Genomic DNA, 57,671 nt, shown 5'->3' with positions numbered 1-57,671 from the left:
GTGGCGATCCACCCCTTCACGGTGCTGACCGGCGGGTTCGGGTCGACCTTGGGCACGTCGATCAGGTACGCCGCCGAGACGTACTTGCCGGCGTAGCTACCGCTGGTGATCTTGAGCCAGCCGTTGTTGATGATGCCCGTCACCTTCGTTCCCGGCGACAGCTTCGCCACCCGGGTGTACCCCGTTCCGGGGCCAGTGCGCACCGACAAGAAGTCGATCCCCGACACGACCTGCTTGGTGACCACCGTCGTGCTGGAGCCGCCGCCGGTGCATCCCGGGAACCCGCCCAGCGCCGTCCAGGTCTTGGGTCCGACGACACCGTCGACGGTCAGCCCGTGGGACTTCTGGAAAGCCTTGACCTTCGCCAGCGTGAGGTTGCCGAACACGCCGTCGGCGGTCAGTCCCCTCAGCCGCGACTGCAGTGTCTTGACCAGCGCGCCCGTCGAGCCCTTGTAGATCGTCACCACGGTGCACGAGGCACTGGTCAACGCTGCCGTGGAGGCATGCGCGCTGGGAGCTGCACCGGCGGCAACGCCCATCACGATGCCGGTCAGACCCAGCACTGCGACAGCGCCGCGGCCCACTCGTTGCTTCGTGGCGACCGACCCGACGGCGCGATGACGCCCGGTGGCTGGAGGGTTCTTGGTGAAATTCAATGAACTACCTTTCAGTTGATGCCGGCCGCACGGTCAGCGATGGTGGATGCGATCTGGCGGTGCATGGCGCACAACTGCGCCAGCGGATCCAGCCGCGTGAACTCGGGGCTTTCGACGGTCACGCCCGCGGGCGCAGAAACGCGCGGCAGCGTGTCACCGGTGTTGAAACCAGGGGCTAGTTGCGTGGACGCAGCGGCCAGGATTCGCCGGCCCTGCTCGTCCCACATGACGCAGCCGTGATGTCCGGTACCGATGTAGATACGCCCGAACGCGCCGCGCACAACCCGACTGCTGTCTTGGTTGACGTCGGTGACACCGAAGCCGCGGACGCCCAGCACCTGGAACACACCAGCGAAGCCCCACATGACGTCGTCGGCAGTGGCAGCGATTCCCTCGGCCCGGCCGAGGCAGTCGTCGATGAACGCCTGACCGGCGAACTGGTTGAGCAGACCAAGCTGGTCGGCCGGGACATCGCGGACCGGGGGAGAGGTGACGAAGGCGACCTGCGCCTCGTCGACGGGTGCGAATGTGCCTCCGTCGTTGACCGGCACCAGGAGGATCCCTGCGGCGATGTCACCCATGTCTTCGTCGTCTCGATGCTGGGAGAACGTCGCACCCAGGTGATGCAGCGCGATGGAGGCCAGGCTCCCGTCGACTTTGGTGGACTTGATACGGGGCGGAGCGGCCATGGACAGTGCGGACATATACGGGTCTTCTTTCGTGGTGGTCGTGGTCAGCTAGCGGAGGAGTGTTTGGGGGTACGAAGCTCGGACACGAGGAGTCCTTGCTGAGCGGCCCACCGCTGTCGTTGTTTCTTGGTCATGCCGCCCCAGACGCCGTCCTCGTCGCGGGCAACCGCGACCTGTAGGCAGTGCTCCCGGATCGGGCACTCTTCGCATGTGCGACGGGCTATCAGCCAGTGCCGTTGTTCGTAGAAGAACTCCGGATCCACACCGGTGCAGGGCAGTTGAGTGCCCGCAGGGACGACCAGGGGGTGTTCGGAAGCCAGGGCGATCCATTTGCCGAGCCCGTACCAGGGGTCGATGGGTTCGACCACCGTTGAGGTGTCGGCTATGGCTGCCTCCTTCGATCGTGGAAGCGCCTGAACCGATCCGTTGGTTGAGGCACATGCCGGAACGGTGCGACGCGGTTGCGCTGTCGCACGTTCGGGGCCTGACCTCACACCAACTGACATGGGCCACGCGCTCCGAGCCAGGGCCCGCGAAAGCCCTGACCAGCGGCGATGAGGAAATCCAGGAGCGGCAAAGGTCTGCCTGATACCGGCTTCGACTGCCTCGTCGATGGGGCACAAGCACGCACAGCGCGGCTTCGTCGCACCGTGCCGGCATGACGAACTTCCTGATGTACGCAGCGGCCGCCATGTTCAGCGCTTACGTTCTGAGCAACCTCGCGTTCGCCGCCTGCTTGGCTGTCGGGATCCGAGGAGGCAAAGCCCGGCACACCGTGGCCGCGCTGTGCTCCGTCCTGTTGACGGGGATCGCGGCCCTGGTCCTGCTGTTGGTCGCTGCGGCGGTCAACCTCGCCAGTTAGTAGGCAGTCCTGCAGCAACAACAGGAGCGCCCAGACCTCGCAGGTCCGGGCGCTCCTGTTGTTGCTGGTCAGCTCGCTGCGAGAACGCGGGCGATGCCGGAGTTGGCCAGTGACGTGAGGCGCGCCCCGCGCACCCACAGCGACCCGGCAAGGTCGCGTGAGGTCAGCAGATGAACGTCGTTGCACGAGGAAGCGAAGTACGGCGACATCGCCCAGCGACCCGTCTCGGTGACGCCGAGCGCGTGAACAGTTCCGCCCAGGGCACGGACCTCCTCGGCGGCCACGGCCAAGTCTTCGTCACCGGATACCAGGACGAAGTCAAGGGTCTGGCCGGTGCGGGCCAGATGCGTCATGTCCCGTTGAATCAAGCCATCCACGCGCTTCTGCTGCCAGACGCCGTCGTGACGCCGCAGTGCACCTAACGTCAGGTCCACCCCGGCGGTCGCCGCCAGTGCTCGGTGCTCGGGTGTCGGTTCCTTGTCCTGTCGTGCCCCGTCGTACCAATGGATCCGCGACACAGGGCGACCAGAGACCGCCACAGCCTTCTGCGCCAAGGCGGCAGCCATTCGCGGCGGGTCCAACTGGATGTCTTCTCGAGATACGCTCGGGGCGCGCGTCAAGGCGGCAGCGGCGGCCAGTAGCAGCCAGCCGCCGTCAACGAACACCCGAGTGTGTCGGGGCGTGATGGTATCCATGCCCGACACGGTGCGACGCTTGCTCCCTGACGTCACCAGTCGTCGGTGGTCACCTTCGGCGGGGGAGTCCACTTCGGCCAACCGGGCCGGTCGCCAGAAGCGGACTCGGGGATGGGAGATTCCGGTTCGGCGAACTCATCACCAGCGAACGGGTCGGTGTCCAGTACCGGCTCATCGTCTGATTCCCCGGATGCAAGATCGGCGAGGAAGTCCTCCAAGAACGTCATGTCGAGTTCGGGCGGGGGGTCCTCCGTTCGTTGGTCCGAACTCGATTCGGGCGGATCTGATTCTGTGCCGGACAACGCCGGCGAGACTGGGCCATCTGCGTCGCAGCGGTCCATCTCGGGATCCACTGCGCGCTGAGCGGTGCGGTCCGCGTCGTCGAAATCGCCCGAATCGAGGTCGTCCAAATCCAGGTCGAGATCGAACGATTCCACCTCGATGACCTCCTCCGTGTCGTAGCTAGGCTCGTCATCGCCGCCGCGCAACGACGGCGGCAGGTCACCAATGATCTGACCCGGCAGCACTTCCTTCTTCGGCATGAACGGTTCCAGGTCCAGTCGCGCAGACGGGTCCAGTTTCGGCACGCGCGCGTCGAGCTCGAACTTGAACGTGCCTGGGGCGGCAACGTCGGTGTCGGTACCTTGCGGGGCGAACCAACACTGGATCGGCTCTGCCACAGGAGACGTCAACGGCTCCCACAAGCCGCGGCCTTTGGGGATGAAGTCGCCCAGGCTCGGTGCGTCGAACGGGTTGCGAAGCGCCGACATCTTCGCGCCCTGGCTGGCGTTGCCGAAGATCGAACGGCCCATGTTGTCTTTCAGGTCAGCCCCGCCGGGCACTTTGTCCAGGACCGTCTTGTCTAGCTTCTGGGTCGCCAGGATCAGGTTGATTCCCACCGCGCGCAACTCGCGCACGACTTTTCCGGTGTACTGCCCGATAGTGGCGCGGGCCTTGTTGTCCGCTTCGACTTCCGCTCGAACCTTCTGGAGTTCAGGGTCGTTGCCGGCGTCCGGCAAAACCTCCCGGCCCATGGCGGAGGTGAACTCGTCGAAGAACACCACAATTCGCGGCGGACGTTGGTCTTCGGGAATGTCCATGAAGTTACCGACGCGCATCTGCGTCAACAGTTTCTTGCGCTGCTGACCCTCGTCGTACACCGCCTTCATGGCGGCTGCTGCAACGTGCGCAGTGGTGGCGACGGCGATGGCGTGGTCGGCTAGGAACGCGAAGTCGATCGCGGCCTTCTGGATGTCGATCACGACGATCTTCATGCCCTGCACAGCGCACCCGTACAGGATCCCCTGGGCGGTCACCGATTTCCCACTACCGGCGCCCCCACTTACCAGTGCATAAGGGTCTGAGATGAACCGGTGCTCAACGGGTTCGCCTGTGATGCCGGTGGCGAACGGCACGGCGTCGCGCTGAGCGGCGTCGACGGCGTCGAAGTCGAAGGCGACTCGCTCCGGCAACGGGTGCGTGCGACTGACGAGCAACTCGATGAAGCTGGCACCATGTCGGGACGGGTAAGCCTGGCAGAAGGCGTTGTTGGTGCTGGTGGCCAGTTTGGCCAGCGCACCCTTGAATCGCTCCGCCGACAATCCTGACGGCAGGGAGATCACCAGACGCTGCACCGCGTCGTTGTGTTCGAGGGCTCCGACGCTGGTGACGGTCGGGACGGAACCGTCGACGGTGACAAGGTTGGCGTCGGCGAATGCTTGCGACCAGTCGAGGTTGGTCAAGCGCAGCACATCTCGTCCGGGGTTGACCAGGAACGCCGGGTCTGGCTCGCCGCCGGCGAACAACCGCACTCCGTCCGGGATCGACTCCACCCGCAGCCACGGGACACCCAGGGACGCGCGCATCACCGACGCCTTCGCGCGTACGTCGGCCATCGTCACCCCGTCGTGCAGACGAAGGGAGATCTCCCACAACTGGTTCTTAGCCGCGCGAGGTGTTGTCAGGCATGTCGCGTCGATCAGTTCGGGTCGGGCGAGTTTGGCTGCCGTGAACGCGGTGTTGACGATGCCCGCGGCGACCCACGCCTCGGCGTTGCTGCCTGACATGGGCTGCAGAGCACCCGGCTTGGTGCTGCTCAGCAATGTCAGCGTGGTCGGCACTGCCGTCTGGCTGGGTGCGTAATAGATGGTCAGGCCAAGCGCATGCCGGTCACCGGGGCGACCGCCGCTGCCTGGCCAGCCAGTGATAGCGACGAATCCGGCCGCGTTCAACGCTGCTGCCATTCGCTGCTCCGTGCCGAAGTAGTCGCGCGGGTCGACACCTTTGCGGACCAGAAACGGCAACCTGGTGATCGGAATGGATCCCATGCCGGCGCGCAACGTGCTCACCTCACGTACGACGTGCTGAGCCACCGGCAGGTTCAGCCGGTGCTTGGTTGGTCCGCCATCGGCCCAGTTGCGATCCCATTCGTCTTCGGTGCGTAGGTTGTCGATGGTGCCGCGCAAACCTCCGTCCAGCTCTACCGATTCGAGGTCGCCGACATACAAGACGCCTTTGCGGTGATCCACCTGCACGTCGACCCCGAGTGTCTGCGACATCAGGAACGGGATGTTGGACATCCGCACCGCTCGAAGGTCGCCGGACCAGGTTGTCGCCCAGACACGGGCACCCGGCTGCGTGTCCGGCTCGAACAGTGGTTGCACAGCAACGATCGGCATGGGGTCCATGGCCGCTGTTGTGCGAGCCACCGTCATCGCCGCCTCGACCAGTAAGGTCGCCAGTTCGATGTGCTCACCGGTTGGCAGCGCCGACAGGTCAGTGGTACCAGGCGCGGCCACCAGGATCCGGAACCTGTTCAGGTCGGCGGTTCCCGGTTGCGGTGCGCCAGTGCCGTCCAGAACTGGTGACGTCATCACGAATGTGCCTGCGCCAGAACCCACTTCGGCGGCGATCTTCACCTGCTGCTTGACAATGTCGGCCGCCGACCGGCCGGGCGGGGCGGTGAAGCTGACCACCTCTAAACCTTCGACGGCGCCGAAAGGGTCACCGTCGCGGACATCCTCGACGCTCGGGGCGGGGGCGACTTTCAAGGCTTCCCAGCGGGGCCCCCACTCCGCAATGACAGCTTGCACGCGCTCCCACTGGTCGACCGCCAGTCTGGTCGCGGCGAAATGCAGGATCAGGAGCGTCGCGGTGAGCCCCAGCGCTGCCCATCCGGCTGTCGGGAACGAACCGAGCCACACCCCGATCTGGTCGTTGCTCCCGAACATGCCCGGCACGACTAATCCGGCTGCGACGACCAGCACGAGTGCGCCGACGGCCAGCGCCGTGATGATCCGGTCGGTGGATACCACCTTCCGGACATGGCTGAACCGTGTTGCCGGGCGGCCCTGCTCGGCGGTGCGGCGCACCGAGGTGAGCGCAGCCGCCAAGACCAGGGCGCAGATGAAGTTGGCCAGGTGGGACGCATTAATCGCCCGCGGAACTGCGTCGGGCTGCGCCGGTTGCTTCAACCACACCGGCCACGCCACCGGCAACGAGACCGCGACCAGCCCCGCCAGCACGCTCAGGACCCATGTTGTCCGCACGGGCCAACCAGGCTTGAACAACGACGTTGGGAACAGCAGGGCCGACTTCATTTGCCGCCACCACAGGTAGCTGCCGTAGCGACGCTGCTCAAAATCGTCGGCCGCCGTCGGGGACTTGGTCACCGGGTCTCGCGGGCCGGTCAGGATGACCGATGGTTCCATCCACGCCGCCACGACCAACGACAGCCACAGGAACGGCACGCTGGGCAGGCGCAGCGCAGCACCAGCCACGCACGTCAGCGCCCCGAGCAGAACGATCGGGGCGGCAAGGCTGGTGGCTGGCTGGTTGTTGCGAGTACGACGGGTTGCCTGGGCCACGAGTTACCAGCTTTCCGGGTTGACCAGGGCCTGGGCCAACCCCGCAGCATCGTGACCGGACGGTCTGGGCTTGGTAACCAGCAGGGGGACCAGTGCGGCCACGATGCGTTCTTCAGCAGGCGCACTCCGGCGCACCCATCCGCTAGCAAGACGGTCCAACTTGCCGGAATGGATCAGGCGCGCGTGCGGGAACCGAGCCGCCCAAGTGGACACTTGGCCGTCGCGAGAAGAAGGCCACACGACGACGGTTGAGTAGATCGACTCGAAGCGCACCGCGCGCGACATCAGGTATGCGCGCAACATGTCGTCGGCGAGCTTCATCGTGCCCTTGTCGCACGACGCGAATCGCCGAGTGCCGCGCCGGGTCTTGCCGCCCCAGGTCCACAAGAACCCCGAAGCCCACGCCTTGGAGTCAACCAGGTGCAGACTCGACCCGGTGACCACGATGTGGTCGATGTTGGCCGAATACTTGCCCGGGATCTTCACGTCGTGCAGCACGACGGCACCGTTGACCCCCGCAATCCGGTTCAGGATCTCAGCGGTGTCGCGTTCCGCCTTCGCTGCTGCCGCAATCGCATGCCTACTCGTGACTTTCTGCCCGGAGAACCCGGCATCTAGCCCGCCGCCCGGCACGCCGTAAATCGTTGTGACCATACCGGGACGGTGCGACGCCTGTTCCCACGCTGAGGGAGCACTCGTCCGGCCCGGTCAAAGGATGCTTCGGACCAACAACACCAATAGGACGACGGACAGGACGATCAGCGCAATGCCGCTGATCCAGCGACCAGGACCGGCCATCAGGTCGCCGATCTCCTCGTTCGCGGACGGACGCCGCGGAATGTTGTCATCAGACATTGGCCAGTGGCCTTTCCAGGAGGGTTTCGAGGGTGGTGGCGGCTTGCTCACCCAGGTCGATGCGCAGCAGCCGGTACAACAGGACTGCGGCGTGGACGGTCTCGGTGCTCAACGCCGTAGGCCAGGCCCGACCGTCCTCGGCGGCATCCAGACTGCACATCTTCAACAGCAGCGCCAGGGAGCGCAGCACGACCGGATCAGAAGTGACGGTGTCGTCGGCGTAGCTCTGAACCGTGGCTGCCGTCTCGACCAGCGCCTCGCACGGCTGGTTCTCGCTGAACGCGCCACCGTGGGCCTGACAGAGCCCGTTGACGCTGCGGCATCCCGACAGTCGCAGAGAGACCTCGATCAGGTCGGTCATCGGGCGATGACCTCCTCGACCGGCACGACTTCCGCGATCAGTCCGGCGCCGACGACTTCCCAAGGTTCGGAACGAACCAGGCCGCGGCTGGCCAGAACTGCGTCGGCGCTGTCGGCGTCGTACGTTCCGGCGACGACTTCCTCGGTGATCGGTGCGGACAGGAACTGCCCGTTCACCACCTGCGGGTCACGGTGCTCAATGGTGAGCGCGAGTTCCCCGGGGTAGTCCGTGTCGGTGACGACAAAAGCAATGTGATGGTTGGCCCTGACAGTGGCTTGCTGAGCAGTCATGCCGGTACGGTGCGACGCGTTGAGGTCCCAGCCCGCCGCACATTCTGCTCAGCCCTCAGTCGCCGTGCAATTCCTGCGTGGTGTCGAGTACGTCCTGGTCAATGCGGTCCCAGAAACGCTGGACAGCGCCTGGGTCGGCGTGTGGACGAACGTTGAAGTCGCATCGGACCCAGTTGGACTCGGCTGCTTGGTGATTCACTCCGTCAACGACGGTCCCGACCGCCATTTCGCTACGGCCGGCTGTCTGCCAGCAGGAGTAGAGCGTTCCATCGGCGTCGACCGTGATACCGAAGTCAGGGTCGGAACAGAACGGGCAGTTCGCCAAGTCCGTGCGTGGACTCACCGTGAAACCGAGTTCGAGCGCCCTGCGGTTCAACTCGATGATCTGGTCGGCGAGTTCGACGCCCGCTCCGCCGGACACCTCGGCCACGTCATCGAAACCGATCCCTATGTCATCGACGAGGCCAATCACGTACGCGGCAACGCGATCGCCTGCGGGCAGAGCGGAGAGGTCCTCCAACAGGCGAGACTGACCAGTCATCGTCGATGGCATCGCAGAAGTCCTGATCACCCAGCGCATCTGTGGATGGCGCAGTGCTCCGGTCAGGATGTTGCGCACGATCGTGTCGTAGGTGCCGCGGCCCGTGATCATCCGGCGAGTCTGATCGTGAGATTCTGGCCCGCCGTCGAAGCTGACGTACACCGTGTCCAAGCCTGACTCGGCCAGGATGTCCAGGCGGCGCGAATCCAGTAGGACCCCGTTGGTCCAGATGAGCGCCGAGTCGGCGACGACCTCGTTCAGCAGGGTTTGGCAGGCGTCAAGTGCGAGCAATGGTTCGCCGCCGAAAAGCATCAGGCGGGTGTTCGTGACTCCCGAGCGAATAGATCGACGGCGGATGTAGTCAGCAGTTTGAGAGGCGAGCTCGGGAACCATTCTTGCTGAGGAAACCCGGTCGGCGCGCGCCCCTTCCCGCGGGACTGTGACGTTTTGGATGCAGAAAGGGCACGCCAACTGGCAGTTCTGGGTTGGCAGGACAGTGGCCGAAAATGTGCCCGGAGTCGTTGTTGCCTGGTCGAACGCTCGCCGGACGATCTCCGGCGGCACGCCTGACGGCATGAGGTGCGCGGGCACCTTCATCCGCACGGAGTCGTTGAAGACCCAGTGGTAGCCGCCATGCTCCGGCAGGATTCGCACGGGTGCATCCTGCCAGAGCAACCCGACAATTCCCGGTTAGCGCATGGCGCAAACGACCAACGGAGCGACAGTTTTGTACGGCGATTGCAACTGGACGCCAAGTTCGAGCAGGGCCTGGATCAGTGCGGGATCCACTGGTTCTCCTTCTTGGGTGTTACTTTCCGGCACGCCAATACTAGGGCTCCTGAACCGTCTAGTCTTTGCTCCGTGCCTGACGTACCGGACCTCGATCGCATCCTGGCGGCGGCCAACCCGGTGCGGCTGAGCATCATCGAGCGACTGGTCGCCTTTGGGCCGCACACGCAGCGGCAGTTGACGACTGCGCTCCCGCAAGCTTCGGGCAGTATCAAGTACCACCTGCGGATCCTGGAGAACGCCGGGTACATCGACACGTTGCCTGATGGGAAGTTCGCAATCCACCGCAGCGGTGTCACCACCGAAACCGATGCTGGTGGCAGGTCCGACGAGGGCGAACTAGAGGCTGCTCAGGCGGCTTTGGAGCGATTGGTGGTTCAGCGCCGCCTTGACCGAGTCCAGGTGTGGATGAAGGAGAAGGATCATGCGCCCGCAGACTGGGGCAGCCAGCAGGTCAGTTCTGACTTCATTCTGCGACTTACACCGGACGAACTACGGCAGCTCGGCGAGGCCGTCGATGCTGCGATTGCTCCGTTCCAGGAAATCACGGCTGCCCGGGCGGCCGGCTCTGGCGAGTTGGACGGGGTGAGGGCGGTTTTCGCGATGGTCATGGCATTTCCGTTAGGCGTCGCTGACGACGGATCCTGACGCGCGCAGCGTTTCCAGTCGCGGGGCGGCGTACTCCTCGTCCAGGAGAACCTCCAGGTCGGAGCCGCTGGCGTCGATGAGGTACATCGGGTTGCGCCCGAAGGCGGCGCTGATGGCTACGACCAATGCTGCGGATGGGTTGTTGCGCGAACCGTTGCGCATCAGGGACATGTGCGCCTCACTGCAGCGCACGCCGAAATCTCGAACCGTGGCGGCGATCTGTGCGTTGGTGAAGAATCGCGGCGGGCGTGATTTTGCGTCGGCAGGGACCGTCTCGAACAGGCGGTTGAGTCTTTCAGCGAACCAGGGCAATCCTTCCGAGAACATAACTGTAGTCAAGTCCATGAGGGTTGTGACGTCAACATAAACAGCGCCCCTTTGTTTGGCCTGGACGCATGGTCAGGTCACGTTTGCGAACTCTTTACCACAGCTTTACCCAACGGAGGGAGAACCTTGGAAGGGTCTGTCAAGATCTGGTCTGTTCACTGAGTAACACCCAACTACAGTTATGCGCTGTGCGGGACGATCATCTTGACGACCCCCAGTCGGGGATCATCCGGCCGACACGATCCGGGCGCCCAAAGGCGCAGCGTCCGGTCGCTTCGATGGAGTCGGCCCTCAGCGCCGCAGCGTGGCTGCCGCGCGGTTACTGCCTCGGCGAGCCTGCCTGCTCTCTGGACGTCCAGGCCGAGCCAACGCCCGACCAGGAGCAAGCCGGGTAATCAACCGAACAGCAATCGAGAAACCGCCATCGCGGCACCGTCCTGCGCCGACTCGCCGCACGTACGCCCAGATACCGCGCGCACCGTTGCCGACGGATCGCCCCGAACCCACCAGGCGACACCGGGCGAGCGGTTGGCGGCTAACGCCAAGCGAACCGGCGAGGCGGAGACAGATGGGTCCGAGAACCTCGTCAACTGAGCCGGCGAAAGGTCCGAACGCCGAGCTCCCTCCGCGTCACGCAACACCAAGTCAAGATTCGCCGGTGTTACCTCCACTCGGTCTGGAGGAAATCGCTCCGGCTGTTGCGACGCAGGCGTCGCCGGAAGCCCGATGGACGCTTCACCAGCCTGGTGGCCGGCGAAGCGTCCAGAACGATCTCTCGGCTGACCGTTGTCAAAGTTAGACACCGACCGTTACCCCTGTCCTCTACACATCGGCTGCCTGACGCCGGGCAGGGCCGGCAACGGGTGACGCCGTCGGCCTGGTGACTGCGTCCAGGTGAGCGTTCCAGGCATCGTCGTCCTGCTCGGCCAGCCATGCGGAAATCGCACGAGCGTCCTTGGCGCGGCAGTCCGCGCCGCCCCAGGGAGCCAGGAGCGCGGCAGTCTGTCGGTCAGTGAGCTCCCCGCGAGACAACTTCCGGGCCGCGGCGGCGGCCCCGCCTGCAGCGGCGACTTCCTTCCGGCAGGCGACTGCTGCTCCGGGCGCAAGTCGACGCAACGTCTGTGCGGGGACGCGAACCCCTGCGTGGTGCTGCTTAGCCGCACCCATGCGGGCAGCCTCCACGACACGATCCGCCATGCCGGGGTTAACCGCGAGTTCGCGCCACAACGCACGCGCCTGGTCGGAGTTGGCCTTCGCCAGTTTCTCCGCGATCACCTGGGAGGTCTGCGGGTGCAGGTCGTCCTCGAACGGTGAGAACAGAGCCTTGTGCGCGGCCTCGGACGCGGTGCCGTCCAGTACCTTCTGCGCCACCGCTCGGGCGCCACCGGAGGTAGTCAATGTCTTGTCGGCGCGGCGGACGTCGAGCTCCGAGAGCCGATCCCGGCCCTCGAACAGTTCATCACCGTCACGCTCGGCTGCGCGATCCATCAAGGTCTCGGCGACCTGGTCGCTGGTCATGGAGCCGCCGTGGAGCGCGCTGAACGGCAGGTCCGCACGGTCTTTCAGGCGGTGGTAACCCTTGGTGGCTTTCTGCGTCAGCCCCGCCGTTTGCCCGGCGGCGATCTGCTCGGCCCGCTCCTTGCCTTGCGCGGCGATGATGCGCTCGGACAGTTCGTCCTCCTCGGCGGCGGTCATCATCCGGCCGTGCTCGTTCTCGAACACCTTGCGGGCCTCGATATGGGCGGCGATCGCCTTCATGTCTGGGCCGCGCGTGGTGCCCATCCGCCGTTGCCGAATCAGGTTGTTGACGATGGACGAGAGGTACTTGGTCGGCCGGTCGAACTGCCTGCCTGCGCTCTGTGCCCGCTGCTGGGCCTCAAAGAATTGCAGCAACGCCTCACTGGCGAGATCCTCGTCGAGTTCTCCCAACTTGGCCCGGACGGCGTCACGGGCTGTCTTCATCAACTCGGCATCCGGGTCGTCCAGGTGGAAGCCGGTGTCGACCTGCTGGCGAGGAGCAGCGAGGCACGATCCGTCGTCAGGCTCACGGTTGGGCTTGACGGCGAAGCTTCCGTCGGCGTTGCGGGGGTGGGCGGACTCGGTGAATGTGGTGGTAGCCATACCGTGTTGGTTGGCGGCATCCACGATTTGCCGTCACAGGTCGTTGACCTGCGCAAACGACCGCGCTAGTCCTCCGGTGGCACCTCGGCGCGACGGAACGGCTTAGCCTGCACCGGCTTACCGTCGCAGTGCAGCGACATGTTGCAGCGGCTCGGTGCCGTGCTGGAGTACATCTGCCAGCGTCCGCACACCGGGCAGATCGCCACCTTCGATTTGGGACGCAGCAGACCCAGGACGTGGGTGTTGGCGTTGACTAGGGACATTTGGGTGTCCGTCAGTCGCAGCGGCTCCGGCAGCACCCCATCCAGATCGGCCCAGCACGTCACCTTCGCTGCCGCCAGCACCGAGATACCCAACCCGATGCCGTGCAGCATCGAGCGAACGTGCTCCGGCAACGCAGTAGCGGGCTGGTTCACCTCGGGTGCGGTGAACCAGATCGGCTTGGTGGCTTCGGACATGTCTGGACGGTGCGACGCACCGACGGGCGGTTTAGAAGTTGTCCAGGTCGAAGTCCGGGACCGGCATCGCGCCGACGAGGGCTGGCTCCGGCTCGAACGGAACGACCGGCTCGGGCTCCGGGGCGGGTTCGGGCTCGTCAGGCAGAATCTCTGGCTCCGGGTCGGGGTCGGTCGACAGGAACGCATCCACCGGGTTCGCGGCGGGTTCGGCCTGCTGGGCAGGCGTGGTTTCAGCAAGCTCGGCAACGGGCTGCTGCGCCTTGGCAGGGCGCGGCTTACGCGCAGCCTTCGGCTTCGAGGCAGCCTTCACCGGGGCAGAACCAACCTCCCGCATCAGCGCGATCCCCAGCAGCGCGGACTCCCGCTCGCCGCGCAGCACAGAAGCGACGGCGGTGCCTGTAGCGAAGTCGAAACGGGACGCGATGTGCAGCGCGTCGAACTCGTCCACATCGCAAGTCAGCAAACCACTCTCGATCAGCCGGGTAGCCAGATCCAGGTCGCCCTCGGTGATCGCCACGACGACGCGGCCGGTCTTGAACGGGACAGTCTCAATGGCGTCGAACAGGTCAACGCTCGGGTCGGAAAGAGTGCTCATGCCGCTACGGTGCGACGGCCCTTCGCTGCGCTCGGTCCATCGCACAGGCTCCGCCCGCCCGCGCTGCGCGCGAACAGACGAAACCGACTGCGCCGTCCCGGCGCTGCGCTTGCTGCGTCGCCAGGCTGCGCACAGCCGACACTCCTTGCGACGCGGCGTCGCACCGTCACTTGGTGAACCACCCGATCATCCCCGAGAACTCGCCGCTAGCAATCGTCACCGGCACCACTCAATCGCCGCGGATTGTGCTGGAGTCCATCCCGGAGCGGCTGCGGCCGTGGGCGTTGACGCTGGGAGCGACGCTCACCGAAGACGGGCGATTCTGCCTGGACCGCGGGCAACGTCTGGATGCCGCGTTCGAGCAGGCCGGGCTGATCGTCGTCGACGAATCGGGTGAGCAGGCCGAAGTTGGAGACCTGGAGTTGCCGCTTGTTGTCGCGTGCGGTCAGGTCATCGAAATCTACCCGCGGCTGATGTCGGTGGCCGACGTCGGTGCAGTGCTGCCAGGCGCGATCTGGGACGCCGCGCAGGGCCGGTTCGAGATCCTGCTCCCCGACGACGGAATGGACTCCGCGCTGCGCACCGTGCTGGAAACGTGGACGTGGTGGTACCGCCCGATGGCGGTGCCAGTCTCTGCGCCAGGAGAACCGCAGCGGCAGGGAAACCCGGGAACCGGATCGGCGCTGTTCGACACCGACGGAACCGTCGCGGCACTGCGCGGTGTTTCGATGTCAGACTTGGACGCCGTCGACCCGACCACGGTCGCCGGGCTCGCCGGAATGGGGATTGTCTCCGCCTACGACCTTCTCCACACGGTTCCTCGCGGCTACCTGGACCGTTCCAACCCGCAGCCGGTCGACCGTTCCAGTGTCGGGGAGCAGGTCGCGTTCGTCGGAGAAGTCGTCTCGGTCAAGACGCCACCGCGCGGGTCAACCGGAGCGTCGATCGTGAAAGTCCGCGACACCGGTTCCGCCCATAAGCAGCAGGTGAGCCTGACGTGGTTCAACGCGGCCTGGATCGCGAAGAAGTTCCGGGTGGGGGACCGCTTGTTGGTCTCGGGCGTGTTGGGGGAGTGGGTCAGCCAGTCGGGCTATTCAGCCCTGCAAGTGCGAAACCCCATCTGCGATCGCATCGACGGTGACGGGTCCGACATGACAAACGCCGTCATTGGGGTGTACCCGGCATCCGGTAAGCATGGGGTCACCACTTGGAGCGTGCGACGGGCAGCGAAGGAGGCCGCGCAACGGTTGCCACCCACGACCGACCCGGTACCGCGCAGCATGACGCTGGCCCGTGGCCTGCCTGACCGGCACACGGCCCTGGTGGACCTGCATCTGCCGGCCACCATGGGGCACGCCCATTCTGCCCGTCGCAGAATCGCGTACGACGAACTGCTGCGTTGGCAACTGGCACTGGCCGGGTCTCACCGGGCGTTGGGCGCATCCGCGGGTATCGCGCATGTCGCGCGGGGTGAGTTGTGGGCGAAAGTGCTGGGCGTGCTGCCGTACTCGTTGACCGGCGCCCAGCAACGCTCGGTTTCTGAGATCGCCGCCGACCTGAGCGCGCCGCACCCGATGAACCGGCTGCTGCAAGGCGAGGTCGGCTCGGGCAAGACGCTCTGCAGCCTGCTGGCGATGCTGCACGCTGTCGAAGCGGGGTCGAGCGCCGCGCTGATGGCGCCCACGGAAGCCCTTGCGGCACAACACCATCGAGACTTCGCCGAACTCGCTGACGGTGTCGAATTAACAGACAGCGACGGCGTCACACGCCCGGTCCGGGTTGAACTGTTGACCAACAAGATCACTGGCCGAGCCCGCAAACAGGTACTGGCCGGGTTGGCCGACGGGTCCGTCGACATCGTCGTCGGCACCAGTTCGTTGCTGGCCGAGCAAGTGCAGTTCCACCGGCTCGGCCTCGTGGTGGTCGATGAGCAGCATCGGTTCGGAGTGGAGCAGCGAAAAGCGTTGACGGACAAAGCAACCGGCGGCGCGATCCCGGACCTGCTGGTGATGACGGCGACGCCGGTGCCCCGTACCGCGCTGATGACGGCTTTCGGCGACCTGGACGTGTCGGTGCTGGACGAACTACCTCCGGGCCGCTCACCGATCGTGACGCACTGCGTCGAACCCGACCAGTTGACCGACGCGGGATCACCGGTGTGGGCCAGCGTCACCCAGGCATTGAACGATGGCCGTCAGGTCTTCGTGGTGACGCCCAGCATCGCCGACTCCGAAGCCAAGTCGGCCAAGGGAGCCGATGCGATGGCCGCGGAAGTGTCGACATTGCTGCCTGGCCGGCGGATCGGCGTCGCGCACGGCAAGCAGACCCCGGCAGAACGCTCCGCGGTGATGGACGCGATGCGGGCCGGAGAGTTGGACGTGCTCGTGGCGACCAGCGTCATCGAGGTCGGCGTCAACATTCCGAACGCGACCGTGATGGTGGTGACCGGTGCCGAACACTTCGGCATCACCCAGTTGCACCAGTTGCGCGGCCGGGTCGGGCGCGGGAAACACGCCGGAACCTGCTGGTTGGTTCCGTCCAAACCCGTTGCAACGCTCGCTGATTCGTCACAGTCACGACTGCAAGCCCTCGTCGACTCCACTGACGGGTTCGAGCTCGCGCGCCGCGACCTGACCATCCGTGGGGCCGGATCGCTCACGGGCACCAGGCAGTCCGGCAAAGCGGGCGATCTAAAAGTGGCGGACCTTCTGACTGACACCGACCTGATCGAATGGTCCCGCGCCGACGCGCAAGGGCTGATCGAATCCGACCCTCAACTGCGCCGCCACCCGACGTTGCGCGCTGAAATCGAAGACGTCATCGGCCAAGACGGCATCGACTGGCTCGGCACGCGCTGAACGTAAGACACCGCCCACCGTTGCTTGGCTCTCGCGCGGGTGGGCGGTGTCGGCTTCGTAAAGTCAGGCAGCCCGGCGCAGCAGGCCAATCTCCGCCAGGCGGTCAGCGAACTCATCGCGCACGGCGGCAGGGATCTTTCTGCCCTCGGGAATGTCCGTCAGCAGCTTGCGGGCGAAAGTCCACGTCTTATCGGGGAACCCGGCCTGAGAACCAGTCAACGCCAGGTTCAGAGCCTTGGTCCAGGTCGCCCCGGTGGTGTCATCCTGCGACAGTGCCAGCACCGACTGGCCCAGCGCCCACACCACGTCTGGCTCGATCCGAGCCCAGTCGACACTGGCCGGGTTGGCCAGCGCGGTCCGCGGGTCGAGCAGTCGGTTGGTACGCAGGAACTCGCGGAACTGTCGGTGCGCCGCGTCACCGACCAAGCCCTTGACCGTCGCCGCGATAGCGTCCGCGTCGTCCGGGTGCAGGTGGGCCAACACGTCTACCGTTTTGGTCCACGACCGCAGGCTCGGCCACGGACCCGAGCACGCCGACACGTCCTCGGGGGTCGCATCGCGCATCGAGGGAACCTGACGCAGGAACGAAGCGACCTGTGTGGACCAGAACACGCGGCTGGCGACGTCGCCGCCGGGAGCCAACTCGTCGATCGCGGGCACCGGCATGTCGGTGAATCCGGCGACCAGACCGTTCGCCCAGGAGTCGAAGTCACTGACCCATTCCAGGTGCAGCATCCGGTTCGCCACCGCCGCAGGCAATTCCACCGCGCCGGTCGCGACACTCGGAGGGTTGATCGCCGCGATGATCGCGGTGTTGGCCGGCAACGGGGTATCGCCCACCCACTTTTCCTCCAAAACGCGGTGCATCGCCTTCATGGTGTCCTCGGAGGCGTGGTTCAACTCGTCCAGAAACAGCCCCGGACCTTTGCCCGACTTGCCCGCGTTGATCAGGCGCATCGCCCAGCCGAGCGCGGCGTAACCGGTGCAGCCGTCGGCGGTCTCGACAGGCAAGCCCAGGAAGTCCGAAGGCTCGCGGTTGCCGCCGCTGACGACTTCCAGGTGGTGGCCCCACGCGGACAGCCAGTTCGACAAGGTTGCCGACTTCGCCTGACCAGGGTTGGACGAGAACACGATCGGGCAACCGCCCTTGATCGCGGCAGCAGTCACGCGCATGGTCACGGTGCCGGGGAACGAGGTTCGCTTCGTAGTAGTCATGCCCGTACGGTGCGACGTCCGCCCGCTGGCGCGGCCGCCGCGTTGGTGCAGACAGCTCAGAACTCGACGTAGACAACCTGCGCCCAGTCCGGGGTCGGCATCCCACCGCCCGCTTCGTTCCCGGTGATCGCGATGATCACCGGGAACGGGGGAGCCTCCGAGGGCCAGTACGTGCCACCGTCGGTGCCGACGATCACCAGCGACGGCAGCGGCTTCATCTGTGCCGCACGGACCAGACCTGCACCCATGTCGGTGCCACCCCGACCTTGCACAGCGTTCAGTGTGTCGAGCCCGGCGTACGGGCGCGGCTCGTACGCGACAGAGTCAACGTCGATCACTTGGAGCCGGTTACCCTTGATACCAGCGGCTTTGGACACGCCCTCGATTTCGTTACCGATCGCGTTCAACTCAGCCACGCTCATCGACCCCGACGTGTCCCGGACGAACACCACGTCCAGGGTCGGCTTCACCTGACCGGGCAGGATCAACCTGCGGCCACCCAGGGTCGCGTTGTGACGGCGACGGTTACGCCGCGTCGGCGTCCGGTGACCGCGACCGGCGACGGCCAGGTTGCGCCGCACCGCCGACCGCAACACCTGCTGCCACGGCACCTTCGGTGGGGCAAGCCGCTGCTGCATTTCACTGATCATGCTTCCCGGGATGTCGCCGCGGCCTTTGCGCACCGCATCGGAGATTTCGTGCGCGACAGCATCCAGGGCGGCGTCAATGTCAGCGCTCGTCGAGCCGCCGTAGCCGTCGCCCAACTCGCCGCCGTCGTCGGGCAGTTCGCACGGCGCGGACTGCCCGCCGGAGGCCGAACCGCAGCCACGGAACGGCTGACCGTTTCCGTCGCCGGACTGAGCCTGCTGAGGCTGACCCTCGCCGCCAGACTGGCCCTGCTGGGACTGACGCGCGGCACGCTTGCCCCGGATCACGCCGTAGTAATGCTCGGCGGTCAAGTGTTCCGGCTCACCCAGCGTGGACGGCGTGATGAAGTTCGTGCAGTCGAAACCCAGTGATTCCAGGTCGTCGTTGATCGCCGCGTCGCCCCCGGCGTTGAAGTCCCTCTGAGCCTGAGCGTCGTTGTCGGACAGGCCTATCGCCCGTGCGCGGGCGTCGTGCTCCTGCCAGACGTGTCCACACTCGTGCAGCAGGGCAAACGCCAACTGCTCCTGCGGCCACTCCGCCACGGCATCGAAGTTCACGTAGCAACGCAGCCGACTGTCCACAGCGAAAGAGTCAATCGACGATGTGCGCACCGGCACGAACCGAAACAGGATCGGCGCCAGGTAGGGCATCTTGTCGGCCGCGGCGTCACGCCACAGCGCGAACCGCGCCCGGTCCGCCTGGGAAGGGGTCTGAGTCGTCGTCATGCTGTTACGGTGCGACGCAGCGGCGCTGTGCTTGCTGCATCGCACAGGTTTCGCCCGCCCGCGCTACGCGCAAACAGGCGAAACCGATTGCGACGCGGGCCGCTGTTGGCAGGCCCCGCTGGCTGAGTCGGCTAGCGGGGTGCTCCGGCCACAGCGAGTTCCAACGGGACATTCAGCGACTCGACGGCAGCCCCGTCGGTGGCGGCGCGGCCGGACCATCGGGTACCGGAGTTGATCACCCCGTCAAATGTTCTCGGCTCGGCGGTCAGAAACAGTCCCTGCGGCATCGCTGCAGCCAGTCCCGCCTTCGAGGAGAACGACAGTTCCCCGCACAGGCGACCGTTGACGTAGGTGATGGCTCCTAGCGTTGCCCGGACTACCGGGTCGTCCGGTTGAGCGAACAGCAGGACCGAAGTGTCGGGCCGCAGTTTGCACGGGTCGTTGGGGTCGCCCAGCGGCACCGTGACGACCTTGCTGGACCGCTCGGTAACCTCGGTGCGCACGACTTCGCCGGATTCGATCGCTTCCTGACGGGCCAATTCGTCCATCGCCAGCGCGCCGTTCCACAGCGTCGCGATCGAGCACGACTTGCGGTACTGCTGCGCGGCGGCGCGGTTCGTGCGGGCGTACTCCAGGTCGCCGGCGCCCAGCGCGAACTTTTCGATCGACGCCAGCAGCGAACCTACCTTCGCGGTCAGAGTGCCATCGCCGACTCGCTGCCACTTCGGGGTCACGATGCTGGCCAGCGAGGCAGCGACGCGCGATGGGTCGCTCTCACGCACCCGCATGATTGTGGTCCATGTGGCCAACGTCGAATCCATCGTGTCTGGCAGCCAGTACGCCCGCTCCAGCGCCTTCGTCAATAAGACCTGGCGACCGGTTGCGGGGAAGCTGCCGGTGACCTCGATCGCATGCGCAAGGTCAGGCAGGTTGTTGCGCTGCAACAGGCCAACCAGCGCCGCGCGTTCGGTCAGCGTCGGGAACACCAGCCGATAGTTGAGCAGCGACGAGAGCGCTGCCTGAGGCAACGCCTTACCGCCCACCAGCACTTCCACGCCGCGTGACGTGATCTGCACGATCGCATCGCACTGGATCGCGCCAGCCGCATACAGGACCGGGGCGCACCCGCCAAAATCCGTGCGACGCAGGGGTAACCGGCCCGCGGCAACCGCCGTCGACGACGCCGCGCGTTGAGTCTGAGCATACGAATTGGTCATGCCCGTACGGTGCGACGGCCCTTCGCTGCGCTCGGTCCATCGCACAGGCCCCGTCCGCCCGCGCTGCGCGCGAACAGACGAAACCGATTGCGGCGTCCCTGTCATCGCTGCGCTCGGTCCATCGCACAGGCCCCGTCCGCCCGCGCTGCGCGCGAACAGACGAAACCGATTGCGGCGTCCCTGTCATCGCTGCGCTCGGTCCATCGCACAGGCCCCGTCCGCCCGCGCTGCGCGCGAACAAACGAAACCGATTGCGACGTCCCCGCGCTGGTCCGGCCGTCCATCGCAAGCTCGGACGGAACCAAGCGCGCCGCTGTACTAGACGGTGTCGGTCAGTCCCCGCACAGCGGGCAACCGTCGGTCGGTCCGCCAGCGGGCACACACAGCGCAGCCGCTATCTCGACGCGGTTGCGGTTGTCTCCAATGAGTTTGATTCGCAAGTCCGCGACATGCAAGTCGCCATGCTGCGTTCGGGCGTCGGCCAGTTGCTGGGCCAGGACTGAGAACGCGCCGCGGACTGCGATAACGCCGTCGTTGATCGAGGTCGCCACGATGCTCACGCGAGCGTTTCGCTGGTGAGGGCACGGCGCAGGTTGCGGTGCGCTCGGACCTGCTTGGGGGTCAACTCGCCCATCGGGCCGGTGCGCCACGCGCCGTCGTGGACGAACGAAAGGTGCGCGGTGTGACGGGACGCCATGACACACAATCGACCCATGTCGGCGTGGTGCGCCGACGCCTGGCCGCCAGCCAGAGGGTCGACCGCAACGACAGCGGCCCACTGACCGCCCTGGATTTCATCAGCGGTGCCGATCCCGACCTGGCCGAGTCCGCCCGCGAACAGCATCGCTCGCAACGCGGTGACCTGCGAACGAAGCGCTGCACACACCACGATGTCCCTGTGCTCGATGGGCCGCACGCCGTGGTTGTCCATCAGCTCGGTGCCGACCAGTCGCCACACTGCCGCAATGGCGGCGCTCAGTAGGCCCTGATCGGTTGCGCTAGTCGGAACCGAAACCGTCTGCACCCCAGCCAGTTCCGGCAGTCGCGTGGTACCGGCGCGCAGGTAGGTGTCGGGGCGTCCAGAGTCGAACGGGAACGGGTAGAGCGGGGTGATCGCGGCTGCGGTCGCCGCACCCAGTCGGTAGGTCGTCGGCAGGCTGGAAGTCCAGGCGTCTGAACGTGCGCGTAGCGTCGCCGCGAACGGGGCGTGTGGTGCGGACTTCCAGGCGTACGTCGCCACCGGCACGACCGGGCCGATCTGACCTGGGTCGCCGACCGCGATCACCTGCTCGAAATTGGCTGCTGCGGCCGCACCTTCCTCAGTCGTCGTCTGGTACGCCTCATCCACGATCAGCGTCCGCCCCGACGACTTCGACATCTTCAACGACGCCAACGTGCGGATCTCCACCTTCGCGGTCGGTGCGTGGCTGGAGAAGCCGTCCATCGGTGCCTCTTTGGACAACGCCAGGTGAATGGTGGACGGGTCGACACACTGACCAAGACGCTTGGCCAGGTCGCGGGCCTGGTTGCGGCGCGGAACGCCGATGGTGACGCGCTGGCCCAGCCGGGTCACCAAGTAGTTGGTGATCTGGCAGATCGTCGTCGTCTTTCCGCCACCAGGCGGAGAGTCCACCACAATCGCAGGGGTGCCGACCGCCGCCTGGTACAGCACCTGCGCCACCAATGAACCCTCGGTCAGCACGATCGGTGCATAGGGGTCTGCAACGGGTTCGATTGCAGCGCTGTCGGGTTCGACGCTGTCGGACTGCTGTTCACGGGCAGGCGAACGACCGAACAGGTCGTCGAGGTCGTCCAAGCCGGGGCCGAGAACGGCTGCTGTCTGAGTCATGCACCTACGGTGCGACGGGCCTTCGCTGCGTCACCGGACTCCGGCTAGAAGGGTGCGTCGGTAGCGTTGGCGACTGGCCAGGGAGTCAGCTTCGCGTCGAAGTCGAAGTTGTCGTCGCTGTAGCGACCATCGTCGTCGCTGCCAGCCCACAGGTCCGGCTGGGACCAGTCGAGCGCCGTCTGGCTCGGTCCGGTCAGCGACGTGTCAGGTTCGTCGCGGTGAGCAGGGGCGAATCGGCCCGCGGTGTCGCGCGCCTGAACAGCCGTTGAGGTACCCATGCCTATTTGGTTGGCGGGGCTACCCGCTTGCCGTTGCAGAACAAGTCGACATGCAAGGTCACCGGGTCACCGTGTGCGGTGCCGGAGGTTCCGGTGCGCCGGAAGGTGCAGTGCTGGCGGAACTGCTCGGCGCCCATCGACAGCCCGTACGTGGCAACAGCCCGCCGGTATAGCAACGTCTGCAACGCAACGTTGTCCACGCTGTACGCCCGAGCGGTGGAGGTGTGCTGCTGCCACGGGAAGTTCGGTGACCCAACTCCTGGCCCGGCCAGGCCGGTCAGGCCGTGGAATCCACCGAGCAACGCCGTGGTCGCCACCAAGGACGCCACCAGCGCGATCCCGGCACGTACCCACCGGCGGATCACCCACCACAAGAACAGCGCAACCAGGGCCACCACCAGGATCGCGGCAGGCGTCTTGACGATCCACCGCAGCATCGCGGTCAGCCCGCCGTCGTACAGGGCGACCGGAGTTGAGGTGTACGGGATCGGGATATCCATGCACCCGACGGTGCGACGGGCGACGCAGCAAGCCCAGCACGGCTGCGCCACGAAAGGTTTCGTGGCGCGAGCGTGCTCGCGGTGCGGAACGTGTGCGATGGACGGCCGCGTCAGCGGGCGGACGTCGCACCGTACGGGCATGAGAACCCTCACGGCGCAGCCCAGCCTGTTGGACAGCTTCTTCGAGTCGTTCACGACTGGTGCCGCTGAGACAACTCGGCACCCAGACCTTGAACGTCCGCGTGAACGTGCGCTAGGTGAAGCGCAACGGGTTGCCCCGGAGTCGGCACCTGCGTTGCTTCGCGCGTGGCATGACCGCCACGACGCCGAGCACGAAGGCCCGATGGACCAGTGCGCCGATGATGTGTGCAGCGTCGAAGAGCCCTTGATCGCGGCTGTGCGCGGTTCAGAGTCGGCGGCTGATCAAGCCCGGACGTTGCACGTCCAGCACTGCGCCGGCGGTCCGGTCGAGCTGTGCAGCAGCGGCACCTGCGCGGGGGCCAGAGAATCTGACAATCCGTTCGTCGCGGCTCATCAACTCGGCGGCCACGGACTGCCGTTCTGGTGCTGCACGAACGAACTGTGCCGCGCTGCAGACGACTTCGCGACGGAGTTCGAGGCGGCCTGGCCCGATTACATCCAGGACAAGGACGATTGGGCCGCGCTCGACGGCGGTCGCGGCCAGCGATGAGTTCGCAGACCCCGCAGGAGCTTCATGCCCTGCTTGACGATGTGCTGTGCGCTGCAGTTCGGCGGATCACCGGTGGTGCATCCGACACGCCGCGAACTGGTCAGGCGGACCTGGCGCACCGGATCCTGGACTCAATGCTCGCCGCCACGGACGTGTCCATGCACGGCCCGAAACAGGTTGCGGCACTCGCGCCGACGGGCTCGGGGAAAACCCTGAGCGGACTCGCGCCGGCGTTGCTGATCGCTGCCGTCCGCGGTGAACGCACCGTCATTTCGACCGAGTCCCTGTCGCTACAGGCACAGATCGTCGACAAGGACGCACCAGTGGTGGCCTCTGCCGTGGCCGAAGTGCTCGGGTTGCCTACGTCGCAGGCTCCGAAAACGGCCGTGTTGAAAGGCTGGGGCAACCACGCATGCGGAGCCAGGACCGCCGCGACCCTGGCGGACCTGACGGGGTTCTGCGCGACCGGCCCGGACGACCTGGACCGGGCGCTGCCCGGCCTGGTCCGGCTGTCCTCCGTGGCGGCGTCCAGTACCGGCAAGGTTGGCGCGAAGATCGGACAGGCAGCGATGTCCGGCCGCGCACCGACCCCGCGGCGCACACCGGGAGGCAAGGCGGCGTTCATCGAGGTTGATGGCCGCGAGTACGATGCTCCGGCAGCGATCGAAGCACTCCGGTTCGCGTGCGGCGAAGGCCCGGAACCGTTGGAACACAGGGACGTCCATCACGTTGAGACTGCCCCGGACGTGTGGCCGCTGGTGTCAACCACCACCGACGCCTGCGAAGGTGCCGCCAAGTGCCCGTTCGGGTCGGCCTGCGCCCCGACGAAAGCACGCGAGCTCCTCGCCGATGCTTCGGTGATCGTCACCAACCACAAACTGCTCGCCATCCAGGCTGCCACGGGTGCGCCGGTCGTGATCGGCTCCAAAAAGACCGGGCCGGTCGACCACTTGATGGTGGACGAGTGCCATGCGTTGGCGAACATCGTGCGCGACACCGGTGCCGTCACTATCTCCGGCAGCCGGATCAGTGGTTTGGCGCGTCGGGTCGGTAAGCTGCTGGTGGACGCAGGCACGGTGGTCGATGACGGTCGGGCCGTCGCCGATCAGGTCGACGTAGCGTTAGCTGGCGCCGTGTTCGAGCACCGGTCTGCATCGAAGCAGAGCGCCGTGACGAGGCTGGGGGAGAACGACGACCCGCTGTCCGGGGTGGCCGAGTCGATCCTGACGTGGGTGGACGCTGCACGCAAAGCGCTGCCGAGCCCGGCGACGATCTCCGACTACGCCACGGCAATCAAGGTGCGCGGGCTGCTGGCGAACCTCGGTTCGTTGGCTAGCGAAGTAGGCGACGCGCGTACCCACGTTCCGGGTGTGGCCCGCTGGTTGGAAACCGACCCGACGATGGCGTTGAAGACGTCCCCGGTCGATGTGGCCGCGATGATCCGCTACAACCTGTTAACCGCTGACGTTCCGGCCGACGGCGACCCTGCCGACTTCGACCCGGATTCGTTCGACGACCAGGAGATTGGCGATGGCCACTTCCGCGTCGGGGTGGATGGCCGCTACGAGCTTTCCGTGACGATGATGTCGGCCACGTTGCCAATGCGGTTCGCCCCCAGTGTTGGGATGACGGTGCAGCCGGTGGAGTACCCGAGCCCGTTCGGCGCGGGCCATGGCAACTCATCGTTGTTCATCCCGCAGATCACGCCGGGCGACGAGGCCGCACTGGCACCGTTCGGCCGGTTCGACACCAAGTCTCACCCTGCGTGGGCAGCGGCGATGATGACAGAGTTGGTGCAAGCCAACAACGGATCCGCGTTGATCCTGGCGGCAACCACGACGGCGGGGAAGTTCTACACTGCCGCGCTGCGAAAAGCGCTGCGTCGCAGCGGCTCCGACATCGAGGTGCTGTCCCAGTGGGACGGACCGCCAGTGCGGATCCTGCTGCAGCGGTGGCGGTCGGATCACCGCAGCGTGATGATCGGGACACGGTCGCTGATGACCGGGGTCGACGCGCCGGGCCAGACGTGCACCCTGGTCGTCATCGACCGTGTGCCCCGCGCGGCCGGCAACCCCGTCGACGACGCCCGCGTCGAGCAGATCAGGGCCGGGGCCATGCTCGACCGGTGGTCGGCTGACCGGCTGGTGTACGTCGCGGACGCCCGGCTATTGCTGGCGCAAGCAGCAGGCCGGTTGCACCGTTCCAGCAGCGACACCGGGATGATCGCGGTCCTCGACCCACGGATGCTGCGCAACAACAAGTTCAGCTACCCAGAACCGACCCGCAAAATGCTGATCGGCGCGGTCGAGCACATGGGCCACAAACTGTCGACGCTGACACAAGCGACCGGTTGGTTGACCGACTACCAGGCTGCCGGGGCGCGCTTGGCGGCTGCGAACTAGACCGGTTCCGGGTACGCCGACGCGACCGCGTCGTCAATCCGGCTATCGAGCTCAGCCTCTGAGGCGGCAGTGATCTCGGTGACTTCGCCGGTCGTCGGGTCTTCGATTTGCGCGGAGTAGACGTTGCGGTCCACGGGGCTTCCCTTCGAGATCTGCTCGCGGCGGCTGAACAAGCCCATGACTCAGTCCTTACCGGCCGGCTGGTCGTCAACCGCGCCGACGCTGTGTCGGCCGTTGTTCTTGCGGCGGCCGACACCGATCGCTGCACCACCAAGAGCCAGCGCGCCAAGACCGGTCACGCCAGCGGCAGCCATGTAGCTGTCCGCCTCGAACCCGGTGTGCGGCAACGTCTTCATGGTGCTGCTGGGCGACGGCGCGCTGGTGGTGCCGGTGGCCGTCGGCAGCGCTGGGATCGAATTGGTCGGAGCGGCGGTCGTCTTCGCCACGCATCCGGTGTCACTGTCCTTGCTGCCGGTGTTGAACAGGTGGCTCCAGGACGCCGACTGGCTCAGGACGTACCCCGGCTGAGCGACCGCGAAAATCTGCACGAAGGGGCTGGACGGGTCGACCTTGCGGATACCGGCGTTCACCTTCACCCCGGCGTCGTAGTAGTCGACACCGGTGGTCACCGGGATCGTGTACGTGTCGCTGGTAGACCCGCACGAGTCAGTGAACGACGGCGCAGTCGGGTTGACCAGTGTGGCCGCCGACGCGATCGGGGAGAAGGCAACGGTCGCACCGGATAGCAGCGTGGCCGCGGTCAGGGCCAGCCCGGCGGACGCGCCGGTACGGTTCAGGTTCAAGATGCTCATACCTTCCTACATGGGCCATAACTGTTGACCCAGGGTCGAGTTACCGTTCCAGCCCTCACGTCCGGTCGTCCAGAGCGTGCTCCCCAGGTAGGGCACCGGTGACTTTGCCTGGGGGAGTGCTGTAGTCAACCCAGACGGTGAAGCCGCCCTTGGTGGTGGGTACGAAGAACGCCGCATCAAGCAGCGGATTGGTCCCGACCAGCCGGGGCGCGCCGGTGACTGTCTGGTCAGGAATCTCATCGGGCGAGCCCAAGGCCAACTGGTTGCCGAACTCCGTCGAGCACAACGGAGTCAGCGCGTCCGTCCACGCCTTGCGGCCAACACCGGCGGTGTGGCCCAGCGCTGTCACGAACTTGGACACCAACGCTGTCGTCGCCTGCGGCGGCGGGGGTACCTGACTTGCGCTCTGCGGCGGTGGGTAGTCGGGATCGGTCTCGCTTTGCGACGGCGACGGCGCAATGTGCGAGGTCGAGGTGGACGGTGACGCTGAGGAAGCCGACGTGGACCGAACCGGCGCGCCCGTGGCTGTGACAGCAGACGACGCCACACTGGAGGCGCTAGATGTCACGGCCGCGCTCGACGTCGTCCGGGCAGCGGGTTCGCCGGAATCACTGCACGCCGCGAGCAACACAGCGGCTGCCACTGCGGCCGCGCACGATCCAACGGCTCTGCGGCGCATCACGATTCGCCCTGCGCGAGGTGGTGCATCACACCGGTCACGGGGAACCCGTTGAAGTCCATCGTCACCGACTTGCCATCCCAAGTCCCGTACCACATCGCCTGCGGTGTGTTCTGGCTTGCCATCTGCACGCGCCACTGTCCCGGTCCTGTCTGCTTGATGAAGTTCACGATCCCAACGTGGCCGGTCGAAGTGCTGCCCCAGGCCATCGACAGAATGTCTCCGGCCGCCAACTTGGTGATCGCCCCCTGCGGTTCGGAGATGGCCCCGGCAGGCGTTCGCCAGTTCCACAAGGTCTTCCCGACGCCGCCGGTCCAGTTCTGCGGCGCCCAACCTTTCGCCTTCCAAAACCGACGAACAAGTTCGGTGCACTGCCAGTGGGTGCCGTGCACCGACCCGCCGTTGGCGTAGATCGGAACGCCCAACCCGCCGTACCAGCAGTTCGCCGCGTACACGAGCGCGCCATCGGGCAAGCCGCGGGAGTTGCCGTCGCCGCAAGTCGCTTCGGTGCCTTCACCGATGCCGAAGGAGCCGCCGCTGCACGAGTCCACACCGCCGGTGCCGACAGCGCCGGAGTCGTACTGACCGGCGTAGTAGAGGACGTCACCCACGTACCACCCGGCACCGCCGCCACCGTATTGCAGCAACGCGTTCTCGATGCTGCCTTTCTGCTTGACCAACTGGCTGACCAGGTTGCCGGCCGAGTAGATGGCGTCAGCGGGATCGAGGCGGTTCGGGCTACCGGTGTGGCCGGGTGCGAGCACGCCGTACTCCGCCCACGCGGTAGGCAAGAACGCCATCGGCCCAGCAGCACCCGTCGGGCTGGACGACACGATGCTGCCGTGGCCGGTCTCGATCATTCCGATACCGGCCAAAATCGACCACGGCAGCCCGTACTTGGCCGCGGCCGCTTTGTAGAGTGCCGCGAAATCCGCTGGGATCGGCAGCGGCGGGTTGTTCAGGGAGTTACGTCGCGGCCACGTACCCACCGGCGGCACGGTCAGCCCCGTGCCGGTCGGTGACGTGCTGGCCGCCGAGCTCGGTGTCGCGCTTGGCGTGCCAGTGCTCGTCGCGGTCGGGTCACTGACGTTCTGGACAGTGCCGGTGGTTACGTCACACCCGGGCGGTGCCGAATTGCCCAGGTACCAGGCCAATGCGGTCTGGAACACCGACTGCGCCTTTGCGGGAGACATGCCCCCCAACGGAAGGCTGGCGATGGCACCCGTCCACGCCTGCTGAGTCGCCTGAGCGCCAGGGTCGTCAGAGTCGATGCTGCGTTTACTTCCGCTGCCGGGAGCAACCCGCAAACCAGCAGACAACGTCATGTAGTCCGAACGGGTCGGATCGTCGTACATCGCGGACTGCAGATGCTGGGCGACCCAGGCCGTCGATGAGCGAGTGTTCTTCTTGAAGTCAGCGACCTGGGCCGAGGACAAACCCTCCGTCGGAACCTGCCAGGCAGAGACGAACTTCGAGTCGTCACATGTCGCACCGGTGGTGGAACTGACCGATGAGGTGGACGCCGCTGCGCTAGCCGATGAGGTCGGGGTGCTCGACGGTGAAGGGGTCGTCGAGCACGCGCCGCCCCCAGCGGATTGCGACTGGTACAAGGCCGCCAAGATCTGCCACGGCACGTTCGTCTGCGACTGCAGGTCGACGTACTGGGCGAACTGCGATTGGGTTACTCCGGCACCTTTCGCGGCGTTGATCGAGGTGGAGATGGCGGAGCCGGATGAGGACGACGCCGTCGCCGACAGCATCGTGACGACCATGGCCAACGCCACGAACACCACCACGAACGGCACGGCCATGGGCGCGACAGCCAGCGCAGCGACCTTTGCCGTGTTGCCACGGTTCTCCTTTGACAGCGCGGACTTCACACCGGAGTAGATGGCACCCTGCGCACCGCCACCGAGAGCCTTGGAGACGGTGTCACCGCCCGCGGCACCTTGCGCAGCGCTGGCCGCGACCGACTTGACCGACCCGGCGACGCCGGTTTTGGAACTCGAAGCTGGTGAACCGCCGGCGTCCTGACGCGCCGAGTTGATCGACTCGCGCGCCTTGCTCAGAATCTTCGAGGGGTCGGTCAGTGCCTTCCCGCCAGCGACGGACGACACACCGGAACCGCCGGGCCCCGACGAGGGGGCTTTCGGTTTCGGTGCGGGAAGTTCGCTCACACCTATCTACATGGGCCAGGTGTCAAACCGCAGGGTGGCGGTACCAGCACCCGGCGGCCCGTCGCACCGTCATCGTCGTGGATGAACACCGTTGCTGCTCGAAGGCGTCCTGCAGCGTCGAACACCGGCACTGCGACGACCCGCGGCCCCGCGCCGTTCCAACGAGCGTGATCTGGTGGTTCGGCGCTGTGGTGTACGGGATCGGGCTGGGCTTCCTGCCGCCAGGACGGCAGCTCAGCGTCGGCGACTGGTGGTTCGGCGGAGCGTGCATCGCGTTCGCTGCGTGCTGCGCTGGTGTGCTGGCCTGGCGTTTGTGGGCGGTGTCCAGCGAAATCCTGGACCAAGTCCGCCGAGACCTCCGAGGCTAACCGGCCTCTGCCGCAACGAGTTCGGCCGACTCCACCTCGTCGAACAATGACTGCAGGTGGTGGGAGAACTGCTCCGGCGTCCACCCGTGCATGCACCCACTCGCTTCCGACACACGCTGCGCTGCCTTCTGATACGCCGTGCGGTCCAGGCTCGCCTGGAGCTGGTTCTTCTCGCGTGCGTTCGGATCGCGCCACTGCGACACGGACAGGTCGGCGCGATCGTGCGCCCAGGTGGTCACCAGTCGTCGGCACAGGCGCGGCCCGGCTCGATGGTCGGCACGGTTCAGCAAAGCGACCATCGCGTCAATCGTGGACTGGCGCGGCAACGGCGTCGGGGTGGCCGCAGCTTGCATCAGCGTCTTGCACACGTTGTGCTGGTGACTGAGCAGATGGTCCAGTTGGGACCGGGTGTGTTCGGAGACCATCGACTCCACCAACCCGACGTTGTCCCGGTCCGTGTCATCCAGCAGACCGGCCGCTGCGTGGGCTGGGTCACGCCCCAACAACAACGCCCGCAACACCGCCTGCACGGCGGGTTTTGAGCCGTCCGTTTCCAGCCACGCCAGGAAAGCCGCCCGGCGCTGCGCCGAGTCGAACGCCGGGCGAGCCATCGGAGCCAACTGCAACCCGCGCTCCAACGCCTGTGCCAGTCGTAGGATCCGGGCGCTTCCGCGCAGCGAACTGAACGAACGATCCAGCCCCCGCATGATCGCTTCCGGGACTACCTCGTCGGGATCGTCGGGAACCGCGCTCAACGAGTGCGCCGGCGCAGGCAGCAGAGCAGGGTCGGTCGGGATGCTCCGACGCACCGGCCGCCGAATCAGGTTCACCGACCAGTCGTGCACGATCTTCGTGGTCAACCGGTCCAACCACGCCGCGAACGAACCACCCGCAGCGATCGCGGCAACATCTAGCGTGGCCGGTTTGCCCCTGGTGCCAACGATCGCGGTCGACAGCGCCAGCGCGAGCCGATCCCTTAGTTCGGTGGCGTAATCGTCGACACCCCAACCCGAATGAGGCGCGGCTAACGAGCATCGCAGGGCACCTGAGGTGACCCGACGCGACACGGTTGCGCTGCGCAACGCAAGATCCAGCAGCGCCAGAGCGTCAACAGGGACGGTTAGGCACAAACTCCTCGCGGCAGCGTCCAACTCCATGACTTCACGGTGCGACGCATGTTCATACTGCCGGCGACCAGCCGTGGCGGGACGGCGCCTCGGCGATGGTGCGGCGGGGCTCGACCACCACGAAGATGCCCCGCCGCACCGAACTAGGAGAGGCTGAACACGTCGTCGACGACCAAGTCGTCGGCGTCAGCCTCGCTGTCGAACCCGGGCAGGTCGTGACGCTCCAGCGCTGCCTGGCGGGACGCTTCCAGGGCAGCCATCCGCTCCGTGCGGCGACGGATGTCTTCTGGGTTGGTCGAGGTCATCTCCAAGAACTCCGGCGGCAGGTCCTGCACCACGGGCACCGCGCGACCGTGTAGGTCTACGTGGATACCGACGGAGCCACGCACGTTGATTCGTTTGGATGGGTCGCGTGGGTCTGGCTTGAACAGCGCCTTGAAGCTGTTCCAGTTCAGGGCGCCCTCTTTGGACTCACTTGACCCGCCGCCGGACCGCTCCGAAGCGGTGATCCGGTTGATTCGCTCGGGCGTCGGCTCCAGCTTGAACAACTCACACGCGGCCCGCGCCTCGGACTCGTCTTTGAGGTGCATGATCAGCCCGCGGCTGATGTACCCGGCCAAGCCGATTTTCACGACGTCGGTGACGCGCTGGGTGTAGAGCACCGGCAACACCTGCTGGGAACGGGCAAGTCGCCCAAGTCGGTCCAACTCGTCGGGGCCGGCGAGTGTTGCGATCCACGCCTCGTCGAAGTGCAGCACACCGCGGCGACCGGTCAGCGCCATCGCTGAGCCGAACACCATCATCCGGACCAGGCCGACCGCGATGCGCTGCTGCAACGTCGACGGAGGCTGTCCCATCGGCGGAAGTTCGAGATTGGTGTCGCCGACCATGATGAGGGTGATTCCGTCGGCGACAGCCAACCCCTTAGTCTGCGGGTCACGACCGACGATGGCGGAGAACAGTGCACTGACGTTCGCAAGGTCCAGCACCGGCTTGACCAGTTCCTCGCTGGCCTTACCCGCGTCCTGAGCGAGCTTCAACGCCTGGCCGATGCACGTCGCGCCTTCTTTTACGCCGTAGTCGAGCGCGACCATCAACTCGGTCTCGAACTGTTTGGCGGGCTTATCCCAAGGTGCCACTTGCAGCAGCATCGAGGACGCGAACTCCAGGCCCGCCTGGACATTCTGAGTGAACCGCAAAGGGTCCAGAATGCCGTCCGACTTTTTGAGGTCGTCGAAGGTCGCGACTTGACCGCCAGCGGCAAGGACCGTGGGTGAGTGGTCCGAGCCTGTGTTGTGGGTGACCAAGAAGTCTTCGACCAAGTAGGTGTGGTCTGGAGAGTCGACGCGGATGCACTGGCCTTTCTCCGATTCCACCGGTGTGATCGACTTGATGTAGGCGAACTGGGCCCTAAAGCCAGGCTTCGGCTGTACTTCCAGTTTGCGCGGCAGACGGAACACCGGGCGGTGGGGCTGGAACGTGATCGAGTACGTCTCGCCGTAGACTTTTCGGACCGCGTTGCCCCCGAGGTCGCGAGACACGGCGACTGCGCGTTCAACGTGCCAGTGTGCCTTGAAGCCAAGGGACCGGATCAGCGTCAGTACATCCTCGGCAAGCACTTTACGAGACAAGGTGATCTTGCATTCGCCGCGCTTACGTTTCACCGTGCCATCGGTGTCCATCAACCCCTGCAGCAGCGCAAGGCGCTGGTTGGCGCTGGCGCGGAGGTATTCCATTGGGATGCGCTTGTTGCCGATCAGTCCCGCCCGGCCCAACTGGTGGCCCAAAGTCAGGTTTGTTGCCGTGGTCAGATCCTTCTTGCTGGTGCCGCAGGCGTAGCAACGTTTGGAGTCCTTGACGGTCGGCACCCACGAGTTGAAGTGGCCGTAGTTGCAGCGGTCCTCGGCGCGGGGGAACCCGAATAGTGAGACGCGGCCCTCTTGCTCGACAGTTTCGGTGATCGGCCGCGGCCAGCACTCTTGAAGGAGCTTGTGCATCTCCGCGGCATCAGATGCGCCGGCGCAGATGCTTCCAGCCTTGCGGTAGCCATCTCCCAGCCACGCTCCTAGAAGGTATGGATCGACAGGGAGGTTGGCGTGTTGGCCCTCGATGGCGGCGGCAACAGGGGTGGCGAAGTAGGTCTGGCGGCGGCCGTTTCCCTGGTTCTCCAACCGCCGCAGGAGATCCTCGGTGGTTGCCACTTGCCAGTGCTGAGAGCCCATTTCGGCTTCATTGAACACCTGCGCTGCCATCGCCTTGAAAGCGACGGAGGGTTCCCACCAGCGGGTCTTCCGGCGCCGGCCAGGGTCGGACCGAAATGAAACTCCCGCCCGTTCGAGATCCGCGCTCAATTGGTGTGCTGCCATCCACCGATGGACACCTAGCGACTGGGCCCGTCGAAGTAGATCCGTAGTGGTGTGGGCCGCAGCGCCATCCAGGTCGCTCACCGCAGCCGTCAGTTTACGACTCGCTTCGCGAAGCTCGTCGACACTCATACCCCGACCGTTAGCGATGGCGCTTCGACCCTTCGGGGTCGCTACGACCCACTCATGCTGCAGATCGGCGAACAGCACTTGGCCGTCGTCGAACTCGAAACGGAACATCGTCACTTCGTCGGGCTGGAAGACCTTCGACTTGTGCACCACGTTGCAGGGCTGGCCGTCTCGTCCGATCACCCGGTCGCCAACCTGAACGTCGCGCATGGTGGTCCATCCGGAAGGTGTCGGGATGCGGGTTTCCAGCCGGAGCAGTTTCGGATCGACCACGACTTGCGGAATCCCAGCCTGAGCCCACTGGTAGGCCATGTTCAGCATCGACAGGGACTTGCCCGAGCCGGTGGCGCCGGCGACCAGGAAGATCGGCAATGCGTCGCCGACGGACGCGGCGTCGTTGGAGATGTAGACCGGCTGCTTGTCGTGCTCGGTGAACCCCAGCAGTGCTCCGGTGGTGTCACCGCACACCGCCAAGTCGGGGGCTCCCGTGAACGCCATTGCGGTAGCGGGCAAGTCACGCAGCAGCGGGTTACACCGCACCTGGGAGCCCATCATCATCTCGGCTAGCGCCTTCTCCTGGCGTTCGACCAGGTTGGACAGCTTCACGGTGCGGGTCAGCCCGGCCACGTCGTACGAGCCGTCCAGCGAACCGTTCAGGGCTGCAACGATGCTCGCGTCGATGACGGTCGGCAAGTGCAGCGTGGCAGAGGAGTAGAGCGACTCCATCTGCTCAATGGCGGCCTGCTTGTCCTCCTGCTCCTGACGGTCCATCGCGCCCTGCGCCTGAGCTTCGGTGATGTCCGCCCGGATCCGGCGGCGGCCCGTGCGCAACTCGTTGCGGGTGATCGCCGTCGGCTCCACCTTGCCGCGGAAACTGACCGCCATCGCTCCCTGGCGGACCAGTTCGACCACGAAGTTTGTTTCCAGGGACTTCACATCTCGCCAGTTGTAGTTGAAGGTGTCGAACCCGACGAAGCCGAGACTGTGGTGGTTGTGCAGATCCGACCATTCCGGTTCACGACAGTCGACGTCCGCCTTCTCCAGTCGCGCCGCTTCCGTCATGGAGGTGGTGGAGGTGAACATGTGCAGGTGGTCTGAGTGCACCAGGTACGGCACGTCCGGGTTGGCGCCCAGGTTCCACCACGAGTCGGCCAGGTGCATCTCGGCGCGAGTGGCGACCATGAGACCGGCTCGGGTCAGAGCAGCATCGACCCGACGGTAATCGGCCGCGTACTCGGGCAACTGGACGCCGACGTTCTGCAGCGTCAGCGCCTCGTAGAAGACGTCGACCGACTGCCGCCAGCCCGAGCGGAACGCACTGTTGCGCAGCTTCACTCCGACCAACAGTTCCCGGCGGTAGGTGATGGCGTCCGAAAACTGCCGTGACAGAAAGCCTTTCAGTGGCTGATCGTCGTCAGGCACGTACCGTTGCGGCACGTTGACCAGCAGCATGTGGAACTCGCGGTAGTTGTTCTTGGAGAACCGTCGCGACTTCACCGCAGTGCGCGTAAGACCCTCGATTTCCACGAGCGCGTCGAAGATCGGTTGCCCAACCCGCAGCGCGTCGTCCTCGGTGATCGCTGAGGTCACCGGCCCCATCGGGCAACGTCGGTAGAGCCACACGTCATTGTCGATCGAGATGACCAAGCCGGAGTTGTAGACCTGCTTCACCGCGGTCGGCCAGTCCGGCACGGTGTCGGTGAAGGGGCGGTTCATCCGCTTCGGGGTCGTCTTAGTTGCCATGTGGAGCCTGCCTCGTGGTGATCGTGCGTGTCGTGATGGAACTGGTCTGGTCACCGCGGCGGATCCGTAGGCCGCCCGGCGGATGCTTGCGCGACGTCGCCAACATCCGGTCGATCGGCAACGACCGGGGCAGCGGGGCGAGCTCGCCGCGCATCAGCGGGCCACCTTCGAGGTGGGTACCGACGTGGGAGCCGACGTCGGCGCGGACGCGCCGCCTGTGTCGTACGCCTTGGAGGACGGTGACGTGGCTGCGGTGGGGGTCGACTGCAGATCGGCGGGCACCTGGATGGCGTTCTGGTAAGGCTTGGCGGTCAGGCCCGAACCGGGCGCACCCCACGCCACCACCTGCGGGGCGGCGGTGTCGGCGCGCAACACCAACAGGTCGAACTCCAACGGCTGGACCGAGGTGTTCGCCGAACGGCCCGCCCAGTGCAGAACAACCTGGGCACGAACCACCAGACCGGCCTTCGTCGCCGTCGACGCCGTGGACTGCGTCTCAACTGACGCCACACCGGACATCGGCACGTAGGAGTCGGCGGCGTTGGTGTCACCAACAGCCAGCCGCAACTGGTCGGGATCGCCAGAGGTGTACGCCTTCGCCCACGAGTTGACCGCGGCGCTGACCGAGTCCGACACCTGCGTGTTGGCTTGGATCCCGGGCCATGGCGTCTGATCCTGTGCCCACCCGTCCGTGGCAGCGGAAACCACTGGCACCAGCGATGGCCCAGCGACTGTTTGTGCGCCACCGCGCGGGTCGATCGCCACCTGGAACGCAGCGGTGTACCCGCGGCCCGCGCCGTCGACAACGGTAAAGTTCTCCGTCATCCGGGACACCTTCGAGGTGGTGAAGTCGGCCGACTTCACCGAACCGTCCCACGACACGATCTGCCCGCCCGGCAACGGGTTCGGCACCGACGCCAGCCACGACTGCAGCGACTGGTATGCGGCGAACTTGCCCGGGTCGGACACCGTCAACGACACCTGCTGGCTTGCGCTTTCAGACTGCGCTGCGGTGACCTTCTTCGACAGGTCGGAGGCGGAGATCTGCGCCTGGCAGCCGGCGAACAACGACAACGGCACGGCGCAGAGCAAGACGACCAGAAGCCACTTGATGACCTTCGCCTTGCGGATGTTCTTCTCACGCAGGTCCAAGTCAGTGCGCGGGACGAACTCCTCGACCTGGTACAGGTCGCCGCCGTCCAGGATCGAAGACCCGACCGCGTCGTCGCGGCCCTTCTTGCGGTTCAACAGGTTGGTGGCCATGGTGACAAGCCCTTCGGGGTGGTGGTCGGTGAGTCAGGCGGTCAGGAAATGAGTTCGGCGATCCGGTGCAGCCGCGCCAGCGCTTCGGGGTCGACGTCGCGGGCGGCCTTCGCCAGGTCACGTCCGGCGTGGACCGGGTCGCCGGTGGGGGCCTTGGCGCTCAGCGAGGAGTCAACGCTGGACAACAGCGCCCACACCGAGCGCAGCAAAGGCTTGTCCTCTGCGACACCCACTGCTTCAACCAGCGCGTCCATCACCGCTTCGGGGTCGGTCGAGGACGGGCGCAACGAGTCCAGGCACGACAGGGCCTTGATGTTCGGGGCGGACGTCAGGCTGAACACAGCCACCTCGGCCGGGTCTGTTTTGCAGCCAAGTAGCCGGGCCGCAACGTCCAACGAGTCGTCGTCGAGCTCTGACATCGAGCGGTGGCGTTCGATCGCAGCGAACAGACGCTTACGGGTCTGACGGTCACGCTCGGCGGCAGCCTTCGCCGCTTTTGCCTCGTCTGAGACATTCGCGGACGGACGCTGCGCGGCCCGCTTCGATTTGCGCGGCTTGGGTGCTGCTGGGGCGTCCTGCGGTTCAGCGAGAGACTCCAAGGGGGGCAGGTCGTCGCCGACGGGCTGCTCGGACTGGAACTTGGTGTCGAAGTCGATATCGGTGCTCACGTAGATCTACATGGGCCACATCGAACAAGCCAGGGTCGAGTTACCGATTCGGGCCAGCCTGGCGGACACCGTCACGCCACGATTCGACGTGCTCGACTTCGCCGTCGGTGTCCATGCGCACCACCGCAAACCCGCGGACCGTGCCGTCATCGTTGAGTGCGTCGCTCAGCAACCCGGCCCGGAACCGCAGCACCTGGAACGGACGGCCTCGCATGTCGTAGGTGACGATCGCCGGCAAATCACCGTCGTCGGTAAGCACCCCGTCGACGAACGATCGCGACTCCAGCACAACCCTGCGGCCACCCACCATGCGATAGACCAGCAGAGCCGGTTGGCCGTGCCCACCACCAGCATTGGTCAAGCGGCCGTCGGCGTTCGTCAGCGTCTCCTCGAACACGCCCGGCGAACTCTGACGGGTCAGCCGTGTCAGCATCGCGGCCGGGACAGGGGCGGGTGCGGGAGAGTCTGTGGCCAGTTTGGTGGGCTTCTCCGGTGGCGCCACGGTCTGCTCCACGGGGAAAAACCCCTCGTCAGCCAACGCGGTCGCCTGGGCCCGGTAGTGATGCCCGCAGAACGCCATGTCGAGGCGCTGATTGGACACCACTACTTCCGAGGGCGCACCGCACTGATCGCAACGCCGATTGATGTCGTCCATCACCGAAACCTCAACAGGGGCAGTCGAATCGCTCATGTTCGCAACGGTGCGACGCTTCGGCGCGGTACCTACCGGCGGCGCAACACGATGAACGCACCTGCCGCCACCGCCAACAACAGAACCGCCCCCAGCGGCAAGCGACCCAGTAGACGCCACGTCGCGACGTGGATGATCGAGCGCGCGATGATCCCGCCCAGGGAGCCGAAGCCAGAGGAGTGGGCGTAGCCGTGTGCGGCGTGGTGGGCAGCGGTGAGTGCGGCAGCAGAAAGCGTCATGCCCGTACGGTGCGACGGGCATGACGCTTCGGCAGGCAAGCGTCGTCCGCCCGGATCAGAGGCGGCTGACCCCAGGTCAGGCAGCGTTCGCGGTCGTGCCGGAACGCAGCGCGTCGATCTCGGCCTGCGAGGCAGTGCCGAGGTCTTTGAGGCCCTTCAACACGCGAACCTTCTGGCCGGCGCGGCCGGTCATCTCCTGCATTTCGCCGAACACGAGCACCTTGTGACCGATCAAGTCACGGGCGATGCGCGCGGTAACGCGACCGAACGGGTTGGACAGGTGCTCGGTGCGGATCGTCTCGGTCCCCTCCGGGGTGCGGTCCGACACCCGAGTGTGCAAGGTGACGATGACTCGACCTGAGGACGCCTCCGTAGACACGCCCGCCACGATGGAGCGAAACACCTTCTCCCCGTTGGCAACCGGAGCGACATCAGCGAACAGGCGACCACCGGGAGATGTCGACATGAGCAACTGCTTCGCCTGCTCAGCGACCAGCGCCTCACGGTACTCGGCGGGGGAGAACGGCAGGTTCTCCGCAGCCATCTGCTCAGCAGTCGGCATCGGCACCATGGAGTATGCCGCGATCAGCGCGGACTGGATGACGGCCGGGTCGGCCGGTGACTGGTTGGACATGGTCAACAACTTTCGAGGCGAGGATCACTTACCCCCGTACGGTGCGACGAAGGTCCACCAGTGGAGCCTGCGCTCGTCATTCAGGTCAGTGCAGGACGGCGCAATCGGTTTCGTCTGTTCGCGCGCAGCGCGGACTGGCGAAACCTGGTGACGTAGCAAGCGCAGCGTCGCACCGTGCATAGGTGAGTAAGCCAACCGGTCCAGACCCCCATGACGCGCCCGAACTGAATCAGTGGCTGGCGTTCCAGGGCGGCTCCTTGATCGTGACTGATCGTGAACATCCGGGCGCACAGTCGTTGCTGAAGCCGCGTCCGTTGTCACCTTCGACGGCGGCCGCGCTGCACGACGGCTGCCATGCCCGGTGGGCGGTGGAGCGTTCCCTGCCTCGTTCGGCCGACCCGTTCGGTGCCGCCGAGAAAGGAACCGCGGTTCACGCGGTGCTGGAGGAGGCGTTGGCGTTGCCGGCGGAGCAGCGCACCGCGCAGACGCTGCACGACCTGCTGGCACGCATCGAAACGGTCCGCGACGATGTGGTCGCCCCGGACGACCCGATGAAGGTCACGTCGTGGCGTGGCGAGGTCGCCGCCAAGATGGAGAAGGTATCCGACGCGATCGACCTGAGGGCGTTGGACGTCATCGGGACCGAAGTGCCGTTGGAGAACCTCACCATCGCCAAAGTGCCGCTTCGCGGGTACATCGACGTCTATGCGCGCGAACCGAACAAGATCGACACGCGCATCCTGGACTGGAAAACCGGCAAGCCACGCACGCCCTACAAGGGCGACCGGGACGCTTACGCAGACCAGCAACGCATCTACGGCATGGCTATCGCGGCACTGACCGGGAAGCTGCCTGTGGGCGCGACACTCATCTACACCGCCGTCGGCAAAGCCAAAGAGGTCGACTACAGCCGCGAGGCTATGCGCGACACCGTGGAGGCGTTCAAACGCAGCCACGACATCGCCCAGAAGAACAGCGACACAGGCGTTTTCGCGATGAAGGAGTCCGGACTGTGCGGGTGGTGCCCGCTGGCACTGGTGTGTCCGACCGGCAACGCCAAACGCGCGGTTTCAGCGAAAACGACGTCGGCCCTGATCGGGCCGAGTTTGGCGATCCCGACGATTCTGCCGGGTGTGCGTCGCACCGTACCTGTGGCTGCCGAGCACGGCAGTCAGTCGATGAACGGAGCAACCGTGGTAACCGAAGCCAAGTCGTGGGAGGAAGTGCTGCCCGCCGGGCAGACGGTCCCCGGAACCGGCAGCACCCTGAACCCCAACAGCTACGCGGCCATCGCCGCGATGACCTCTACAACGATGGCACTGGACGCGCTGCACGCCTACGACGTGCAGAACGGCACGACGCTGGCAGGCAACGTTTCAGCGATCCGCTCGTTGGGCTTAACGTTCGCCAGCCTGTGCGCCACCGTCCAAACCAACCTGGGTCTGCGAGCGTCTATGCAGGACGGCTCCAACACCCGCCTACGCGCCGCGATGCACTCGGTCCTGGCTATCCAGCCGCCTCCGTTGCACAGCGCGGACAAGTCCGAATGGGAGGCGTGGTCGGTGCTGGCCGCTCGTCGCCTCGAAGTGTTGTTCAAGGTGTCCGCCGAAATATGGGAAGCGGGCATCGTCGCCGAACCGTATGCCGAGCTCGCCGGAACCATCGCCGCGAGCCGGGTGCCGGTCTGAGGTGAGTCGTCTCGGACCGTAACTCGCTGAACACAACGGGTTACGGTCCGGTCAGCGTTTCACTGACGCTTGCTCGGCCTGCCGGTCCAGGTGTTTCACCACGATGCCTTGGATCAGCACTCGTTGGCGACGAACCTGGGCGGTCGACACTTCCAGTTGGGCCGCAATCGTGTCGAGCGTGGGTGAGTCCAAGCCTTCCAGCGTCGGCGACAGCAACGCCCGGGCGACCTGCCCGAGCATCCGGGACACCCGGTCGCATTCGGTGACGACCGCATCGACGACCCCGGACAATGCGGCCAGATCCGCGACGTCCTGTTCGTCGGCCACCTGGGTCAGTTCCGGATCGGCATTCAGCGAAACCGATGACGGCACAGGTGAACTGAGCCGTTCCACGTCCTGCGGGGTGAGGATCAGGCCGGACTTTGCGGGGTCTTTACGCTTGGCGATCATCCGGGCGTTGTGCTCGGCAGCAAGCTGCTGCGGGGTCGGGTCGACGCCCAGCGTCATCTGCATCGCGCGACGCAACTTTTCCAGGTCACCACGCTTGCGCTCATCGGCGCGGGTGCCGGCAGGCTGCATGCTCCGGATTTCCCGCTGGAGGTTCTTGACTGCCCGGTCCACCAGCACTGCTCCGGGCGAACGCACCTCGGTCAAGTACAGATCCGGCATCGTGAGTAATCCGTGCGCTTCGGACATCACCGCCTGCAGCGGTTCGTCGCCGACGTTCATGTCCGGCGGGCACATGCGCATCGCCAACCGCAGCATGTACGGGCGGTTGACGGCCAGGAACGCGTCGATCTGAGCGACGCGCTGTTCATGCGGGAGCGCGGCGAACACGGCTACCGGGTCGGCAGGATTGATCTGGGACCTCATTGCGCGGCCCTCCACACTTCGCGCAGGACTGCGTCGGTGTGAAACGGGAACGCCGGGAAAGCGCGCTGCCGGGAGCGTAGGTCACCCATCTCGCTGACCTCCAGCACAGCCCCCAACCGGCGCACGGGAGTGCCCTTGTTGCGCATCACCCATCCAACCGTCACCTCACGGTCAAGCATCCCAGTGGGCACCGACAATCGCTGCCTAGCCAACGCCATGTCCCGGTTGAGCGTGCCTTGCGTGCGTGTGGCACCGAGCAGGGCGTCGATACGCACTGCCAACAGCGGCCGGCCACCCGGTTGGCACGCGGCAGCGATGAGCTCGGGAACGCTCGCTTCGCCGCGGGAGAGTGCCAGCAGCCACCGGGCCCGCAAGGCGCGTGCTTTGGTGGCTTTGGCAGTCATCTCCGCGGTGGAGTTGATCGGACGCTGCACGGGTGCACTCACCGGCCCGCCCCCTCGATCAGGGCACGGTTCTTCATCACCGGTGACAGGTTGAGGTTGGTAGCCCGTTGCACCGTGCCCGCCGACCAAGCAGAAGTATCGGCGCCGGCGGCGATAGCGCTTCGGATCATCTGCCCGCTGCGGGGGTCGCCGAACCGGCGGGCCAGTTCCCGGCTGACCAGACTGGTGATCTCCATCGACAACCACCGCGCCGGCTCGACCGCGACGAAGTCGGCATCGACGGCCTTGGCGACAAACCGCCCGACCTGCCCGAACGATCCACCCGGATCGCCGAACGTCATGGTGGCCGCGATCTGCGTGATCGTTTCGTCGTCGAACCCGGCACCGTCAGCGAACTGCGAACCTTGACCGATCGACACCAGCGCACCCACCAGGGATTTGAGCCGGGTCACGATCGCTGCCCGGGTGATCTTCTCTGCCAGCAGGAGCATCTCCCAGTTGGCGACACGACCAGCCTCGACCAACCCCGGCAGGTGCTGGTGGGCCGTGTGAACGGCGGCCGATCGCACGTCGTCGCCGAATCGCAACGCCTCGGTCGCAGAAAGGGGGTGGACCCCACCGGCCTCGAAGGTGAACTCGCGGTGCTGGCCGAACGCGTCGGTGGACTTAGTTACCGGCAGGTCATCGACCCCTACCAGCGCCGGTCCATTCAGGCGGTGCGGCATCGTCCGCCGACCACCGGAGGAATCAGCCCGGCGGCCTACGAGGGCGAACCCCCACCACCACACCGGAAGGACCGCGTACTGACCTACCGGCGCAGCGCCTTCAGCCAGCAGTCGCGCGGCTTCCAGCCCGATCACCTGGGCCGAGATCAAGTCGGCCAGTTCCTGGGTCCTGCTCACCGTGGGAACCTCCCCAGAAGACCTGTGGACGATGCTGGGAGCGCCAGCAGAGCCACCGGAACGGCAACCAAGGGCGCACAGAGGCCCAGGACCAGCAACGCGCCCCATAGCGTCCGCTGTGGGCTGGTCGGCGGGCGCAGCGCCCACGCGCCGATCACAGCCGCCAGGGCGGCGGCCAGCCAGGCTGCCAAGCCCCAGCCGTGCGGGACGAAAGACCCGACTGCGCCCGCGACGGCGAACGCCGCGACGCCGACTACGAAACGCATCTGGATGGGTGTGGTCATCGCCGCGGCCACCCCACGAGCCGCTTACGGGCGCCCGGTTGCAGTGGCGCCGCCGGGTCGAACTCGTCCAGCCCACCGGCGACCAGTTCGGTGGCACGGGCTTGTTTGACCTCCGCGATCGGCTCGAACTCCGGACGTCCGGTGACGCGAAGCAATGCCGAGGCCAAGACCGGGGCAAGCGCGGTCGACTTGGTCGGCAGGATCCCGACGCGCAGCTTGGAGCGGATCTGCTGCTCATCGTCAGGGACGGAACCGAGCGACACCGCGAGCTTGGCCAGCGTCCGGGTCATCGCCTCGATCTGGCGGGCCAGGTCGTCACTTGTTCGGCGCGGGACGTGGTTGACCGCGAACATGAGCCGCTCCAGTCGGACGCCGGTACGGGCAGTCAGCGCCCGCAACACATCGACGGCACCCACCAGACCCGGCTGGGTCGGGGTTGTCAGTAGCACCAGCCACGCCCCGGAGCGCAGCAGCGGCTCGATGACGTCCTGGGTGACCGAGCCGTCGACGTACGGCGTCAGCCGGCCGCCGTCGACGATCACCAGGTCGGCCACGGTCGCCGCTGCCTCGATGGAGGCCAGCGCAGTGGAGTGCTCAACGGCGGCCCGCTCGGCCAAGCCGCTCGGAGTCAGGATCGTGTGGAAGCTGATGTCCGGGGTCTTGACCGAATCGGTGTTCATCGTGCCGGGGGAGACCAGCGCAGTGCGCACGTCGCCGGTGCGTTGGGCGGTCAACAGCGTCGGCAACACTCCCGATCCACGCAGCAGTTGGCGGACGCCGGAACCGACCAGGTCAGCATCGGCGAGCACTGTGCGGGACACCTTGCCGGCATTGCTGGCCAGTTCGGCCGCGCTCGTGGCGAAGCTGGTGACTCCGGTACCGCCGTCGGCGCTGGCGAAGATCAACACCGGGGCCAAGCGACCCTTGATCCTGACCCGAGGGTCGGTGTTCACGAACAGGTCGTCGAGGTTGTCGGCGGGGCTGGTGTCGGTCGTCATGGCGCGGTGGTCTCCGTGTTGGGTCGGCCCTCGGGTGGTCGCGGGCGCATGGTGTGTCCACACACTTATTCCAAGATCGACCGCCTGCCAGGGTGCCCGAAGGCTGTGACCTGCGGTTTCTTGAGTACCTCCTGGGTTGTCGGCGTCCCCGAGTCGGCGGTCGCCGGCCACGGTGGTGAGGGTTCGAGGCTTGCTGGTGCGTTGGAGGCAGGCTGCGTTGGAGGCTTCCGGGGCTCGTCGTCGGCGCCGGTTCGTCACCAGGGTTGGTTGGCGGCGGTTTCGGATCCGCGTCGCATCCGCCGGGATCTTCTGCCCGATCGATGGTTGAGTCGGCGGAACAGGCGGCCGCGGAAGTTGCGTGGCGATCAATACTTCCGGATCGTGGAAAATCGGAGGGGGATACCCCTCGCGCGTACGCGCGCGTAGGGGTCTGACCCTACGCGGTGTGGTGCGAAAACGGTGCTCTGGCTGCATCCGCCACCACTTGACCACGGGTGTGGTCAGACGATTCAGCGACGTTTGCGCAGGTCAGGGGGTGTTTGGGGGTCGAAAAACGGCAATCTGGCCACATGGCCACGCCCGCAACAACCCTTATAGGGGATTTGGATATATATATATCTCCCTCGAAAGTAATGTATGCGAATCCTCATAAGGGGGTATATACGGTGTGGTCAAGTGGTCAGATCAGTAAAAAGTAGTAGTAAGTAGTAGTAGTAGAGGGCTCTGACCTGCGGTTTTGTGTTTCGCGGTTCCGGCGAAAACTGGCCACATGGTGTGGCCAGTTGCAGCCAGTTGCAGCCAGAAACGGCCAAGTTTCCCGGAATGCCGCGGTTTTTGCAGGTCCGGGTTGCGGTTTTGGAGACTCGGTGGGTAGGGTCAGACCCCTACGCGCGCGTGCGCGCGAGGGGTATCCCCCTTCGATTCGGTCCAGGTCAGGGTCTCGTGATCGGCCGACAGCGACGTTTTCACCGAAAGATGCGTAGGGTCATACCCCTCGCGCGCGCGTACACGTACGCGCGCGTGCGCACGCGCCCGACGGGTATGGCCCCTTCGATTGAACTTTCAACTACTTAGGGTGCATCGCCCGCCCGGAACCAGGCCAAAGGGTCATACCCCTCGCGCGCGCGTACGCGTGAGGGGTATGACCCTTTGACGTTTTGCTGCAAGAATCAGTCCCGCGGGCTTCCCCCAGTCGGCGAAGGTGGCAGGCTAAGCCACGTCCCGAACGAACTGGCCCAAGGAACGAGCGAAACTACGATGGTGGCAGGCGAGCCCGGTTTCGACGCACCGGTCGATGTCGCCGTGCGCTGGATCCTGACGATGAGCGATCCGCTCATCCCACCTGGTTACCGAGAGCGCATGGACGCGCAGATGTCTGCGCAGATCAGCGTCCAACCCCAGTGGGGTTCCTTCTTCCTCGGGGGAGCGATCAGCGACCTGATCCACACTCTGCCGAGCGAAGACCCGTGGCGCAGCATCAGTGCACGTTTCGGCGACCACGCCATCGGCGACAAGGCACCAGGTTTCGATGGCGCCGTCACCGACGACGGTGCCCCGTTCGGCACCTACCTGAACGCTCTGGACGTCTCCGGCCAAGTCATGGCCTACCCCGAGATCGACCCCGGTCTCATCGCCTTCGCCCAAGACCTCATGCCAGCCTCGTGCTATGCACTCGCCTGCGGCGCCCTGAGCCACACGGAGGCGGCCGAAGCGCTACGGGCTGCATTGGTGCCGCTCGGGTCCTACGACGCCGGTGACGATGATCAGCAGGATGCTGTCGGGGCTGCAGTCATCCACCCCGAAGTGCCGCCGGAGGGTTCTGGGGCGCTTCTGGTCGAGGCCGGGCTGCCCGCCCTGAGGTGGGCCGCCGCCCGACGACGTTCCTACCTGGACAGCTTCGACGACGGCTACCTGTTCGAGGTGCTCGCTCGCTGGTCCCATCTCGCCGGACGACTCGCCGCCGGCGAAGATCCGGGCGAAGACCAATGGCGGCTCATTGCCGCGCGCAACGAGCAGAACGCCATCGAACCGCTGCCCGCCGACGACTTCTGAATCTCCAGGCATCAGCCAAGGACCGGAAACGAAGTCCGGCGTCACCCACGCCGGCTACGGTGCTGCCGTCGTAGCAGCCCGACCTTTCCGGAAGAACCAAGCCTGGTGACGGCCGGCCGCGCTAGCGACCGCGGCCGTCGCACCGTAGGTCGGTGAGCGATTCGGTTTCTGGTGTGTTGTTCCCGGCGGCAGCGTTCGGCCCTGGCATCACAGGGTTGGACGCGATGAAGTTGTCAGCGTCGGCGGTTGCCCCTTTGGTGGCGTACGCCTCCGGCATGTTCTCGGTGGACGAGACCAACCTGGCGACGGCTGCGCAGGTGCTGGGGGCCGGTACCGACCGTCGCTCGAAAGGCTTCAAGTCGCTGCGCTCGGACCTTCCCGCGTTGGCGATGCCGTGGTACCCGCTGGACCGCGTGGCGGCGGCGGCGACGCAGATGACCCAGGGCGCGCAGGTGGAGCCGCAGGCCGGGTTCGGCCAGTGGCGTCCAGCGAACCCGACCGCGGGCAAGTACATGATGGTCGCCGGCGCGAACAGCGTGCTGGGCGTCCACCCGTCGACGCCGTCGACGTTTTTCGCGGCGCCGGACGCGGTCCTGATCGCAGAGGGCCAGATCAAGGCGTTGTCGGCGTTGACCGCATGGCTGGTTGAGCAGGGCGTGTCCATCTCGGACCTGTCCGAGACCGGTGAAGGCTCCCGGGTACGCCTGCGATCCGTCATGGAGTCGCTGGACGCGCGGCTGCTGGTGGTGTGCATCATCGGAGTGCATAACTGGTCAGGGATGCCCGAGTGGCATGCGCTGCGGTTGAAGAACCTGCCGGTGACGGTTGCGTTCGACGGTGACACCGCCACCAACCGCCAGGTGTGGGATGCGGCCTCGAAACTCGCCGCGTTCCTGGAGTCTCGACACGCCGTGGTGTCGTTTGCTGACCCGAGCCTGGACGGTGTGTCCAAGGCTGGGGTGGACGACTTTTTCGGCGCGGGTAAGTCGTTCGCCGACCTGATGGACACCACCAAGGACGACCTGCCCGACAAGCCCGAGGCGGAGGTCGAGTTCCACCCGGGCGACGTGCGGATGAACGACGACGACGCGACCTTCGAGGAGTACCACGTCAGCGACGACGGCTACACCAGCCGCGGCTCGTGGGTGCCGAAGGCTGGCATGGCCGGGCGTCTGCTGAGTGAATCGAACCCGAAGTCGAGTGACTGGTCCCCGGGCTCGGAACTGGTCGAGGGGAAGTTGGACCCATCACTGATCGACGAGAACGAACCGGTGCGGGTGCAGATCGAAACGTCCTGGCAGTCGCACGACGGCTCCATCGTCAAAGGCGTCGTCAACGGTAATGACGACCTGCTGAGCGAGAACCCGAACCGCTGGCACCTGCGCAAAGCCGTCATCCCGACGACGGTGTCCAAATGCCCGGACTGGGGCAACCTGCCAGGCGCCTGGCTGAAAGCGATGAAGCTGCACCGGGCGGGGGAGACGATCACCAACTACCTGTGGATGCAGATGGGGTGGGTGCCGACTGTCAGCGGGCTGCCGGTGTTCGTCGCCGGCGAAACAGTGCTGGGCATCGAGGGTCGGCTGATCGGTTCGGGCACGGTGCCCGGGTGCACCAACCGGGTGATCCCCGGAACCTCCAAGTTCGGTCTGGCGCCGATTGAAGCCGATACCGACGAGCAATACCGGGCATACCTGCGGGCCAGCATCCAGACCGTGTTCGAGACATACACCGGCGGCGCATGGGGCAACCAGTCGGTCGCCGCCACCGTCATCGCTGCCGCCTTGCGGCCGGTCGTGCCGATCCGGCCCAAGACGACCATCCTCTTCTACGGACCGCCGCGCGGAGGCAAGTCGTGGTCAGCCAAAGCGATCATGGCGTTCTGGCAGTCCGACCCTGGCGCATTCCAGGACACACTGCCAGGCGGTGCGTCCGACACCAAGTACAGCCTGGAAGACGTGGTGGCTCGCGTGCCCATCTGGGTGGCCGACGACCTGGCACCCAGCAGTGACGCCCGCAAGAACGAACGCGAGGAGTCCTCGATCGAGGCGATCATCCGTTCGGTGTTTAACGGCACCTCCACCCGGCGGCGCACCGCTGACGGTGGGCGTCGCCGCGTCGACGTGCCGTTGGCAGTGCTCGTGGTGACCGCCGAGAACCCGCTGACGTCCAGTTCGGTAATGGAACGCTGCGTGGCGTTCGACACCGGTGCACGCGGCTTCCTGGGCACCGAAGATGCAACCGACGCGTTAGTCGAGCTCAACACAACCACGCTGACCGCCAACGAGATCACGGCCGCGGCGGTGCAGATGGTGCAGCGGGCCGCTGCCGAACAGGGCTGGAAGAAAGCCAACCGGGAATGGGCCGAACTGTTCGACATGCACCGCGACGCGGCGACGTCGTTCCTGCGCCGCAATGGCGGCACCGAGGGAACACTCACCCGTCACGCCGACATCGCAGCGGACCTGATGCTGGGCGGCGACGTGCTGGAAATGCTGGCCGAATGGGCTGGCTGCGACGAAGCGTTCCTGGACCGCCTGGGCAAGCTGCAGCACTGGATCCTGGAAGCTGTCGGAGCCAACTACGGTCAGGCAGCGACCGTCACACCAGGTGAGAACCTGCTGACGGCGCTGCGTGGTGTGCTCGAATCGGGCACCGGTCACATCCTGGGGCAGGACGGCAAGCCACCGATGGCGGACATGCCCTCCGGGCACCCGCTGCGTGGCAAGGCCAGCATCATCAATGAGCGACTGGGCTGGCGTGCGTCATCGGACGAGAAACGCCCGTGGGAGCCGCGTGGTGCCTCCATCGGCCGGCTGGTGTGGCACGGGCAGACCCCCGTGGTCCTGATGAACCACACGGCCGCGTTCGATGTGGCCCAACGGGCCTACCGCGGGCTGCTGCCGCCAGGAACCAAGGCGAGCTCGGTCTGGGCGTCCGCGTGGGGGACCGGACTGTGCCCGGACTTCTGGAAACGGCGGCTGGGTCGCGGCGGTGAACTTCGCCCGATGGTGCGGGTGCGCGACTTCGAGGGTGTGCCCTTCAAGGTTGCGACACTGCTGGACCTGGACGAGAACGGTTAGCTCCAACCAGACCATGCGGTGAGGTTGCCGAGCTTGTCCCGTGCTTGCGCCCGGAACTGGTAGGTGACGCCCGGACCGCCGGTGAATGTGCCGCTGGTCTTTGCGGTTCCGTTAAGCCACGTCTTGGCCGTCCCGTAGGTGACCTTGCCGTTCTTGGCCTTGGTCACGGTGCGTGATTGGAGGACATACGTGGTTGTCTTGGCGTCCAGTGGCAGCTTCCCAACGGTCCAGGTCACTGCGAACTGTGACGGTTTGCCCGCCTTCGTGGGCAACTTCTTCTCGGACGACGTGGCTGCCCCGGCCGCTGAGAGGTGCGCCCAGACACCAGACTGCCCAGCATGCGCGAGGGCCGTCTGATCGACCACGACTCCGGCCTTGCTCGGGCCCACATGGTACGGCGCTCCCTTGAACACCACGTAGCTCTTTCCTGCTGCGATCAGGCGAGTCCCGTCAGTGGGTCGGTTGTTCATGTGGGACCACACTCCGGCCTGTCCGGCGTGGGTGACGGCGACCATGTCGATGGGGGTTACGGGTTGGCCGTTGGTGCCGCCGACGTTGGCCCAGGACGACACGGCGATGGGTGCGCCACCGGCGAATCGGAACACGGTGCCGGAGCCGGAGCCGCCGTAGGCGACAACGAAGGTGCCGTCAGTGGGTCGGTTGTTCATGTGGGACCACACTCCGGCCTGTCCGGCGTGGGTGACGGCGACCATGTCGATGGGGGTTACCGGTTGGCCGTTGGTGCCGCCGACGTTGGCCCAGGACGACACGGCGATGGGTGCGCCACCGGCGAATCGGAACACGGTGCCGGAGCCGGAGCCGCCGTAGGCGACAACGAAGGTGCCGTCGGTGGGGACGTTGTTCATGTGGGACCAGACACCGGCCTGTCCGGCGTGGGTGACGGCGGCCATGTCGATGGGGGTTACCGGTTGGCCGTTGGTGCCGCCGACGTTGGCCCAGGACGACACGGCGATGGGTGCGCCACCGGCGAATCGGAACACGGTGCCGGAGCCGGAGCCGCCGTAGGCGACAACGAAGGTGCCGTCGGTGGGGGTCTGGCGCAGAGCGGACCACTGCGCGTCGTTAAGGGGCGTGGTTGGTTGCGGACCGCCGATATTGTCCCAGGACGCGACAGCGATCGGTGCACCGCCAGCGATCCGGTAGACAGTTCCCTGGTAGGAAACGAACTGGCCGTCGGAGAGACCGCCTCCGCCTCCGCCTCCGCCTCCGCCTCCGCCGCCGGCGCCACCTGCCGTGACGAACGCAGAGATGATCGGTGCCGCTGCGTGGTTACCAACGGTCAATCCGCCGGTGTTCATGTTGGCGCCAACGCGTGCCCTGGACGCCGGGATGTTGTTGATCCTGTAGACGACACCGTTGATGTTGCCGTGTATCACGTCGACCGAGCCGTCCCCATGAACGGCCTCGATCATCCCGACGTGGTCGGCGAAGCCGGCGCCGTTGTAGTTGAAGACGATCGCGTCGCCGACCTGCGGCGCATATCCAGGATCAGTGTGGACGGTGCCCCCGAATGACCCGGCCGAGGTGATGAATGACGCAGCCGATGCGGAGATCCCGTTGGTGCTAACCCCGGCCTGTTCCCATACCCATTTCAGGTACACAGCACACCACGACCCTACGGAGCAGCTTCCATCGAAACCGCTGCCGCCGGCACTGTTGGTCGAGCACGGACCTTTGCCGACATTCGCGGCAGAGACTGCTGCCATCGTGTCGGCTGGAGCTGCCGATGCTGACCCGGCGAAACCGCCGGACAACCCGAACATTGACAGAAGACACACGAGGAATAGCGACAAGCGGCGGGTCATGACTCTCCCCGGAGGCGAAGGCACCGACGACGCCATCCGCCATCGGATCAAACCTGGAGAGAACGTACTCGCCAGGCGGCGACCGCTGGGGCGAACTTGCACCAATCAGCGCCGCGCGCAACAAGCGCGCGGGGTGGGTCAGTTGAAGTCCCGAATCGCTGCGCGACGCGCGCTGGAACGGTCCCGGCTGCGGCGCTGGCGGGAATCGGCGTGCGCGCCCGCAGCGCCGGAGCGACGCAACTCGCGCAGGGCGGCCGCCATCGCCGGGTTGGCGTGCGCGTGAGGGTTACGCGGCTTGCGTGCCATGACGGTTCCTTTCCGGTAGCGGTCACACGTCTGGTGCTGATCTGACGGTGCGACGGGTTGTCCCTGCGCCTGCGCACCTCCGTGTATGTCCGTAAGTCGAAGTCGTTCGATCGCTGGCGTCAGCGCTGACCGCCGAAACAGCGACAGTCACCGGCCGCGTTCGATGACCAACGCCGACAACGTGGGCATCCGGCGGTAGGCGGTAGCAGCAGCCAACCGACCTGGCCAGCCGGCAGCAACTGACTGCTGTGAGCCTTCGGCCTTCGGCCTCGGCGGTCTTTTCGTGTGACTGGCTGGTTTGCTGCTTGTTCGTCTGCTGTTCGGGGTTCTTGTTGTTGTTCTGTTCGGTGCCCTGGTTTCCCTGGGTCTGCTGCTGGGTTGTTCCGTTGCTCGCTTGGTTCGCCGGTGTTCTTTTCGTGGGTCTGTTCGGTGTTCTTCTTGGTGGCTTCTCGGTGTTCTGGTCGTTGTTCTTCTCGGTGTTCTGCTTCCTGCCTGGTCTGGTTGTTCGGTACTGTCTCCACGTCGACCCTGGGTCTGTCAGTTTTCTACCTTGGATGCCACTTGATGCGTCTGAAACTCAACCAGTGTCAACTTGGTACTCCCAATGACGTTTACTGTCAGTTAGTACCGTTCAGTACCACCTATTGCTTGTAGCTGTTCCCTGGTAGCACGTCAGCTCATCCTTTATCGACCTGCCTCACATCCCACCAACTCCCCCGCAACCACCCACACAGCCGTTCAACACCCACCAACGCCACCACCCACCACCCTCCTGCCGGAGGCACGCGGGGTCGAGCGTGGCGGCGGCGCTTCCCGGGGACTCACGGCTGCCGCTGGAAAAATTGACCAAAAAATCATGCGTTGTTGCTGGTCAGAGCGTTCCTTTACCCTGGTCGCCGCCAACCTGGCCCATGTAGAGATGTGTGAATGTCTCCGCTTTCAAGGTGAGCCCGACCGCTTCCAAGCAGCTTGACCCTGCGATTTACGTCCAGCGCGCCAAGGCGTTCGAGTCGTCGCTGCGTTCGGTTAAGCAGGCGACGTTGCTGGCTGTGACCGGCGACGACGGCACACTTGACGCTTTCCTGGTGACGCCGCCAACCAGTAAGAGAGCAGGGCGCGGTGCTGCGTCGTTGGCGGCGAACTTGGCGGCGACGATCGACGCCGTGGTCGAGCCGTGCGATGACGTTCCGGACTTGTTGGCGGGGTTAGGGGATCGCCCCTGTTTGGTGTCGGCGCGGGTGCGGTTGGAGTCGGTTGCTGGACGTGACACTGCTGCCGGCGCCGATCCGGCGGAGGTTGCCAAGGTGGTCTGGCGGGCGAACGTTCCGGGGGCGTGGGTGGCGTTCACGATGCGCACTCCTCGCCCGGCCGAAGTGTCGGCGTACCGGACCTGGGTCAGTTCCCGCGGTGGCAACGAGTCGCACTATTCGCGCGGTGGGGAACTACTGGCGACCAGCATCCTGGTGGGTGCCCCGGACCGGTCGACCGCTGACGACCTGCTGCGTCAGGTGGTCGCGGCGATGCCCGGCTTGGACATCAACGCCGACCCGGTCGTGGTGGGCTCGGGTTCGTTGCCGTGGTTGCTGGGCGCCGGAAGCGCGGGTGTTTACGGTGCGCATGTTGCTGGTGTTGTCCCTGCTCTGGGCTCGGTGTCTGACACCTGGCCGTTGGCGCTGGGGCTGAGTGTTCCTGCCGCGCTGGGCGCGCACGTCGCGTTGGCTCGGTGTGGGCGTAACCGGTTGCTGTCGCGACTGGACGGTCTGGATTTTCCGGCGCCGCGCCGGGCGGCCCCCAAGCACCAGCGTCGACCAGCCACTGACTCTGGTGGCGTGCCGCGTACCGCCCGGGTGGTCTACCCGTTGGATCGCAGTGTGCTGCTGTGTGCGCCGCACATGCTGACCGGCTTGGCGGTGCCGCCGGGAGGTTCGGCTTCGGGTCCGGCGACGGCGTCGTCGCGACTGGTCCCGGCAAGTTTGCGGGCTCCGATCGGTCCGATGCTGGGCGCTGACGCCGACGGGAACCCGGCCCATTTGTCCGCCGATGACCTGTACGGCGGAGTCGGACTGTTGGGCGTGCCCGGTTTCGGTAAGTCCGTGGCGATGCGTGTGTGCTTGGGCTGGGTTCTGGCACGGCGCATCGTGGATGACCGTTCGTGCGTGATCGTGTTCGAGAACAAGGGCGACGGCGCGACCGCGTGCCGGCGGATGGCACAGAGCGTGACCGGTGATCCGGATTCGATGCTGTTGATCGACCTGGCGGACGCTTCGACCCCGGCGATCGACGTGTTCGCTTTTCCGGGAACTGCGAGCCAGAAGGCGGCACGGTTTATCGAGGCTGCCCGGTACGCGTTCGGCGAAGGCACTCTGGAGAACGCCAGCATCGAAGCGTTGAACGCTGTCCTTCCGGCGGCTCTGTGGTTGTCCGATCACGGGCACGGCAACCCGATCGCGTTGACGCACCGCCTGCTGGGTGGGTTCGGTGACACCTCGGCGACGGAACTGTCGTCGGTGGTGCGGGCGGCTGCCGTCACGGACGAGTCTGCGGTGGAGGCGGCGCAGTACACCGAGATCCTGTTCGGTGCGAACGTGTCAGCTTCGACCCGCCGCACCCAGTCCCAGGCTGCCCGCAACAAGTTGGCGCAGTTGGCCGAGATCGAGACGTGGTGGGACGCCGGTAGGTCGCGAGTCAGTTGGGAGGACGTCCTGGCCAACCATGACGCGGTCGTGGTGAACCTGGGCACGGCCGCCGACGGCACCCAGGTCAGTGACCGGCAGACCCAGTTACTGAGCAGTCTGCTGTTGTTCCAGCTGCGCGAGGCGATCGGGCGTGTGTGTGTCGGCTGGCAGGACCAGGGCCGCCAGGTGAACATTTTTGCTGACGAGCTGTCGGTGCTGGCCGGGTCCAGCCCAGAGACCGTGACGTGGCTGCGCGACCAAGGTCGCAGTTACGGGGTGCGCCCGTTTTTCGCCACACAGTACCCGCAGCAGTTGCACGAGCGTGTGCGTGATTCGCTCCTCGGGTTCGCCACGATGTTGTGGTTCGGGCAGAACAACCCGGAGATCGTTAAGAGTGCCGTGTCGGACCTGACGCTGGACGGCTCGGACTTCACCGGCGCTGACATCGCCGCCATCCCGCGCTACTTCGCGGTGCTGCGCACGACCGTCGCTGGCGTGCGTCAGACTCCGTGCCTGATCGGTATTGGCGACTGGGAGATGCGAGGCGATTGGGCCCGGTTCCTGACCGATCAGCAAGCGGCCACTGGCGAGAGCTACGGCGATGTGGTTGAGCGCGTCCCGGAGCACCGGGGCTGGGTGAAGCCTGGTGTGCAGCCGGCAGGTTCGGCGGGCGATGCGTATGACGACTCGACTGTCGCTGCGCCGGTGCAGGCTATGGCGGTGCCGAACGATCCGGACCGGTTCAGCCCTGACCGGTTCAACCGGCCGATCCCGAACGATCCGCAGGACTGGTGATGGCAGGCTGGTGGCGGCCGCAGCCGCACGGGTTCAAGGACGTGTACGCGCCGGCCGACGACGACCCGAGCATCACTCGGTTCGAGCCGCGGGCGAACAAGCATCTGACCGAGCGCGGCATGCCTGGTCAGTTCGGCCCGTACGTGCCGTTGACCTCTATGTGTAGCCGCGCACCGAAAGCTCACCGGTCGGCGTATCGCACGGAGCCGCTGTGGTCGGGCATGTGGAACGGCCCCGCGACGGCGGCTTGGGCGCAGCGGCGCGAAATCACCCGGCTCATCCAGGACGGCCGGATGCACCGGACGACCGTCGACCCGGCGCTGTTGAAGCCGCCGCAGCCGCACTCGTTGTTTTCGCCGAGCGCGCCGAACGGGTTGCTGCGCGCCCGGATGGTTGCGGCGACCATGATGTGGCGCACGTTGACGACGGAACAGTTGGCGGCCTTCACCGGCGACCCTGATGCGACCGGGCACCGCGGCGACTATCTCCCGAAGCGGGTCAAGAATCTGATCGCAGCGGACCTGCTGCAGTACGGGGTGCTGGCCCGGTTGCTGGATCCGGTTCCGGCGCTGGTGCGCCGTACCGACATGCCGCGCTGGGATTCCCAAAGTCGATACTTGAGTTTCGGTGACTGGCTGAGCGTCACTGCGGGGCGGCGCGTCGCGGACGGCGGCGCCAGGTTCGAGAGGCACGCGGTCATGCTGAACGAGTTGTCGTTGCGCGCTGCTGAGTTCACCGACCTGCAAGCGGTGCTGGGGGAGTCGCTGTGCAAAGTGGGTGAATTCATGCCGGTGGAGTCGACCCGCACCGCCGACGCTCTATGGGTGCGTCGTGACGGGTTCCAGATCGCCATCGAGATGACGACCGGACTGAACGCGAACGTTGACGAGAAGGTCGACGCCTGGGCGAAGGCCCTGGCATCGGACCCGACTCGGGGCACTGCGGTGGTGTTTGTGTGTGCCCGGCAGAACACCGCCAAGGACCGCATCGTGCCGCGTGTGCAGTCTGCGATTGCCCGCGCGGCCACGGCCAGCATGGACCGGATGAAGGCGAAGGTGGCGCAACGCATGTTCTATGTGGACTGGTCCGATTGGTTCCCACGCGGCGGGTTGGTGTCCAGCCAGTTTCCGTCGTTGCCGGTGTTCGCGCTGAACAAGCACGTCACGTCCCCAGCCGACAGCGACTTGTGGCGCACGCTGCGGATCGGTGATCCGACTGCGACGCCGTGGGCTCCCGCCACCAGACAGCACGCTGAGCAGGTTGCTCACCAGATGCTGGCGTTCAACCAGTTGTGGGGGCAGCCGTACTGGATGCGCGACCATCTGCTGGCTGCGGAACTGAATCGCCGCCTGGACTTGTGGACGATCCGCAAAGCGGCCGGCTTGGAGCAGCCGGTGTCGATGCCGTTCGCCCGTCCGGATCGTTACGGCGACGGGAAGGCTGTGGTCCCGCCGGAGATTGCCCAAGCCCGTTGGCACCCGGGTCCGGTGGACGTGCAGAAGGTTGAGAGTAGGCGGCGCCGCACCGCCGGGTGATTGGGGTCATGTGGACGTCAACCGAGCAGAGCTCGCCTGGCGAGAGGACTCACGTCAGTCACGACCAACTCGCTGTTGCGGATGACTGCGAACCGCAGCACTTGTTGAGCCTGCAGGATCTGCAGCACGGCCTGAACTGTTCGGAACGAGGCTCCGTACGTGACCGGTTCGATCTTGCGGATGTCCTGGTTCACAACGTCAGAAAGGATCTTGGTGCGCAGTCCCTCAACGTCCACCCCTTTCGAGGCTTCGAGGTTGAGCCACGTGCCGTTAGGGATTCCGTTGATGATGAATCGAGTGCTCCCGGTCATGAAGGTCACGCTGACCTGGCCGGCGGCCGCGAGAGCTTGAACGCTTTCGATGAACGATGGTTCGCTCAGGCCTACCGCCAGCGCACGGTCCCTGACGGCGTCGGAGAGGAGGAAAGCGTTCGCGCTGTCGTGCGCTTGCAGGTGCTCAAACAGCAGCCGCAGCACGGTCTCGTCGGCGGGTATCTGGGTCTGCTGAACGGGTTGGGCGGCAAAGGCCGGTGGCGCGCCCAGCGGCGGCTTTTGATCCACCCCGTACAGATTGTTGACCACTTGCTGGACTGCCCCATCGAGTCCCACACGAGGGACTGACACCCAGAGAAGGTGTTTCAGCGCGCTTGGCACGTCGACATCCTCGTCGAGCACGATCGGGATGAGCCTGGTCTTCCGCTCGGTCGTAATCCGCCTGACGACGCTCGCGTGGAGTTCTTCGGTTACCCACGGCTTGCCAACGCTGACATGTGACAAGACGACCACGATCGCGTCGGCCCGAGGAATGCCCTCATCGAAGATCCGATGCACGAGGCTGTCGCCCGCCCTGATCTCCCACTTATCGACCCAGGCGTCGATCCCCTTCTCGCGCAGCGCGGTCGCGAAGGGCTCGACGAATCGCTCCTTGTCCTCAGTGGCGTGGCTGATGAACGCCTTGATCGGGAGCCGAGCTTCGGTGGTCACGGTCCAACTGTCTCAGCCATTGCGCCGCTGGGACGAGTTTGAGCGGTGCGGCGGCGTCGGCGCGTCGCAACGGTACGTGACGGAAGCTTGCTCGTGTCGTGAGGCCTGGGCGGTGCTCCGAGCACCAGCGAAAGGGCGTCGCACCGTGCACTCATGGACATTGTTTTGGACGCGACCGCCGAGCCTGCTCTGTCGCCGGACGACATTCCGTTGCGGCGTGAGATTGCCTGTCGGGGAA

Annotated in this window: 53 protein-coding genes (2 of these 53 only partly in view); 12 read left to right on the top strand and 41 right to left on the bottom strand. The window is 65.9% G+C overall.

All coding sequences use genetic code 11. The features are described from left to right. The 3 genes in view from DR843_RS20075 to DR843_RS09200 are tightly spaced (at most 29 nt apart) and all read right to left on the bottom strand, a layout consistent with a single transcriptional unit that may run on beyond the window. A protein-coding gene (locus DR843_RS20075; RefSeq protein WP_170119810.1) for a peptidoglycan-binding protein crosses the window boundary here: on the bottom strand, positions 1 to 656 show its 5' portion. The gene continues 619 nt to the left of window position 1, outside the view; 656 of the gene's 1,275 nt are visible here — the first part of the coding sequence; the start codon lies at positions 654 to 656; its stop codon lies beyond the left edge, outside the window. 11 nt (positions 657 to 667) lie between these two features. Continuing rightward, complete coding sequence (locus DR843_RS09205) at positions 668 to 1,360, bottom strand: hypothetical protein (RefSeq protein WP_109685213.1); 693 nt, start codon at positions 1,358 to 1,360, stop codon at positions 668 to 670. Positions 1,361 to 1,389: 29 nt separating this feature from the next. Further along, positions 1,390 to 1,713, bottom strand: coding sequence for a WhiB family transcriptional regulator (locus DR843_RS09200; protein ID WP_170119809.1), 324 nt, complete (start codon positions 1,711 to 1,713; stop codon positions 1,390 to 1,392). A gap of 290 nt (positions 1,714 to 2,003) precedes the next feature. Between DR843_RS09200 and DR843_RS09195 the strand changes: the two genes are divergently transcribed. After that, a complete protein-coding gene (locus DR843_RS09195; protein ID WP_109685209.1) occupies positions 2,004 to 2,207 on the top strand; it encodes a hypothetical protein in 204 nt (67 codons plus the stop codon). Between the two features lie 68 nt (positions 2,208 to 2,275). Here DR843_RS09195 and DR843_RS09190 read toward each other — a convergent pair whose 3' ends face one another. From DR843_RS09190 to DR843_RS09165, 7 genes are read right to left on the bottom strand one after another with little or no spacing between them, the layout of a single operon-like run. Beyond that, positions 2,276 to 2,902 carry an NYN domain-containing protein gene (locus DR843_RS09190; protein ID WP_109685207.1) on the bottom strand — a complete coding sequence of 209 codons (627 nt, stop codon included), beginning with the start codon at positions 2,900 to 2,902 and terminating at the stop codon, positions 2,276 to 2,278. A gap of 32 nt (positions 2,903 to 2,934) precedes the next feature. Next, positions 2,935 to 6,768, bottom strand: coding sequence for an FtsK/SpoIIIE domain-containing protein (locus DR843_RS09185; RefSeq protein WP_109685206.1), 3,834 nt, complete (start codon positions 6,766 to 6,768; stop codon positions 2,935 to 2,937). A 3-nt stretch (positions 6,769 to 6,771) separates the two neighbouring features. Then, positions 6,772 to 7,422, bottom strand: coding sequence for a nuclease-related domain-containing protein (locus DR843_RS09180; RefSeq protein ID WP_109685204.1), 651 nt, complete (start codon positions 7,420 to 7,422; stop codon positions 6,772 to 6,774). 54 nt (positions 7,423 to 7,476) lie between these two features. Continuing rightward, a complete protein-coding gene (locus tag DR843_RS20070; protein ID WP_170119808.1) occupies positions 7,477 to 7,623 on the bottom strand; it encodes a hypothetical protein in 147 nt (48 codons plus the stop codon). Next, complete coding sequence (locus tag DR843_RS09175; RefSeq protein WP_109685202.1) at positions 7,616 to 7,984, bottom strand: hypothetical protein; 369 nt, start codon at positions 7,982 to 7,984, stop codon at positions 7,616 to 7,618. Before DR843_RS09175 ends, DR843_RS20070 begins: the two co-directional genes overlap by 8 nt. Further along, on the bottom strand, positions 7,981 to 8,274 hold the full coding sequence (locus DR843_RS09170; RefSeq protein ID WP_109685200.1) for a hypothetical protein: 294 nt from the start codon (positions 8,272 to 8,274) through the stop codon (positions 7,981 to 7,983). The genes DR843_RS09175 and DR843_RS09170 overlap by 4 nt, the downstream gene beginning before the upstream one ends. 55 nt (positions 8,275 to 8,329) lie before the next feature. After that, positions 8,330 to 9,469: a radical SAM protein gene (locus DR843_RS09165; protein ID WP_146202543.1), complete on the bottom strand. Its 1,140-nt coding sequence runs from the start codon at positions 9,467 to 9,469 to the stop codon at positions 8,330 to 8,332. Positions 9,470 to 9,676: 207 nt separating this feature from the next. Between DR843_RS09165 and DR843_RS09160 the strand changes: the two genes are divergently transcribed. After that, positions 9,677 to 10,252: an ArsR/SmtB family transcription factor gene (locus tag DR843_RS09160; protein ID WP_170119807.1), complete on the top strand. Its 576-nt coding sequence runs from the start codon at positions 9,677 to 9,679 to the stop codon at positions 10,250 to 10,252. Here DR843_RS09160 and DR843_RS09155 read toward each other — a convergent pair. The 4 genes from DR843_RS09155 to DR843_RS09140 form a co-directional block, all read right to left on the bottom strand. Then, positions 10,226 to 10,579: a hypothetical protein gene (locus DR843_RS09155; protein WP_109685194.1), complete on the bottom strand. Its 354-nt coding sequence runs from the start codon at positions 10,577 to 10,579 to the stop codon at positions 10,226 to 10,228. The genes DR843_RS09160 and DR843_RS09155 overlap by 27 nt on opposite strands. 822 nt (positions 10,580 to 11,401) lie before the next feature. Next, the gene (locus DR843_RS09150) at positions 11,402 to 12,700 is read right to left on the bottom strand and encodes a hypothetical protein (protein WP_146202541.1); all 1,299 of its coding nucleotides are present in this window, start codon (positions 12,698 to 12,700) and stop codon (positions 11,402 to 11,404) included. 65 nt (positions 12,701 to 12,765) lie between these two features. After that, complete coding sequence (locus DR843_RS09145) at positions 12,766 to 13,158, bottom strand: hypothetical protein (RefSeq protein WP_109685190.1); 393 nt, start codon at positions 13,156 to 13,158, stop codon at positions 12,766 to 12,768. Between the two features lie 31 nt (positions 13,159 to 13,189). Continuing rightward, on the bottom strand, positions 13,190 to 13,753 hold the full coding sequence (locus DR843_RS09140; RefSeq protein WP_109685188.1) for a hypothetical protein: 564 nt from the start codon (positions 13,751 to 13,753) through the stop codon (positions 13,190 to 13,192). A 173-nt stretch (positions 13,754 to 13,926) separates the two neighbouring features. Between DR843_RS09140 and DR843_RS09135 the strand changes: the two genes are divergently transcribed. Beyond that, positions 13,927 to 16,611, top strand: coding sequence for an ATP-dependent DNA helicase RecG (locus tag DR843_RS09135; RefSeq protein ID WP_109685186.1), 2,685 nt, complete (start codon positions 13,927 to 13,929; stop codon positions 16,609 to 16,611). Between the two features lie 63 nt (positions 16,612 to 16,674). Here the strand turns inward: DR843_RS09135 and DR843_RS09130 are convergent, their stop codons facing one another. From DR843_RS09130 to DR843_RS09100, 7 genes are all read right to left on the bottom strand, one after another. After that, complete coding sequence (locus tag DR843_RS09130; protein ID WP_109685184.1) at positions 16,675 to 17,826, bottom strand: hypothetical protein; 1,152 nt, start codon at positions 17,824 to 17,826, stop codon at positions 16,675 to 16,677. A gap of 56 nt (positions 17,827 to 17,882) precedes the next feature. Continuing rightward, a complete protein-coding gene (locus DR843_RS09125) occupies positions 17,883 to 19,199 on the bottom strand; it encodes a vWA domain-containing protein (RefSeq protein WP_109685182.1) in 1,317 nt (438 codons plus the stop codon). Positions 19,200 to 19,330: 131 nt separating this feature from the next. Further along, entirely contained in the window at positions 19,331 to 20,416 is a 1,086-nt protein-coding gene (locus DR843_RS09120) for a hypothetical protein (RefSeq protein WP_109685180.1), read from the bottom strand. A gap of 332 nt (positions 20,417 to 20,748) precedes the next feature. Then, positions 20,749 to 20,976, bottom strand: a complete 228-nt coding sequence (locus DR843_RS09115; protein ID WP_109685178.1) for a hypothetical protein — start codon at positions 20,974 to 20,976, stop codon at positions 20,749 to 20,751. Continuing rightward, positions 20,973 to 22,265 (bottom strand): AAA family ATPase, encoded by a 1,293-nt coding sequence (locus tag DR843_RS09110; RefSeq protein ID WP_109685176.1) that lies wholly within the window; start codon positions 22,263 to 22,265, stop codon positions 20,973 to 20,975. The genes DR843_RS09115 and DR843_RS09110 overlap by 4 nt, the downstream gene beginning before the upstream one ends. 44 nt (positions 22,266 to 22,309) lie before the next feature. Then, the gene (locus DR843_RS09105) at positions 22,310 to 22,543 is read right to left on the bottom strand and encodes a hypothetical protein (RefSeq protein ID WP_109685174.1); all 234 of its coding nucleotides are present in this window, start codon (positions 22,541 to 22,543) and stop codon (positions 22,310 to 22,312) included. Positions 22,544 to 22,545: 2 nt separating this feature from the next. Next, entirely contained in the window at positions 22,546 to 23,043 is a 498-nt protein-coding gene (locus tag DR843_RS09100; RefSeq protein WP_109685172.1) for a hypothetical protein, read from the bottom strand. A gap of 139 nt (positions 23,044 to 23,182) precedes the next feature. On the opposite strand from DR843_RS09100, the gene DR843_RS09095 reads away from it, so the two are divergent. Both DR843_RS09095 and DR843_RS09090 read left to right on the top strand, forming a co-directional pair. Beyond that, a complete protein-coding gene (locus DR843_RS09095) occupies positions 23,183 to 23,734 on the top strand; it encodes a hypothetical protein (RefSeq protein ID WP_146202540.1) in 552 nt (183 codons plus the stop codon). Beyond that, positions 23,731 to 26,136, top strand: coding sequence for an ATP-dependent DNA helicase (locus DR843_RS09090; RefSeq protein ID WP_109685168.1), 2,406 nt, complete (start codon positions 23,731 to 23,733; stop codon positions 26,134 to 26,136). Before DR843_RS09095 ends, DR843_RS09090 begins: the two co-directional genes overlap by 4 nt. Here the strand turns inward: DR843_RS09090 and DR843_RS09085 are convergent. The 4 genes from DR843_RS09085 to DR843_RS09070 form a co-directional block, all read right to left on the bottom strand. Then, complete coding sequence (locus DR843_RS09085; protein WP_109685167.1) at positions 26,133 to 26,315, bottom strand: hypothetical protein; 183 nt, start codon at positions 26,313 to 26,315, stop codon at positions 26,133 to 26,135. The two genes, DR843_RS09090 and DR843_RS09085, sit on opposite strands and share 4 nt — an antisense overlap. Positions 26,316 to 26,318: 3 nt before the next feature. Next, complete coding sequence (locus tag DR843_RS09080) at positions 26,319 to 26,948, bottom strand: LPXTG cell wall anchor domain-containing protein (protein ID WP_109685164.1); 630 nt, start codon at positions 26,946 to 26,948, stop codon at positions 26,319 to 26,321. A 55-nt stretch (positions 26,949 to 27,003) separates the two neighbouring features. Then, complete coding sequence (locus tag DR843_RS09075) at positions 27,004 to 27,309, bottom strand: hypothetical protein (RefSeq protein ID WP_109685162.1); 306 nt, start codon at positions 27,307 to 27,309, stop codon at positions 27,004 to 27,006. 317 nt (positions 27,310 to 27,626) lie between these two features. After that, positions 27,627 to 29,744 carry a lytic transglycosylase domain-containing protein gene (locus DR843_RS09070; RefSeq protein WP_109685160.1) on the bottom strand — a complete coding sequence of 706 codons (2,118 nt, stop codon included), beginning with the start codon at positions 29,742 to 29,744 and terminating at the stop codon, positions 27,627 to 27,629. A gap of 137 nt (positions 29,745 to 29,881) precedes the next feature. Between DR843_RS09070 and DR843_RS09065 the strand changes: the two genes are divergently transcribed. Next, on the top strand, positions 29,882 to 30,172 hold the full coding sequence (locus tag DR843_RS09065; RefSeq protein ID WP_146202539.1) for a hypothetical protein: 291 nt from the start codon (positions 29,882 to 29,884) through the stop codon (positions 30,170 to 30,172). Here DR843_RS09065 and DR843_RS09060 read toward each other — a convergent pair. From DR843_RS09060 to DR843_RS09030, 8 genes are all read right to left on the bottom strand, one after another. Then, complete coding sequence (locus DR843_RS09060; protein ID WP_109685156.1) at positions 30,169 to 31,329, bottom strand: hypothetical protein; 1,161 nt, start codon at positions 31,327 to 31,329, stop codon at positions 30,169 to 30,171. The two genes, DR843_RS09065 and DR843_RS09060, sit on opposite strands and share 4 nt — an antisense overlap. A gap of 113 nt (positions 31,330 to 31,442) precedes the next feature. Then, a complete protein-coding gene (locus DR843_RS09055; RefSeq protein WP_109685154.1) occupies positions 31,443 to 35,534 on the bottom strand; it encodes an LAGLIDADG family homing endonuclease in 4,092 nt (1,363 codons plus the stop codon). Further along, complete coding sequence (locus DR843_RS20065) at positions 35,524 to 35,688, bottom strand: hypothetical protein (protein ID WP_170119806.1); 165 nt, start codon at positions 35,686 to 35,688, stop codon at positions 35,524 to 35,526. The genes DR843_RS09055 and DR843_RS20065 overlap by 11 nt, the downstream gene beginning before the upstream one ends. Next, entirely contained in the window at positions 35,688 to 36,797 is a 1,110-nt protein-coding gene (locus tag DR843_RS09050) for a hypothetical protein (RefSeq protein ID WP_109685152.1), read from the bottom strand. Before DR843_RS09050 ends, DR843_RS20065 begins: the two co-directional genes overlap by 1 nt. Before the next feature lie 41 nt (positions 36,798 to 36,838). Next, a complete protein-coding gene (locus DR843_RS09045) occupies positions 36,839 to 37,465 on the bottom strand; it encodes a hypothetical protein (RefSeq protein ID WP_109685150.1) in 627 nt (208 codons plus the stop codon). 40 nt (positions 37,466 to 37,505) lie between these two features. Beyond that, positions 37,506 to 38,156 carry a DUF7455 domain-containing protein gene (locus tag DR843_RS09040; RefSeq protein WP_146202538.1) on the bottom strand — a complete coding sequence of 217 codons (651 nt, stop codon included), beginning with the start codon at positions 38,154 to 38,156 and terminating at the stop codon, positions 37,506 to 37,508. Between the two features lie 32 nt (positions 38,157 to 38,188). Next, entirely contained in the window at positions 38,189 to 38,395 is a 207-nt protein-coding gene (locus DR843_RS09035) for a hypothetical protein (RefSeq protein ID WP_109685146.1), read from the bottom strand. A gap of 76 nt (positions 38,396 to 38,471) precedes the next feature. Continuing rightward, positions 38,472 to 39,029: a hypothetical protein gene (locus tag DR843_RS09030; protein ID WP_109685145.1), complete on the bottom strand. Its 558-nt coding sequence runs from the start codon at positions 39,027 to 39,029 to the stop codon at positions 38,472 to 38,474. Between the two features lie 182 nt (positions 39,030 to 39,211). On the opposite strand from DR843_RS09030, the gene DR843_RS09025 reads away from it, so the two are divergent. Beyond that, complete coding sequence (locus DR843_RS09025) at positions 39,212 to 40,717, top strand: RecB family exonuclease (RefSeq protein ID WP_109685143.1); 1,506 nt, start codon at positions 39,212 to 39,214, stop codon at positions 40,715 to 40,717. Positions 40,718 to 40,768: 51 nt separating this feature from the next. Here DR843_RS09025 and DR843_RS09020 read toward each other — a convergent pair whose 3' ends face one another. Genes DR843_RS09020 through DR843_RS09000 form a run of 5 tightly spaced genes read right to left on the bottom strand, consistent with a single transcriptional unit; the run spans position 40,769 to position 44,178 of the window. After that, positions 40,769 to 41,590 (bottom strand): hypothetical protein, encoded by an 822-nt coding sequence (locus tag DR843_RS09020; protein ID WP_109685141.1) that lies wholly within the window; start codon positions 41,588 to 41,590, stop codon positions 40,769 to 40,771. Then, positions 41,587 to 42,036 (bottom strand): hypothetical protein, encoded by a 450-nt coding sequence (locus DR843_RS09015; RefSeq protein WP_109685139.1) that lies wholly within the window; start codon positions 42,034 to 42,036, stop codon positions 41,587 to 41,589. Before DR843_RS09015 ends, DR843_RS09020 begins: the two co-directional genes overlap by 4 nt. Further along, positions 42,033 to 42,896: a hypothetical protein gene (locus DR843_RS09010; RefSeq protein WP_109685137.1), complete on the bottom strand. Its 864-nt coding sequence runs from the start codon at positions 42,894 to 42,896 to the stop codon at positions 42,033 to 42,035. Before DR843_RS09010 ends, DR843_RS09015 begins: the two co-directional genes overlap by 4 nt. Next, positions 42,893 to 43,180 carry a hypothetical protein gene (locus DR843_RS09005; protein WP_146202537.1) on the bottom strand — a complete coding sequence of 96 codons (288 nt, stop codon included), beginning with the start codon at positions 43,178 to 43,180 and terminating at the stop codon, positions 42,893 to 42,895. The genes DR843_RS09010 and DR843_RS09005 overlap by 4 nt, the downstream gene beginning before the upstream one ends. After that, positions 43,177 to 44,178 (bottom strand): CpaE/TadZ family protein, encoded by a 1,002-nt coding sequence (locus DR843_RS09000; RefSeq protein WP_109685132.1) that lies wholly within the window; start codon positions 44,176 to 44,178, stop codon positions 43,177 to 43,179. Before DR843_RS09000 ends, DR843_RS09005 begins: the two co-directional genes overlap by 4 nt. A gap of 1,257 nt (positions 44,179 to 45,435) precedes the next feature. On the opposite strand from DR843_RS09000, the gene DR843_RS08995 reads away from it, so the two are divergent. Next, complete coding sequence (locus DR843_RS08995) at positions 45,436 to 46,230, top strand: hypothetical protein (RefSeq protein WP_109685130.1); 795 nt, start codon at positions 45,436 to 45,438, stop codon at positions 46,228 to 46,230. Between the two features lie 152 nt (positions 46,231 to 46,382). Then, positions 46,383 to 49,313, top strand: coding sequence for a hypothetical protein (locus tag DR843_RS08990; RefSeq protein ID WP_146202536.1), 2,931 nt, complete (start codon positions 46,383 to 46,385; stop codon positions 49,311 to 49,313). Here DR843_RS08990 and DR843_RS08985 read toward each other — a convergent pair. Continuing rightward, entirely contained in the window at positions 49,310 to 50,935 is a 1,626-nt protein-coding gene (locus DR843_RS08985; protein WP_170119805.1) for a CHAP domain-containing protein, read from the bottom strand. The two genes, DR843_RS08990 and DR843_RS08985, sit on opposite strands and share 4 nt — an antisense overlap. Before the next feature lie 342 nt (positions 50,936 to 51,277). Continuing rightward, positions 51,278 to 51,445, bottom strand: coding sequence for a hypothetical protein (locus DR843_RS20060; protein WP_170119804.1), 168 nt, complete (start codon positions 51,443 to 51,445; stop codon positions 51,278 to 51,280). Positions 51,446 to 52,389: 944 nt separating this feature from the next. On the opposite strand from DR843_RS20060, the gene DR843_RS08980 reads away from it, so the two are divergent. Beyond that, the gene (locus tag DR843_RS08980) at positions 52,390 to 54,915 is read left to right on the top strand and encodes a type IV secretory system conjugative DNA transfer family protein (protein WP_146202534.1); all 2,526 of its coding nucleotides are present in this window, start codon (positions 52,390 to 52,392) and stop codon (positions 54,913 to 54,915) included. Next, entirely contained in the window at positions 54,915 to 56,450 is a 1,536-nt protein-coding gene (locus DR843_RS08975; protein ID WP_146202533.1) for a hypothetical protein, read from the top strand. Before DR843_RS08980 ends, DR843_RS08975 begins: the two co-directional genes overlap by 1 nt. A 17-nt stretch (positions 56,451 to 56,467) precedes the next feature. On the opposite strand, the gene DR843_RS08970 is transcribed toward DR843_RS08975, so the two are convergent. Then, positions 56,468 to 57,433, bottom strand: coding sequence for a toll/interleukin-1 receptor domain-containing protein (locus DR843_RS08970; RefSeq protein WP_109685120.1), 966 nt, complete (start codon positions 57,431 to 57,433; stop codon positions 56,468 to 56,470). Between the two features lie 153 nt (positions 57,434 to 57,586). Between DR843_RS08970 and DR843_RS08965 the strand changes: the two genes are divergently transcribed. After that, positions 57,587 to 57,671, top strand: partial view of a WhiB family transcriptional regulator gene (locus DR843_RS08965; protein ID WP_109685118.1) — the 5' portion only. Its footprint extends 257 nt past the window's final position; 85 of the gene's 342 nt are visible here — the first part of the coding sequence; its start codon is at positions 57,587 to 57,589; the stop codon falls past the right edge of the window.

Origin of the sequence: Branchiibius hedensis (genome assembly GCF_900108585.1) — a bacterium.
In the GTDB taxonomy this organism is placed as follows: Bacteria; Actinomycetota; Actinomycetes; order Actinomycetales; family Dermatophilaceae; genus Branchiibius; species Branchiibius hedensis.
Note: the sequence above shows the minus strand (reverse complement) of the source record. Positions and strands in the feature narration are given on the sequence as shown.

What these genes read in the sequence shown, in the direction of transcription:
- DR843_RS09205 (WP_109685213.1), bottom strand. Translation starts at nt 1,360, where the DNA reads ATGTCCGCACTGTCCATGGCCGCTCCGCCCCGTATCAAGTCCACCAAA.
- DR843_RS09195 (WP_109685209.1), top strand. Translation starts at nt 2,004, where the DNA reads ATGACGAACTTCCTGATGTACGCAGCGGCCGCCATGTTCAGCGCTTAC.
- DR843_RS09190 (WP_109685207.1), bottom strand. Translation starts at nt 2,902, where the DNA reads ATGGATACCATCACGCCCCGACACACTCGGGTGTTCGTTGACGGCGGC.
- DR843_RS09180 (WP_109685204.1), bottom strand. Translation starts at nt 7,422, where the DNA reads ATGGTCACAACGATTTACGGCGTGCCGGGCGGCGGGCTAGATGCCGGG.
- DR843_RS20070 (WP_170119808.1), bottom strand. Translation starts at nt 7,623, where the DNA reads ATGTCTGATGACAACATTCCGCGGCGTCCGTCCGCGAACGAGGAGATC.
- DR843_RS09175 (WP_109685202.1), bottom strand. Translation starts at nt 7,984, where the DNA reads ATGACCGACCTGATCGAGGTCTCTCTGCGACTGTCGGGATGCCGCAGC.
- DR843_RS09170 (WP_109685200.1), bottom strand. Translation starts at nt 8,274, where the DNA reads ATGACTGCTCAGCAAGCCACTGTCAGGGCCAACCATCACATTGCTTTT.
- DR843_RS09155 (WP_109685194.1), bottom strand. Translation starts at nt 10,579, where the DNA reads ATGTTCTCGGAAGGATTGCCCTGGTTCGCTGAAAGACTCAACCGCCTG.
- DR843_RS09150 (WP_146202541.1), bottom strand. Translation starts at nt 12,700, where the DNA reads ATGGCTACCACCACATTCACCGAGTCCGCCCACCCCCGCAACGCCGAC.
- DR843_RS09145 (WP_109685190.1), bottom strand. Translation starts at nt 13,158, where the DNA reads ATGTCCGAAGCCACCAAGCCGATCTGGTTCACCGCACCCGAGGTGAAC.
- DR843_RS09140 (WP_109685188.1), bottom strand. Translation starts at nt 13,753, where the DNA reads ATGAGCACTCTTTCCGACCCGAGCGTTGACCTGTTCGACGCCATTGAG.
- DR843_RS09130 (WP_109685184.1), bottom strand. Translation starts at nt 17,826, where the DNA reads ATGACTACTACGAAGCGAACCTCGTTCCCCGGCACCGTGACCATGCGC.
- DR843_RS09125 (WP_109685182.1), bottom strand. Translation starts at nt 19,199, where the DNA reads ATGACGACGACTCAGACCCCTTCCCAGGCGGACCGGGCGCGGTTCGCG.
- DR843_RS09120 (WP_109685180.1), bottom strand. Translation starts at nt 20,416, where the DNA reads ATGACCAATTCGTATGCTCAGACTCAACGCGCGGCGTCGTCGACGGCG.
- DR843_RS09110 (WP_109685176.1), bottom strand. Translation starts at nt 22,265, where the DNA reads ATGACTCAGACAGCAGCCGTTCTCGGCCCCGGCTTGGACGACCTCGAC.
- DR843_RS09105 (WP_109685174.1), bottom strand. Translation starts at nt 22,543, where the DNA reads ATGGGTACCTCAACGGCTGTTCAGGCGCGCGACACCGCGGGCCGATTC.
- DR843_RS09100 (WP_109685172.1), bottom strand. Translation starts at nt 23,043, where the DNA reads ATGGATATCCCGATCCCGTACACCTCAACTCCGGTCGCCCTGTACGAC.
- DR843_RS09095 (WP_146202540.1), top strand. Translation starts at nt 23,183, where the DNA reads ATGAGAACCCTCACGGCGCAGCCCAGCCTGTTGGACAGCTTCTTCGAG.
- DR843_RS09090 (WP_109685168.1), top strand. Translation starts at nt 23,731, where the DNA reads ATGAGTTCGCAGACCCCGCAGGAGCTTCATGCCCTGCTTGACGATGTG.
- DR843_RS09085 (WP_109685167.1), bottom strand. Translation starts at nt 26,315, where the DNA reads ATGGGCTTGTTCAGCCGCCGCGAGCAGATCTCGAAGGGAAGCCCCGTG.
- DR843_RS09080 (WP_109685164.1), bottom strand. Translation starts at nt 26,948, where the DNA reads ATGAGCATCTTGAACCTGAACCGTACCGGCGCGTCCGCCGGGCTGGCC.
- DR843_RS09060 (WP_109685156.1), bottom strand. Translation starts at nt 31,329, where the DNA reads ATGGAGTTGGACGCTGCCGCGAGGAGTTTGTGCCTAACCGTCCCTGTT.
- DR843_RS09055 (WP_109685154.1), bottom strand. Translation starts at nt 35,534, where the DNA reads ATGGCAACTAAGACGACCCCGAAGCGGATGAACCGCCCCTTCACCGAC.
- DR843_RS20065 (WP_170119806.1), bottom strand. Translation starts at nt 35,688, where the DNA reads ATGCGCGGCGAGCTCGCCCCGCTGCCCCGGTCGTTGCCGATCGACCGG.
- DR843_RS09050 (WP_109685152.1), bottom strand. Translation starts at nt 36,797, where the DNA reads ATGGCCACCAACCTGTTGAACCGCAAGAAGGGCCGCGACGACGCGGTC.
- DR843_RS09040 (WP_146202538.1), bottom strand. Translation starts at nt 38,156, where the DNA reads ATGAGCGATTCGACTGCCCCTGTTGAGGTTTCGGTGATGGACGACATC.
- DR843_RS09035 (WP_109685146.1), bottom strand. Translation starts at nt 38,395, where the DNA reads ATGACGCTTTCTGCTGCCGCACTCACCGCTGCCCACCACGCCGCACAC.
- DR843_RS09030 (WP_109685145.1), bottom strand. Translation starts at nt 39,029, where the DNA reads ATGTCCAACCAGTCACCGGCCGACCCGGCCGTCATCCAGTCCGCGCTG.
- DR843_RS09020 (WP_109685141.1), bottom strand. Translation starts at nt 41,590, where the DNA reads ATGAGGTCCCAGATCAATCCTGCCGACCCGGTAGCCGTGTTCGCCGCG.
- DR843_RS09005 (WP_146202537.1), bottom strand. Translation starts at nt 43,180, where the DNA reads ATGACCACACCCATCCAGATGCGTTTCGTAGTCGGCGTCGCGGCGTTC.
- DR843_RS09000 (WP_109685132.1), bottom strand. Translation starts at nt 44,178, where the DNA reads ATGACGACCGACACCAGCCCCGCCGACAACCTCGACGACCTGTTCGTG.
- DR843_RS08995 (WP_109685130.1), top strand. Translation starts at nt 45,436, where the DNA reads ATGGTGGCAGGCGAGCCCGGTTTCGACGCACCGGTCGATGTCGCCGTG.
- DR843_RS20060 (WP_170119804.1), bottom strand. Translation starts at nt 51,445, where the DNA reads ATGGCACGCAAGCCGCGTAACCCTCACGCGCACGCCAACCCGGCGATG.
- DR843_RS08975 (WP_146202533.1), top strand. Translation starts at nt 54,915, where the DNA reads ATGGCAGGCTGGTGGCGGCCGCAGCCGCACGGGTTCAAGGACGTGTAC.